The 57,671-nt window shown below is 58.6% G+C and carries 55 protein-coding genes (2 of these 55 cut by a window edge); 15 read left to right on the top strand and 40 right to left on the bottom strand.

The genetic code is table 11. The features are described from left to right. Positions 1–353: the 5' portion of an SDR family oxidoreductase gene (locus K5E37_RS13275; protein WP_221534053.1), read on the bottom strand. Its footprint begins 505 nt before the window's first position; the window shows 353 of its 858 coding nt (coding positions 1–353); its start codon is at positions 351–353; its stop codon lies off the left edge, out of view. Positions 354–541: 188 nt separating this feature from the next. Here K5E37_RS13275 and exbB point away from each other — a divergent pair, with 188 nt between their 5' ends. The 6 genes from exbB to K5E37_RS13245 all read left to right on the top strand — a co-directional run bounded on the left by exbB (position 542) and on the right by K5E37_RS13245 (position 7,343). Next, positions 542–1,495, top strand: coding sequence for a tonB-system energizer ExbB (gene exbB / locus K5E37_RS13270; RefSeq protein WP_221534052.1), 954 nt, complete (start codon positions 542–544; stop codon positions 1,493–1,495). A 6-nt stretch (positions 1,496–1,501) separates the two neighbouring features. Then, entirely contained in the window at positions 1,502–1,930 is a 429-nt protein-coding gene (gene exbD / locus K5E37_RS13265) for a TonB system transport protein ExbD (RefSeq protein ID WP_127800643.1), read from the top strand. Then, a complete protein-coding gene (locus K5E37_RS13260; protein WP_007954422.1) occupies positions 1,927–2,673 on the top strand; it encodes an energy transducer TonB in 747 nt (248 codons plus the stop codon). Before exbD ends, K5E37_RS13260 begins: the two co-directional genes overlap by 4 nt. 175 nt (positions 2,674–2,848) lie before the next feature. Then, the gene (locus K5E37_RS13255; RefSeq protein ID WP_007954418.1) at positions 2,849–3,778 is read left to right on the top strand and encodes a hydrogen peroxide-inducible genes activator; all 930 of its coding nucleotides are present in this window, start codon (positions 2,849–2,851) and stop codon (positions 3,776–3,778) included. 9 nt (positions 3,779–3,787) lie between these two features. After that, complete coding sequence (gene recG / locus K5E37_RS13250) at positions 3,788–5,863, top strand: ATP-dependent DNA helicase RecG (RefSeq protein ID WP_007954416.1); 2,076 nt, start codon at positions 3,788–3,790, stop codon at positions 5,861–5,863. A gap of 79 nt (positions 5,864–5,942) precedes the next feature. Further along, complete coding sequence (locus K5E37_RS13245; RefSeq protein WP_221534051.1) at positions 5,943–7,343, top strand: aminoacyl-tRNA deacylase and HDOD domain-containing protein; 1,401 nt, start codon at positions 5,943–5,945, stop codon at positions 7,341–7,343. A gap of 67 nt (positions 7,344–7,410) precedes the next feature. Here K5E37_RS13245 and K5E37_RS13240 read toward each other — a convergent pair whose 3' ends face one another. Then, entirely contained in the window at positions 7,411–8,790 is a 1,380-nt protein-coding gene (locus tag K5E37_RS13240) for a hypothetical protein (protein ID WP_221534050.1), read from the bottom strand. 146 nt (positions 8,791–8,936) lie between these two features. Further along, complete coding sequence (locus tag K5E37_RS13235; RefSeq protein WP_221534049.1) at positions 8,937–9,323, bottom strand: SCP2 sterol-binding domain-containing protein; 387 nt, start codon at positions 9,321–9,323, stop codon at positions 8,937–8,939. 433 nt (positions 9,324–9,756) lie between these two features. Between K5E37_RS13235 and K5E37_RS13230 the strand changes: the two genes are divergently transcribed. After that, positions 9,757–10,116, top strand: coding sequence for a DUF6124 family protein (locus K5E37_RS13230; protein ID WP_221534048.1), 360 nt, complete (start codon positions 9,757–9,759; stop codon positions 10,114–10,116). A gap of 63 nt (positions 10,117–10,179) precedes the next feature. Here the strand turns inward: K5E37_RS13230 and K5E37_RS13225 are convergent, their stop codons facing one another. From K5E37_RS13225 to tssA, 31 genes are all read right to left on the bottom strand, one after another. Then, positions 10,180–11,223, bottom strand: a complete 1,044-nt coding sequence (locus K5E37_RS13225; RefSeq protein ID WP_221534047.1) for a hypothetical protein — start codon at positions 11,221–11,223, stop codon at positions 10,180–10,182. Between the two features lie 73 nt (positions 11,224–11,296). Then, entirely contained in the window at positions 11,297–12,289 is a 993-nt protein-coding gene (locus tag K5E37_RS13220) for a hypothetical protein (protein ID WP_258712620.1), read from the bottom strand. A 49-nt stretch (positions 12,290–12,338) separates the two neighbouring features. Further along, complete coding sequence (locus K5E37_RS13215; protein ID WP_221534046.1) at positions 12,339–13,094, bottom strand: lysozyme inhibitor LprI family protein; 756 nt, start codon at positions 13,092–13,094, stop codon at positions 12,339–12,341. Positions 13,095–13,096: 2 nt separating this feature from the next. Continuing rightward, positions 13,097–13,945: a type IV pilus biogenesis/stability protein PilW gene (locus K5E37_RS13210; RefSeq protein ID WP_221534044.1), complete on the bottom strand. Its 849-nt coding sequence runs from the start codon at positions 13,943–13,945 to the stop codon at positions 13,097–13,099. Next, positions 13,932–14,477: a hypothetical protein gene (locus K5E37_RS13205; RefSeq protein WP_221534042.1), complete on the bottom strand. Its 546-nt coding sequence runs from the start codon at positions 14,475–14,477 to the stop codon at positions 13,932–13,934. The genes K5E37_RS13210 and K5E37_RS13205 overlap by 14 nt, the downstream gene beginning before the upstream one ends. A gap of 28 nt (positions 14,478–14,505) precedes the next feature. After that, on the bottom strand, positions 14,506–14,955 hold the full coding sequence (locus K5E37_RS13200) for a hypothetical protein (protein ID WP_258712621.1): 450 nt from the start codon (positions 14,953–14,955) through the stop codon (positions 14,506–14,508). 132 nt (positions 14,956–15,087) lie between these two features. Next, a complete protein-coding gene (locus K5E37_RS13195; protein WP_258712622.1) occupies positions 15,088–15,519 on the bottom strand; it encodes a hypothetical protein in 432 nt (143 codons plus the stop codon). Positions 15,520–15,622: 103 nt separating this feature from the next. Then, positions 15,623–16,729: a M48 family metallopeptidase gene (locus tag K5E37_RS29585; protein ID WP_221534038.1), complete on the bottom strand. Its 1,107-nt coding sequence runs from the start codon at positions 16,727–16,729 to the stop codon at positions 15,623–15,625. Next, the gene (locus K5E37_RS29415; RefSeq protein ID WP_260404180.1) at positions 16,726–19,890 is read right to left on the bottom strand and encodes a hypothetical protein; all 3,165 of its coding nucleotides are present in this window, start codon (positions 19,888–19,890) and stop codon (positions 16,726–16,728) included. The genes K5E37_RS29585 and K5E37_RS29415 overlap by 4 nt, the downstream gene beginning before the upstream one ends. Before the next feature lie 18 nt (positions 19,891–19,908). Then, on the bottom strand, positions 19,909–20,928 hold the full coding sequence (locus tag K5E37_RS13180) for a tetratricopeptide repeat protein (RefSeq protein ID WP_221534036.1): 1,020 nt from the start codon (positions 20,926–20,928) through the stop codon (positions 19,909–19,911). Positions 20,929–20,933: 5 nt separating this feature from the next. Continuing rightward, entirely contained in the window at positions 20,934–22,970 is a 2,037-nt protein-coding gene (locus K5E37_RS13175) for a type VI secretion system tip protein VgrG (RefSeq protein WP_221534034.1), read from the bottom strand. Positions 22,971–22,998: 28 nt separating this feature from the next. Then, positions 22,999–24,000 (bottom strand): serine/threonine-protein kinase, encoded by a 1,002-nt coding sequence (locus tag K5E37_RS13170; protein ID WP_221534032.1) that lies wholly within the window; start codon positions 23,998–24,000, stop codon positions 22,999–23,001. Next, positions 23,997–24,725 (bottom strand): PP2C family serine/threonine-protein phosphatase, encoded by a 729-nt coding sequence (locus K5E37_RS13165; RefSeq protein WP_011336583.1) that lies wholly within the window; start codon positions 24,723–24,725, stop codon positions 23,997–23,999. The genes K5E37_RS13170 and K5E37_RS13165 overlap by 4 nt, the downstream gene beginning before the upstream one ends. Next, entirely contained in the window at positions 24,725–28,264 is a 3,540-nt protein-coding gene (tssM, locus tag K5E37_RS13160) for a type VI secretion system membrane subunit TssM (protein ID WP_221534030.1), read from the bottom strand. The genes K5E37_RS13165 and tssM overlap by 1 nt, the downstream gene beginning before the upstream one ends. Positions 28,265–28,277: 13 nt before the next feature. Next, positions 28,278–29,153 (bottom strand): type IVB secretion system protein IcmH/DotU, encoded by an 876-nt coding sequence (gene icmH, locus K5E37_RS13155; protein WP_007954389.1) that lies wholly within the window; start codon positions 29,151–29,153, stop codon positions 28,278–28,280. A gap of 5 nt (positions 29,154–29,158) precedes the next feature. Next, complete coding sequence (gene tssK, locus K5E37_RS13150) at positions 29,159–30,490, bottom strand: type VI secretion system baseplate subunit TssK (RefSeq protein ID WP_085606163.1); 1,332 nt, start codon at positions 30,488–30,490, stop codon at positions 29,159–29,161. Positions 30,491–30,492: 2 nt separating this feature from the next. Further along, complete coding sequence (tssJ, locus tag K5E37_RS13145) at positions 30,493–30,993, bottom strand: type VI secretion system lipoprotein TssJ (protein ID WP_011336587.1); 501 nt, start codon at positions 30,991–30,993, stop codon at positions 30,493–30,495. A 5-nt stretch (positions 30,994–30,998) separates the two neighbouring features. Continuing rightward, positions 30,999–32,192: a type VI secretion system-associated FHA domain protein TagH gene (gene tagH / locus K5E37_RS13140; RefSeq protein WP_221534028.1), complete on the bottom strand. Its 1,194-nt coding sequence runs from the start codon at positions 32,190–32,192 to the stop codon at positions 30,999–31,001. Positions 32,193–32,210: 18 nt separating this feature from the next. Beyond that, on the bottom strand, positions 32,211–32,351 hold the full coding sequence (locus K5E37_RS13135; protein WP_003229566.1) for a hypothetical protein: 141 nt from the start codon (positions 32,349–32,351) through the stop codon (positions 32,211–32,213). Between the two features lie 93 nt (positions 32,352–32,444). Then, positions 32,445–33,971, bottom strand: a complete 1,527-nt coding sequence (locus tag K5E37_RS13130; RefSeq protein WP_221534026.1) for a sigma-54-dependent Fis family transcriptional regulator — start codon at positions 33,969–33,971, stop codon at positions 32,445–32,447. 10 nt (positions 33,972–33,981) lie between these two features. Next, a complete protein-coding gene (gene tssH, locus K5E37_RS13125) occupies positions 33,982–36,639 on the bottom strand; it encodes a type VI secretion system ATPase TssH (protein WP_007954382.1) in 2,658 nt (885 codons plus the stop codon). Between the two features lie 11 nt (positions 36,640–36,650). Further along, positions 36,651–37,658, bottom strand: coding sequence for a type VI secretion system baseplate subunit TssG (gene tssG / locus K5E37_RS13120; protein WP_007954381.1), 1,008 nt, complete (start codon positions 37,656–37,658; stop codon positions 36,651–36,653). Further along, complete coding sequence (tssF, locus tag K5E37_RS13115; protein ID WP_085685957.1) at positions 37,622–39,409, bottom strand: type VI secretion system baseplate subunit TssF; 1,788 nt, start codon at positions 39,407–39,409, stop codon at positions 37,622–37,624. Before tssF ends, tssG begins: the two co-directional genes overlap by 37 nt. A gap of 69 nt (positions 39,410–39,478) precedes the next feature. After that, positions 39,479–39,901, bottom strand: coding sequence for a hypothetical protein (locus K5E37_RS13110; RefSeq protein WP_085606169.1), 423 nt, complete (start codon positions 39,899–39,901; stop codon positions 39,479–39,481). Between the two features lie 354 nt (positions 39,902–40,255). Next, positions 40,256–40,633, bottom strand: a complete 378-nt coding sequence (locus tag K5E37_RS13105) for a hypothetical protein (protein WP_256579547.1) — start codon at positions 40,631–40,633, stop codon at positions 40,256–40,258. A gap of 20 nt (positions 40,634–40,653) precedes the next feature. Continuing rightward, positions 40,654–41,625 (bottom strand): DUF6402 family protein, encoded by a 972-nt coding sequence (locus K5E37_RS13100; protein WP_221534024.1) that lies wholly within the window; start codon positions 41,623–41,625, stop codon positions 40,654–40,656. Positions 41,626–41,635: 10 nt separating this feature from the next. After that, positions 41,636–42,160, bottom strand: coding sequence for a PAAR domain-containing protein (locus K5E37_RS13095; protein WP_221534022.1), 525 nt, complete (start codon positions 42,158–42,160; stop codon positions 41,636–41,638). 11 nt (positions 42,161–42,171) lie between these two features. Then, positions 42,172–42,579 (bottom strand): type VI secretion system baseplate subunit TssE, encoded by a 408-nt coding sequence (gene tssE, locus K5E37_RS13090; RefSeq protein WP_007954373.1) that lies wholly within the window; start codon positions 42,577–42,579, stop codon positions 42,172–42,174. 9 nt (positions 42,580–42,588) lie between these two features. After that, positions 42,589–44,064: a type VI secretion system contractile sheath large subunit gene (tssC, locus tag K5E37_RS13085; protein WP_007954371.1), complete on the bottom strand. Its 1,476-nt coding sequence runs from the start codon at positions 44,062–44,064 to the stop codon at positions 42,589–42,591. 28 nt (positions 44,065–44,092) lie between these two features. Beyond that, complete coding sequence (gene tssB, locus K5E37_RS13080) at positions 44,093–44,596, bottom strand: type VI secretion system contractile sheath small subunit (RefSeq protein ID WP_003229587.1); 504 nt, start codon at positions 44,594–44,596, stop codon at positions 44,093–44,095. A 32-nt stretch (positions 44,597–44,628) separates the two neighbouring features. After that, positions 44,629–46,191, bottom strand: a complete 1,563-nt coding sequence (tssA, locus tag K5E37_RS13075; protein ID WP_007954369.1) for a type VI secretion system protein TssA — start codon at positions 46,189–46,191, stop codon at positions 44,629–44,631. Positions 46,192–46,883: 692 nt separating this feature from the next. Between tssA and K5E37_RS13070 the strand changes: the two genes are divergently transcribed. From K5E37_RS13070 to K5E37_RS13060, 3 genes are read left to right on the top strand one after another with little or no spacing between them, the layout of a single operon-like run. Beyond that, on the top strand, positions 46,884–47,516 hold the full coding sequence (locus K5E37_RS13070; RefSeq protein ID WP_221534021.1) for a CDP-alcohol phosphatidyltransferase family protein: 633 nt from the start codon (positions 46,884–46,886) through the stop codon (positions 47,514–47,516). After that, positions 47,503–48,102: a 1-acyl-sn-glycerol-3-phosphate acyltransferase gene (locus K5E37_RS13065; RefSeq protein WP_221534019.1), complete on the top strand. Its 600-nt coding sequence runs from the start codon at positions 47,503–47,505 to the stop codon at positions 48,100–48,102. The genes K5E37_RS13070 and K5E37_RS13065 overlap by 14 nt, the downstream gene beginning before the upstream one ends. Beyond that, the gene (locus K5E37_RS13060; RefSeq protein WP_085606186.1) at positions 48,099–49,043 is read left to right on the top strand and encodes a phosphatidate cytidylyltransferase; all 945 of its coding nucleotides are present in this window, start codon (positions 48,099–48,101) and stop codon (positions 49,041–49,043) included. The genes K5E37_RS13065 and K5E37_RS13060 overlap by 4 nt, the downstream gene beginning before the upstream one ends. Here the strand turns inward: K5E37_RS13060 and K5E37_RS13055 are convergent, their stop codons facing one another. From K5E37_RS13055 to K5E37_RS13035, 5 genes are all read right to left on the bottom strand, one after another. Beyond that, on the bottom strand, positions 49,044–50,351 hold the full coding sequence (locus K5E37_RS13055; RefSeq protein ID WP_085606465.1) for a type II toxin-antitoxin system HipA family toxin: 1,308 nt from the start codon (positions 50,349–50,351) through the stop codon (positions 49,044–49,046). Further along, complete coding sequence (locus tag K5E37_RS13050; RefSeq protein ID WP_127800679.1) at positions 50,351–50,725, bottom strand: helix-turn-helix transcriptional regulator; 375 nt, start codon at positions 50,723–50,725, stop codon at positions 50,351–50,353. The genes K5E37_RS13055 and K5E37_RS13050 overlap by 1 nt, the downstream gene beginning before the upstream one ends. Before the next feature lie 407 nt (positions 50,726–51,132). Further along, the gene (locus K5E37_RS13045; RefSeq protein WP_003213368.1) at positions 51,133–51,408 is read right to left on the bottom strand and encodes an HU family DNA-binding protein; all 276 of its coding nucleotides are present in this window, start codon (positions 51,406–51,408) and stop codon (positions 51,133–51,135) included. 190 nt (positions 51,409–51,598) lie between these two features. Continuing rightward, positions 51,599–52,747, bottom strand: a complete 1,149-nt coding sequence (locus K5E37_RS13040; protein WP_221534018.1) for an NAD(P)/FAD-dependent oxidoreductase — start codon at positions 52,745–52,747, stop codon at positions 51,599–51,601. 21 nt (positions 52,748–52,768) lie between these two features. After that, positions 52,769–52,936 (bottom strand): rubredoxin, encoded by a 168-nt coding sequence (locus tag K5E37_RS13035; RefSeq protein WP_007954349.1) that lies wholly within the window; start codon positions 52,934–52,936, stop codon positions 52,769–52,771. A 199-nt stretch (positions 52,937–53,135) separates the two neighbouring features. On the opposite strand from K5E37_RS13035, the gene K5E37_RS13030 reads away from it, so the two are divergent. Further along, entirely contained in the window at positions 53,136–53,687 is a 552-nt protein-coding gene (locus tag K5E37_RS13030; protein ID WP_221534017.1) for a chorismate lyase, read from the top strand. Then, the gene (ubiA, locus tag K5E37_RS13025; RefSeq protein WP_221534016.1) at positions 53,687–54,577 is read left to right on the top strand and encodes a 4-hydroxybenzoate octaprenyltransferase; all 891 of its coding nucleotides are present in this window, start codon (positions 53,687–53,689) and stop codon (positions 54,575–54,577) included. Before K5E37_RS13030 ends, ubiA begins: the two co-directional genes overlap by 1 nt. 113 nt (positions 54,578–54,690) lie before the next feature. On the opposite strand, the gene K5E37_RS13020 is transcribed toward ubiA, so the two are convergent. Further along, the gene (locus K5E37_RS13020) at positions 54,691–55,074 is read right to left on the bottom strand and encodes a hypothetical protein (protein ID WP_007954346.1); all 384 of its coding nucleotides are present in this window, start codon (positions 55,072–55,074) and stop codon (positions 54,691–54,693) included. 151 nt (positions 55,075–55,225) lie between these two features. On the opposite strand from K5E37_RS13020, the gene phoB reads away from it, so the two are divergent. From phoB to K5E37_RS13005, 3 genes are all read left to right on the top strand, one after another. Next, a complete protein-coding gene (gene phoB / locus K5E37_RS13015) occupies positions 55,226–55,915 on the top strand; it encodes a phosphate regulon transcriptional regulator PhoB (protein WP_007896474.1) in 690 nt (229 codons plus the stop codon). A 74-nt stretch (positions 55,916–55,989) separates the two neighbouring features. Next, complete coding sequence (phoR, locus tag K5E37_RS13010) at positions 55,990–57,276, top strand: phosphate regulon sensor histidine kinase PhoR (protein WP_232253752.1); 1,287 nt, start codon at positions 55,990–55,992, stop codon at positions 57,274–57,276. A gap of 111 nt (positions 57,277–57,387) precedes the next feature. Then, positions 57,388–57,671: the beginning of a hemolysin family protein gene (locus tag K5E37_RS13005; protein WP_007954342.1), read on the top strand. It continues 1,057 nt past the right edge of the window; the window shows 284 of its 1,341 coding nt (coding positions 1–284); its start codon is at positions 57,388–57,390; its stop codon lies beyond the right edge, outside the window.

The raw sequence follows: 57,671 nt of genomic DNA, 5'->3' as shown, positions 1-57,671 counted from the left end.
TGCTGGCCATAAACGCTGCTGCTGGAAACGAACAGCAGTCGCTCCGGCTCCTGACCGTAATCGTTCAGCCAACCCAGCACATGCTGCAAACCCTGCACATACGCCGCGCGATAACCGGCCTCATCGTGATCGGTGGCCGCCGCGCTATACACCAGGTAATCGATAGCGCCCACCGGCCAGGTCTCGGGGCAATCCTCATTGAACAAGTCACCGGCCACGCCGATAACGCCGTCCGGCAAACGCGAAATATCACGGCGCAGGCCATAGACCTGGAAGCCGGCAGCCAGCAATTGCGTGGCCAGACGGCTGCCGACATCACCGCAACCGGCGATCAAAACAGAAGGCGCGGACATCAAAAATCTCCCATCGGAAAGCGACAGACTAGCCTCGGCAAGGGACGAGCGGCTAGCAATGAAGGAAAAAAAGCAACTCTATTACTTCTGTTAACAAGAATTACTTGCAATAATGCACGCCACTTTTGTTCTCGGCCTCACGAGGCCTGGAAGAGCATTACCGTTTTTCTATCTCAGGTCCGGCCAGCATGACACGCATTCAAAACTCCGCTTCGCCAACCAACCGACCTCGCGCCTGGAGCGCCGTGGCTGCCCTGCTGCTCAGCCTGATGCTGGCGCCAGTTGCCGCATTCGCTGACGCACAGGCCCCGGCCGCACCAGCCGCCACCGAGCAAAGCGCTCCGGCCGCCGCACCTGCCGCGACCGACCCGGTGCAGGCCGTAGAGGCCAGCGCCGCCGATGCGCCGGAAGTCCTCGAAGCCGACAACACCCTGGGCATGGCACACGACCTGTCGCCATGGGGCATGTACCAGAACGCCGACGTGATCGTTAAAGCCGTGATGATCGGCCTGGCCATCGCCTCGATCATCACCTGGACCATCTGGATCGCCAAGGGCTTCGAGCTGATGGGCGCCAAACGCCGTCTGCGTGGCGAGATCGCCGCCCTGAAAAAAGCCGCCACGCTTAAAGAAGCCAGCGCCACCGCCGCGAAGGAAGGCACCCTAGCCAACCTGCTGGTTCACGACGCGCTGGAAGAAATGCGCCTGTCGGCCAACGCCCGCGAGAAAGAAGGCATCAAGGAACGCGTCAGCTTCCGCCTCGAGCGCCTGGTTGCCGCCTGTGGCCGCAACATGAGCAGCGGCACCGGCGTTCTCGCCACCATCGGTTCCACCGCACCGTTCGTCGGTCTGTTCGGTACCGTGTGGGGCATCATGAACAGCTTCATCGGCATCGCCAAAACCCAGACCACCAACCTTGCCGTCGTAGCACCGGGTATCGCTGAAGCGCTGCTGGCTACCGCACTGGGTCTGGTTGCCGCGATTCCTGCCGTGGTCATCTACAACGTCTTCGCCCGCTCCATCGCCGGTTACAAGGCTCAGGTGTCCGATGCGTCGGCTCAGGTGCTGCTGCTGGTCAGCCGCGACCTCGACCACCAGCCTGAGCGCAACAGCTCGCAACCGCACATGGTGAAAGTGGGGTAATCGGCCATGGGCCTGCATTTGAAAGAAGGCGCAGACGACGATCTGGCCGAGAACCACGAAATCAACGTCACGCCGTTCATCGACGTGATGCTGGTGCTGTTGATCATCTTCATGGTGGCCGCTCCGCTGGCTACCGTGGACATCAAGGTTGACCTGCCTGCCTCGACCGCCAAACCGGCGCCGCGGCCGGAAAAACCGGTGTTCCTCAGCGTGAAGGCTGACCAGCGCCTGTACATTGGCGAAGACGAAGTGAAAGCCGAAACCCTCGGCGCCGCACTCGACGCCAAGACCCAGGGCAAGAAAGACACGACGATCTTCTTCCAGGCCGACAAAGGCGTGGATTACGGCGACCTGATGAGCGTGATGGATAATCTGCGCGCCGCCGGTTACCTGAAGGTCGGTCTGGTCGGACTCGAGAGCGCGGTCAAGAAATGATCACGACGCGCCATAAGCTGACGCGTTACAGCGGTAGCCTGGCCGTGGTGCTGGGTGTTCACGCGCTGGCCATCGCGCTGGCGCTGAACTGGACCGCCCGCCCGCCCATCGAATTGCCGCCGCAGGCAATGATGGTCGAGCTGGCACCGGTTCCGGCCCCGCCACCGCCCGCACCGCCGAAAGTCGTCACGCCACCGCAGCCACCGGCTCCGGTTGAAGAACTGCCGATCCCGAAACTGGCCGAAGCGCCAAAAGCCGAGATCGCGGTGCAGAAACCGAAACCCAAGCCGAAACCAAAACCGCCGAAGCCGATCGAGAAGAAACTGCCCGATCCGCCGAAGGAGAAACCGTCCGAAGAAAAACCGGCCGATACCCAGCCGACTCAGGCCCCGACGGAGAAATCCGCCCAGCCTGCACCGGGCCCGTCGCCTGCACAAATGGCCGCCAAGGCCAGCTGGCAAGGCACCCTGCTCGCGCATCTGGCCAAGTACAAGAAGTACCCGGCCAGCGCTCAGGCGCGGGGCAAGGAAGGCTTGAACCGGTTGCGTTTCGTGGTCGATGGCGAAGGCAACGTGCTGTCGTTCGAACTGGTGGGCCGCTCCGGCAACGCCGATCTGGACCGGGCCACCCTGGAAATGATCCGCCGCGCCCAACCGCTGCCCAAGCCACCGGCCGACATGCTGACCAATGGCGCGATCGAAATCGTTGCGCCGTTTGTGTACTCGCTGGAACGCCGCCGCTGATCCGCACTCGCGGAGCCCGGCCTGATCCAGCCAAAAAGGCACCGAAAGGTGCCTTTTGCTTATCCATCCACGGCAAACCGGCATTGCCCGGTGTCGCATTCATCACTCAGTCTGATAACGTGCGTCTATCGATTGCAGCCGGTATGCTTGGCCCGCATCTTCATGGACGCTTGCTATGACCCTCACAGAATTACGCTACATCGTTACCCTCGCCCAAGAGCAGCATTTCGGCCACGCGGCCGAGCGTTGCCACGTCAGCCAGCCGACCCTGTCGGTGGGCGTGAAAAAGCTTGAAGACGAACTCGGTGTGCTGATTTTCGAGCGCAGCAAAAGCGCCGTGCGCCTGACTCCGGTCGGCGAAGGCATCGTCGCCCAGGCGCAGAAAGTGCTGGAGCAGGCCCAGGGCATCCGCGAACTGGCCCAGGCCGGCAAGAACCAGCTGACCGCCCCGCTGAAAGTCGGCGCGATCTACACCGTCGGCCCGTACCTGTTCCCGCACCTGATTCCGCAACTGCACCGGGTCGCCCCGCAGATGCCTTTGTACATCGAAGAAAACTTCACCCACGTGCTGCGCGACAAACTGCGCAACGGCGAGCTGGACGCGATCATCATCGCCCTGCCGTTCAACGAAGCCGACGTGCTGACCCTGCAACTCTACGACGAGCCGTTCTACGTCCTGATGCCGGCCCAGCACCCGTGGACCCAGAAAGAATCCATCGACGCCGCGCTGCTCAACGACAAGAGCCTGCTGCTGCTCGGCGAAGGCCACTGCTTCCGCGATCAGGTGCTGGAAGCCTGCCCGACCCTGACCAAAGGCAACGACGGCGCCAAGCACACCACGGTCGAATCCAGCTCGCTGGAAACCATTCGCCACATGGTCGCGTCCGGCCTGGGCATCTCGATCCTGCCGCTGTCGGCGGTGGACAGCCATCACTACGCCCCGGGCGTGATCGAGGTTCGTCCGCTGTCGGCACCGGTGCCGTTCCGTACCGTGGCCATCGCCTGGCGCGCCAGTTTCCCGCGGCCGAAAGCCATCGAGATCCTCGCCGACTCCATCCGCCTGTGCTCGGTCGCCAAACCTGCCGCGCCGGTTACGGCCGGTTAAGCCAGCGTCATGACTGAGCTGTCGCAGGTGTCGGTCACCGCACTCAAGGGTGTCGGTGAAGCCATGGCCGAGAAACTGGCCAAGGTCGGCCTGGAAAATCTCCAGGACGTGCTGTTTCACCTGCCGCTGCGTTATCAGGATCGCACCCGCGTGGTGCCGATCGGCGCGTTGCGTCCGGGACAGGACGCCGTGGTCGAAGGCACCGTCAGCGGCGCCGACGTGGTCATGGGCCGGCGTCGCAGCCTCGTCGTGCGCTTGCAGGACGGCACCGGCGGCTTGAGCCTGCGCTTCTATCACTTCAGTAATGCGCAGAAAGAAGGTCTCAAGCGCGGCACGCGGATTCGCTGCTACGGCGAAGCCCGGCCCGGCGCCTCGGGGCTGGAGATCTACCATCCGGAATACCGCGCCATCAACGGCGACGAGCCGCCGCCGGTGGACGAAACCCTGACCCCGGTCTACCCGCTGACCGAAGGCCTGACCCAGGCCCGCCTGCGCCAGTTGTGCATGCAGACCCTGACCCTGCTCAAACCGGCCACCCTGCCCGACTGGCTGCCGACCGAACTGGCCCGCGACTACCAACTGGCGCCGCTGGCCGATGCGATCCGCTACCTGCACAACCCGCCCGCCGATGCCGACGTCGACGAACTCGCCCTCGGTCATCACTGGGCCCAGCATCGCCTGGCTTTCGAAGAACTGCTGACTCACCAGCTGTCGCAACAACGCCTGCGCGAAAGCATGCGTTCCCTGCGTGCGCCGGCGATGCCGAAAGCCACGAAGCTGCCGGCGAAATACCTGGCCAACCTCGGCTTCAACCCGACCGGTGCCCAGCAACGAGTCGGCAACGAAATCGCCTACGACCTCAGTCAGCACGAACCGATGCTGCGACTGATTCAGGGCGACGTCGGCGCGGGCAAAACCGTGGTCGCCGCCCTCGCCGCTCTGCAAGCGCTGGAGGCTGGCTACCAGGTCGCACTGATGGCGCCGACCGAAATCCTCGCCGAACAGCACTTCATCACCTTCAAGCGCTGGCTCGAACCGCTGGGCATTGAAGTGGCGTGGCTGGCCGGCAAGCTCAAGGGCAAGAACCGCGTCGCCGCGCTGGAACAGATCGCCAGCGGCACGCCGATGGTGGTCGGCACCCACGCGCTGTTCCAGGACGAAGTGCAGTTCAAGAACCTCGCGCTGGTGATCATTGACGAACAACACCGCTTCGGCGTGCAGCAACGTCTGGCGCTGCGGCAGAAAGGCGTTGGCGGGCGCATGTGTCCGCATCAATTGATCATGACCGCCACACCGATTCCGCGGACGCTGGCGATGAGCGCCTACGCTGACCTCGACACCTCAATCCTCGACGAACTGCCGCCCGGTCGAACCCCGGTCAACACCGTCCTGGTCACCGACACCCGCCGCGTCGAAGTCATCGAGCGGGTGCGCAGCGCCTGCGCCGAGGGCCGTCAGGCCTATTGGGTGTGCACGCTGATTGAAGAGTCCGAAGAGCTGACCTGTCAGGCCGCCGAAACCACGTTCGAAGACCTGACCGCCGCCCTCGGCGAGTTGAAGGTCGGGCTGATCCACGGCCGCATGAAACCGGCCGAGAAAGCCGCCGTCATGGCCGAATTCAAGGCCGGCAACCTGCAACTGCTGGTCGCCACCACCGTGATCGAAGTCGGCGTCGACGTGCCCAACGCCAGCCTGATGATCATCGAAAACCCCGAGCGCCTCGGCCTCGCGCAACTGCACCAGTTGCGCGGTCGAGTCGGCCGGGGCAGCGCGGTCAGCCATTGCGTGCTGCTCTACCATCCGCCGCTGTCGCAGATCGGCCGCCAGCGCCTGGGTATCATGCGCGAGACCAACGACGGTTTCGTCATCGCCGAAAAAGACCTCGAACTGCGCGGCCCCGGCGAAATGCTCGGCACCCGCCAGACCGGTCTGCTGCAATTCAAGGTCGCTGACCTGATGCGCGACGCCGATCTGCTGCCCGCCGTGCGCGATGCCGCCCAGGCCTTGCTCGAACGCTGGCCCACCCATGTCAGCCCGCTGCTCGACCGATGGCTGCGACACGGGCAGCAATACGGCCAAGTGTGAGCACCGTCGCAGTTTCTCAAAGCTCGTTCCAACCAAGCTGGTTATACTCCAGCAATTGTTTCAAAAACGGATACAGACCATGACCGAAGCTGCTCTCGCCCCCGAACTCCCGCACGCTCCGTCTGTTATTCGGCTGCTGCTCAACAAGCTGGGCATCGCCTACGAAGAAGTGCTCGACCACCACGGCCTCAACGCCTCGCGCAAAGTGCAGGCCGTGTTGCTGGACGACGCGGTCGGCGCGCTGATGGTGCTGTTTCCACAGAGCCAGTTGCTGGATCTCAACCGCCTCGCCGAGCTGACGGGCCGTCGCCTGACCGCCGTGTCCACCGAGCGCCTGGAAAAGATGCTCGGCAAACACAGCCTGAGCCTGCTGCCGGGCCTGCCGGCGCTGACCAGCTCGCCGTGCCTCTACGAAGAAAGCCTGCTGCGCGAGCCGAAGTTGCTGATCAACTCCGGCGAGCCGGGCCTGCTGCTGGAAATCGCCAGCGAAGACTTCAAGACCATGCTGACCAAGGCCAGCGCCGCCAACTTCGGCGAAGCCCTGAGCAGCATCCGCCCGAACCTCGACCGCCCGGACGATGACCGCGAGGAAATCACCCAGGCCGTGCAGGCGTTCACCGCGCGGCGCATCCAGCAACGTCTGGAAGCGACCATCGAGATTCCGCCGCTGGCCGAAACAGCACAAAAAATCATCAAGCTGCGCGTAGACCCGAACGCCACCATCGACGACATCACCGGCGTGGTCGAAACCGACCCTGCGCTGGCCGCGCAAGTGGTGAGCTGGGCGGCGTCGCCGTACTACGCTTCGCCGGGCAAGATCCGATCGGTGGAAGACGCGATCGTCCGCGTGCTGGGTTTCGACCTGGTGATCAACCTGGCGCTGGGCCTGGCCCTCGGCAAGACCCTTAGCCTGCCGAAAGATCACCCGCAACACACCACGCCGTACTGGCAACAGTCGATCTACACCGCCGCCGTCATCGAAGGCCTGACCCGCGCCATGCCGCGCGCCCAGCGCCCGGAAGCCGGCCTGACCTACCTCGCCGGCCTGCTGCACAACTTCGGCTACCTGCTGCTGGCCCACGTGTTCCCGCCGCACTTCTCGCTGATCTGCCGTCACCTGGAGGTCAACCCGCACCTGTGCCACAGCTATGTCGAGCAGCACCTGCTGGGCATCAGCCGCGAACAGATCGGCTCCTGGCTGATGCGCTACTGGGACATGCCGGACGAACTGGCCACCGCTCTGCGCTTCCAGCACGACCCGAACTACGACGGCGCCTACGCCGAATACCCGAACCTCGTCTGCCTGGCCGTGCGCCTGCTGCGCAGTCGCGGCATCGGCTCCGGGCCGGATGAAGACATTCCGGATGCTTTGTTGGAGCGTGTTGGTTTGACGCGCGACAAGGCCAATGATGTGGTCAGCAAAGTGCTTGAGGCAGAAGTGTTGCTGCGTGAACTGGCTTCGCAGTTCAGCCAGGCTTAAAGAACCCGCTCGGACATTCGATCAAATGTTCGAGCGGGCACTTGCTGAAAAAGTCGATGAGCCTCCTTCAGCCCAAATAACGCACTACATAACCTGAGATTGGCTCGGAAAAATCGATAAGTGCGTATCCACTCATGACGACCTTGTTGTCGATCGTGACGGCGCCATCCTGGAAGATCACAAACGCCTTGCTGTCGTTGAACCGAACAAAACCGTCAATACCAAACGACATGTCCTGAGAGCCATCCATCAGATAGCGTGCTGCAACCAGCCAGAGAGCCTCATCTGCGGAGTCACTAAAACCTTGCCCGCTGACAATGATAGCGACCGCCTGACCTGCAAGATTTTGTTGTAACCCAACACCAAGCCATAACTCACCCTTCGGCATGAGCTGGGTGAAAAGCGGCTGGCCGTTGTTAAATACACAGTTGAAACTGCCATCATGATTAATCAGTGTGATCAGCCCTTTATCTGCACTTGATTCAAAAGGTTGATACCAGCCCGAAGCGAGGATTCCTTCAACGCCATTAATACCTGGCGTCAGCGTAAGCGCTCCAAAGGAAAACCCTCGCGCCTGCTGTTGAGTAATTGAGAAAAGCCCATTTTTGTTGCCACCAAACTGGAGATCAAACTGGCCTTGAGTGTCGTAGCGAATGACATAAGCGCTAAGCTTTCCATCTTCAGCGTGTGAATAACTGCCAACAATCAGCACTTTCCCGTCCGCCTGAACAGCGACACCACCAACGGAATTCCAGCGACGCTCAACCTCCGGAATTTCAACCAACACAAACCCGGTGCTGTTGAAAGACAGATCCAGCAAACCTTTCTCAGTGAGTCGAATGACAATACCTTGAAAGTCGTCCTCCCCATAAAACAAGTCGCCAAGCAGGACAACCGAGCCATTCGACTGGACGGTAGTGCAAGGGCCACGGCCAACACCTGTTTCTACAGCGGGCCTCTGGTCTCCGACCAAATATTGGGAAGGAGTCACGAATTTCACATTCGTGTGGATGCCAAGGAGATCGTAGACATTGATGATCGCTATGCCCTTATCGCCAAAATCGGGATCCGGTTGACCATCCGGACCAAATCTCACCGCAGCGACCTCGGATACGCGGTCAATATCTGCAATATGTCCCGCGACTACCCATCCGCCCTTCGTCGTGGGAAGTAACTGCGTCGGGGCGAACTGTTTGTTCTGAGGGAAGATGATTTCGGCGACGCCACCCACACCAAACGAAACATCCCGCGATCCATCCTCATTCAGACGAACCACATTGGCGGGCGATCCAGCCACTGTACCCAATGCTATGAGCAGTCGATTTTCTAGAAGTGGCAGCACAACACGAGCCGTACCACCAACATCCTGAAAGGGCAAAGGCACGACACCTTCGCTGCCGAATTGCGGATCCAGCGTACCGGCGGTCAACGGCTTAATCAGGCTCATAACGTATGCTCCCTATGACTGAATGAGTTCCAAAAGAGGAATCATCGAAATAGGAACACCGCGCTACCCACCCGTCACCTGTCAGATCTGACAGTGCCGTCGTTCTCCGTGATTCGCTGACCAGATTTGAGGCCTATTGCCTCAGCTCATCGAGCAGCAGATGTCTTTTTTCTCGGCTTCAAATACTTCATCAACCCCTGAAACCACATCACCAGCGCCGGATTGCCCTTGAGCTGGATCGACTTGTCCTGAATCCCCTGCATGAACGCCAACTGCTTGTTCTTCGCCTGCATCGTGGCAAACCCGAACGCCGCATCCTTGAACGCAATCGCAAACGCCGGTTCCGCCACCACCCCGGACTTGCTGGTAATGCGCTGGTCCTTCACCACGAAATGCCGCGCCACTTTCCCGTCCAGAGTCTGCAGCTGAAACACCAGATCCTTGTCACCCAACTGCTGCTGGAACGCAGGATTTGTCCGACTGGCCTTACCCATCAACAGACCCAGCATCCACAGAAGAAAACGAAATTTCATGCGCACAGCCTCAAAAGGAAAATGAACGGCCGGGGGAGTGTAAGGGATTCGGGCGGATTCGCCACTATCCAAGACTGATAGAAGACGATGTAGGTCTTTTCTCGCATGATGACTGCCAAGTCACGCTCCCCAATTCTTGAACCTGATCGCTCCCACGCTCCGCGTGGGAATGCATCCCGTGACGCTCCGCGTCACACCACCCCCGTCCTACACCTGAAGAAACACATTCCTGTAGGAGCTGCCGATAGCAGTGGTTTCTTGTTCCTCTACCCCGCAAATCCTTGGGAAATGTCCTTCAAACTGCGGTGCTGTCCATGAACTAGGCAGGCTGGGCCATCGTCGATAGCCTCCGTGTGTCGCCGCAAAATCGGTGACCGGATGTGCAAGTCCGAAAACCGGGGCAAATCTTTCCAACTCCAAAGGATTTACACCGATGATCGATCCAACCCTCACTGACGAAGAAGTTTCCCCCTACGAATTCCCAGACTCGAAGAAACTCCATGAAGCCGCCGAACGCGCCCTCGACCACCACTTCAAACCCAGAGCCCCACGCCCCAAACGCCTGGGCGGCCTGTTCGCCCTCTGCCCCAACGCCGACGCCGAAGCCCTCATGGCCAACGCCTCCGAAGACCTCCTGTCCATCAGCGCCATCGCCGCCAACCTGGCCGACGACCTCGACGGCCCCCGCCGCTCGATGGCACTGGGCCTGAGCAGAATGGCCGACGGCGTTCGATTGATGGTGGAAGGCACGCTCGATCACATTGAGTTTCGGGAGTATCAAGCCAAGCCGTAGCTGAATCGCGGGCGGAAAAAAAGGGGACGTTGAGTCCCCTTTCCTGATCTTCGGCAGCAGAGATTAGCGAAAGTCCTCTGCGCTTTTTGGTCGTGTCTCTAACCCGAAATCCGCCAACCGGTGTACGTAAGCATGACCACCGGCATTACAAGACTGTCGGAATACAACTTTGTCCCCCTTGAGCACCTTCAGATAACTCAAGAAGGCCTGGTTAACGAGGTAGGTATACGCACCGCTTTTGAACTTGATGATGTTCAGGTTCACGCTGCCTTCCGACGCATCTACAACAAAGAACTTTCCCTTGGGTGGCATAGCGTTCTTTGGATAAACCATCTCGATGTTCCCCGGCACACCATAGCGATACTGAACAGAACCGGCCGTGGGCTTGCTGTTTCCCCGCGCACAAACAGAAACCGTCTTGCCGCCCTCCAGCGGGCAGCTGAAGTAAATGTCTTCGTCATCCGAGCACAACGTTCCATCCTGCCCGCCCTTCAATGGCGCCGTCTCCTGCGAAACGCGCTCCGGCGTTTGAGCGATATCAGCACAGTTGGACAGGCAAACCAGTTTCGAAAGATCCGGATCATCGCTTTCAGTGAACACGTACGTCGCTGAACCATCACGGTTGCGGCCGTGATAAACGGGAACACTGACGGCCAGCCCTTTGGCCGACACCGGCACCTTGGTATCCCCGCCCGAGACGACCCAGCCTTCGGCCTCCCCGCATAACGCCTCCAAAGCGACCTCACTGAACGAATCTTTCGTTGGCACGGCGAACGGCTTGGCGTCACCTCGGCAGTCATAGCCATGCCAGTAGGGTCCGGTGTTCATATCAATATCGATCGAGAAAACATAAGCGCCGTCGAGCACCACCTTGCCGCTGTCGTAGGTGAAAACCAGCCAACGACGCGACTTCGCCTGGGAGTAGTTTTCTTCCTGAAGGATGTAGCGCTCACCATCTCGGTACAGCCAAAAGCCACTCATCGCTCCAGCCGGTTCCTCCATCTCGGATAGACGCTGCCCGGAGTGTGCGTCCACCAGAAAGTTGTCCTTCAGCGCCAGCGCGCAGTCGCTGCCAACGTCCCTGCACGACGTGAGAGACGGGAACATCGGTCCCGCCACCGCAGAGAAAGAACATAGCAATAACGCGATCAAACCTAGTCTTTTCAACGTGCCACCTGCTTCAAAGCGAGTAATCCATCACTTCTTCCAGCCGCCAGCATTGCCCACGGACAAACCGATACTCGAAGACATAATCGGTATCCGGTTTCTGCAGGATGGCGACGGCGTGATCACCCTGCTCTTCCTTGACGGTCAACGTCAGGCCCTGGACCTCTCGCTTCGCTACATCCGGGATGATCGGGAACTTGAGCTGATCGCCGCTGAGGCTGCTTTTCTGCATCTCAGGCTCGGGATCACCGGCTACGGTCGTGACCATTTTCAGCGGCTGTTGGACGAAGGCTTTCTGCACGTCTGCGCGTTCAGAGAAGTCTGAGAGGAACGTTGAAAAGTTGGGTGAGGGGCAAGCAGCACTGGCCTTGTCACCATCAGTTTTGAGCGGCTTCTGACGGTTGCCCTTTTCCAGTTTCGAATCCGAAATCATCCTTCCATCCAGATCCGCCAAGTACTTCTTGATGCTCGCCGCATCCTTGTAAGCACACTCGACTTCTACGCCCTCTTCCTGATCTATACCGTCACGGCAGTTCTGCAACTCGGGGTCTGGCGGGTCACCACGAAAGAACTGCAAAGCCAAGTGGTCGCCGTCCTTGAAGAGCGGCAATTCCAGCACCGAATAGGAATCTCCTTCGAAATGCTCGTGCAGAACTTTGTGTTTTGTCAGAACAAACATGGTTTTCCCCGCTCGCTCAGGGAATTTGCGCTCGAAGAAGAACACCGAGGCGATCTTCTCGCCTTCAATCTTCCACACATAATTCAGCGAAGGTTTCACCGCATTCATGGGCGCGTAGAAAATCTCGGCATCAGGCACATGCACGTCCCTGACATGATCCTTGAGGTTGTTCTTCAAAAAGAACACCATGATCTTTTGATCACCCAACGAAGCAACCACCGGGGGATGCAGTTCTCCGATGGTTTGTGGGTCGCTTGCCGATGCCGGCTGAGTCGACAAGCCGGCGATGATCCCGAGCACACCAAAACAACTTGAAAGCTTGTTCAATTCCGATCACTTCCCTGCTGATCAATCTTCTAAATTTACGCTGATGGTTTCACGATGACTCAGGTGCGCCGCACTTCAGCTCTTTGATTTGCTCGTTCTGAATTGGAATTACACAGGTGAGGCGCTTCTCTGCCTCTTCACGAAGCTCGAACAAGCTGAGCGTCAGGTGTAAACCATCCGCAGTGAATGCATGATCCTCAAACAATGCGCTGGCGTAACCATCCCAAAACGATTTGCCGTTAAAACTGCAAAACCGTTTTGAGGAGAGCACCCGCCAATTGCCCTTGGGCGCGAGGATCTGAACATTGAGGCAGGGGCTACCAAACGTAGTGACATAACGAGCCACCACATCGCCGTATCGTTGCGAAGCAGAGCTGGAAACCTTGGCGACATCAAACACTTCACTCGGACCATCCGGGACGACCGCATCCAGGTAGGCTGCACGCTCTAGACTCATTCTGGCGATGCACTTATTGAGCACCAAGGTATATGCCTGCGATCCGGGTTCGACATCCGTGGCATCAAGGGGGCAAGTGGTATCGCGCAACTTGATCCAGGCGCGTTGCGATTCTTTGGCCATGGCCATGTAAGCCTTTCCTTGCTCAGGCTCAGACTTCCATTGAGATTCGAATCGCGCCATCAGCTTTTTGTAGCTGGCGTTGAGTTTTGCATCGGCACTCTTGCGGTCGGCTTCCACACATTCGTCGTATTGCCAGCTCACAGTGATGACTTTGCAAGTGTCCTCAGCGAACGCGGCTGAAGCGGACAGCAGTCCTAAGGACAACGCGATAAAACGCACAAACATGTTCAATTCTTCATTCCCTGAATGACGGAGCGCTCAACTGCACGTTGAGGTATTTTCTGCGCCTTGCCGTCAGCGCTCATCGCGTCGCGGTACTGGCTGTAATAGCGCTGCGCTTCGTCTTTGCGATCAAGGCGCCAGAGTGAATCGGCGATGTTCAACATCAGCACTGTGCGCTTACCGACGGCCTCAACGCCGCGATAGAACTTCAGCGCCAGCTCATCTTTGCCGCCCTCGGCCAAATAAAAGCCCAGGTCGTTATAGGCCTGAACATTTTGCGCCGGGGGATTACACGCCATGTAGGACTCTGGACTTAAAAAGACCAGACCCCATTCGATGGACTCTGCTCGGGACTGCGCCAGTTCGTTACTTGTGACATGTTTCAGCAAGTCCTTTGGAGACCTCGTCTCCAGGGCGGGAGTGAGCACATCGCCGTCGCCGGTTACCCATTGATTGCCCTTCCACTGACCGACACAAAAAGTGGCCGAACGATCAGCCAGCACACAACCGGTCTCCATGGAGATCACCGTGCAATGCTGTTGCGACACTAGCTTCTCTTCACCGTTTTCGTCCGACAACATGCCGAAGATCACCGGGTCGAGCAGCAAGGTTTTCTTGTCAGGACTGAGCATATTGGAGTGCCCATCGGCGCCAATGTCGACGCCGAAGAGCGGGAAGATTTTCCCATTGGCGGCGAACCACGCAGTCGCCGAATCCACACCGGGCATCGTCCATTCTGTAGCCCGAAACGACACTGTGTTCCCGTCGACGCCTATTATCCGCGGGTCCTCGGCAAAGGCGCTCATAGCTCCGAACAGACAGCCGATCATCGATACCCACTTAAGGCTGCCCATAGTCGATCCTTTTAACCGAGGGACTTTCCGACTGCAGCTGCCTCTTGGTCACGCCATAAGCCTTGATCAGTTCTTCCCAAGAACCCTTCGAACGAAATGAGCGCTGAGTATTATCGAAGCTGTATTGCTCCAATCGCCACGCTGTCGAGTAATACCCGCGCCATTCAGGACAGGCACCGCAACCGCCGTAGCCACCTATCGAAACGAGGCTGCCCTTGGTGCCTTTCACACAATCCATCGCCACGACAACGTTACTCAGCATCTTCGCTTTCTTACCGTCAGACGTGAGCTGTGAAACCTTGTCGATGTTGCGGCGCAGCACTTTGCCGCCAATGTTGATTGTCTGATCGGTGCAGACCGGGATGAGGTGGGTTTCTGCGTCATCCACCGTCACGGATCGGCAGGACGACACCATCACCACTTCAACACCGCCACATTGCATGACATCGCGTTGCGTGTAGGCGTCCTTGGGAGCGGCGAAAGTTGGAAGCGAGAGCAGCAGCGAAAGGCTGCCCGCGAGAAAATGGTTCATCCAATCATCCTTAATTAAACAGCGGCGATCACAAATCCTTGAACGTCAGCAGCCGGAACTCGTTGTTCACAAACTCGAAGTAGCGGGTTCTGTAGCGGCTTTCCAGCTCATTACCCTTCGCATCCTCTTCGGTATCGGCCGCAATGCCGGAAACAATGAGCAAACGACTATCGGGTTTGTTCGACAGGCTGAAGGTATTGCCGTCGTATGCATTCGGCAGTCCGCCGACAACCTCCCCCGTGCGCGCATCCAGCACTTCGCCGCAAATGACACTGCCGCCACAACCGACTCGATACAGAATGTAGTGGCCGGCAAAGTTGACCTTGCCTTTGAGTGCCTGTGCACGATCCATATCCATCATCGGGTTGCTGTGTTCTTGCGGCACCGGTTCGTGATTGATGCCGGTGAACACTGGGGTGACGGTGTAATCCTTGAAGTCCGGGTCAGCGGCGAAAGCCACGGATGTGGTAATGGCCAAGAGGCCGCCGAGTAGAACTGAACATCCTTTCACGCTGAAACTCCGTTTTTCGTCGGACTAAAGGTTGTCACCTCGCCATCGCGAACGTTGAGTCCAAGAATCCACAGAGAGCTAAACCCAAACTCATCCCGCTCATTGTTCGCCCTGCTCCCAGTTGCAGCCACTTGCCAGAGAAGCGTCGATATTCGGGTTAAGAAGGAAGCTATATTTTCTGCCGTTGGACTTCTTGGTGTAAACCATCGAAACGCTCATCGCTGCTTGGGTGACCCACTCATAGGTTCCCGTGACCTTGCCGTCGATAATCTCGGACCACGTACGGGTGTTTTGTGTGGGTGCGTCCGGGGCAAGTATTTCTTTCTGATGATCCGTCAGTACGATAGAAATCGGCGCTTTCGACTTGGCGTATTTAACGAAACCACCCGACCAATTGCTGTCGTGATCGTAGAAGGTTCTGAGTTCGAACTTGATCGAGTGGGTGTCATCGAAGCAGTAGTTTTCGGACATGACCTCGCAGTGGGAGGTAAGGGGAAAAAACGCCATGAATAGAGGGAATAGCTTTTTCATCAAAAAATGCCCAATGGAACAGATCTACCTAGATCCCATGCAGACCAATGTCATCGGGCAGCAATTAATTTTTTTGATCTTATTAAGCGACTGCACCAGATAGTCAAGAGCCAGATCGTTCCACAACTCTCTTTGGAATTTTCGCAACCTTACCTGACTGCTGCATCATAGAACTATATTTCTTGTAGCTCTCCGCCGCTAATTCCTTTCGACTTAGAGCCCAGTAAGCATCCGCTATATTTAAGTAGGCGACCGTTCTTTCTGGATTTTCAGAAATGACTTTTTTTAGCAGCTCAACAGATTCCGCATAGTACCCAGCCTCAGCAAACAAAAAACCAAGATCGTTAGACCAACTAACTTTATCAGGGTAGTAGTAAGCCTCAGCTATATAACTCTCAGGCGCGCACGATTCGCTATCGCCCCCATCGGCCACAAGACTCCCCATAGATTTGATTAGTTTGTTTTTGTCATTCCCTTTAAATGCCGCTAGTGCTTGATCAGCTGTCGACACTACAAATGACGACATGAGCTTCTGCCGCTTAATTCGACCTTCTTGAATTTCAAAATTTAACTTCTGAAGATACTCAAATGCACCAGCCCCATCAAAACTCTCGAGAGATTTAGAAATCAAGTCATTTACAGGTAAAACATAGGCACTCTTAAGAGACCGATCACAAGAGTCATTATTAACTGTATACACAAGCTGACTAACCGCAACGATTTTACGAGCGGCATCATATTGAAACTGAACGTTAAAATTATGTATGACCTCATCTTCTTTTTTGGTAATCAAGCTCACAACATCTCCTACAACGTGTGAGTCTGAATTAAACGTATAAGTTTCCGCCTGAGAGTCCACAACACTTATAGTTTTATCAACACCTTGAAGAACCGACACTTCAAAGCCATCAAAACTATTAGGTGAATAAGCATTGTTAATTTTAGCCAATGCGGAGCTTGCGCTAAAGATAACTTTTCTTCCCCCCGACACATCAGCAAGCAAAACTAATCTATCGGGAAGTGATGCATTATCATTCCTTTCAACTATAAGCTTTTGAGCCCCCATTCCGGGAATCAAATTTATAGCAAGCTCTTTTTTTACTCTTTCTGGAGAAGGAATAACTTCGCTCGGATCTGCCCACGAGAACTGACTAGCAAAAGTTGCAAACAAAAAAATCTGTAGCCCAAAAACCTTTTTTGAACTAATCACTTATTAAGCTCCTGATAGATAGCGGTAAAATTAGTTCTGCGCTCCCCATAGCTGTCAGTATGCTTGTTAACAACTTCCGTAATTTTATTAGTGGAATCCGTGTCCGGTGCGACTAGATTATTTATATTATTCACATCCCAAAATCCCATAGCCGATAAGAGCCCTATTTTCGTATCCAGCAATTGATCTGGATTAGAAACCATTTCAATGGTTTCTTCAGGAATTTTTTGTTTTAAGCGGTCTTCTACCGCCTGATAGTTCGACTTCCATGTTAGCTGTATAAATCCTTTACCTTTATATTTTTTACCTTCTTCGCAGCCACCCGCAGTCAACACAAATGCACCTTGAGCCGAGTTGCAGCAATAGATACGCTTTGCTATCTCATCTTCATTGGGAAACTGAGAATAAGCCTTATTCTTTCGAATCGTATAGGCACTTTTCGCCGCGGGACTTAACGCATTATACTGCGCCATCGTAATACGTTTATACCCATACAATTCTGCTTCGGCAGGATAGGTATTAAAATATCTTCCAAACTTAGATCTGAGAGCTTCAGCGGAATACCAAAGATCTTCCACTTTTCCTACCAACGCACTACCAACCTCAGTTTTAACTTGGGCAAAAAATTGTGCCATTTTCGGTGCAGTGTTGATTTCAAAACGATCAGCATACTTATTAAATAACCCCCTAACCTCTTCACGCTTTTCCTCAGAAGAGTCCGGAAACATTTTCTTCATTTGATCGAAAGAAATTAGCTCCGAAACAGAGGAGGTAAACCCTGAGACAAACTCTATAGGATGAAAATGCCAAACCAGACTGGTTTCAGGTGAAGCCTTTCCAGATAGCTCCTCCCAGAAGATAAAGTTATCGATCCTCTCTTTCTCATGGGCTTTTAGTTTTGGCGAATGAGCCAAAATGTCATCCAGCCGACTCCATTTTGGTTGATTAGCCTTATCTTTCCACTCAGTTGGGTGCCTGGCGACAAGCTTTGACCATTGGGAGCGCGTATCAGTATCCTTCAACGCATCAGCCAACTCTGAAGCATCTATTTCTTTATTATTGTCCTTATCGATCTTATCAAACAATTTCTTGAAGAAAATGGGCATATCGTTCGGATCGAGAAAACCATCAGCAGTGGCGTTCGACTCTTCAACTACTTGAAAACCGAGCTTCTCCCAATCATGCTGCGAGATTAACGGCGCGCCGGCTTTTTTTATCAATCCAGCCACGCTTTGACCTTCGTCTTTGACATTAACCTCGTACCACTCTTGCGAGTCCTTATAAATTGCTATCTTGCTTAAATCGATAGCGTGCGACTCCTTGAGAATCACGTCTCCCGCCGCTGGTGGTTTTAGCCTAAGGGAGGTACCTTTTACCACGGACAAATACTTCTTCCCAGTTTTCAAACCAGCAGTATTTTTTAAAAAATCTTCAACACTTGCATCAGCAGTAAAAACCTCTACATGAACCTGAAATTTCTCGCTGACATCTCCTGCCTCAGTAATATTTTCTATTTGGCCTAGATACCCTACCGGATCTCCTGCCTTAATTCCGACACCAACATTTAAAACAGAATCAACAGCCGCCGGCTCAGTTACATTCCACTTCAACACATTGTTTTCCGGCGTATTTTCGACACACGCCCAAAATTTAGGCGGTATATTTCCAGCAGCAACCAGATCGCCACTTATCAAAGTACATTCAGCCATTCGCTTCACTGACGTGCCTAGTACTAAATTAAGTACCTTCTGACTGTCGAATTCCACGACACTATTCATAATCAACTGCATAGTGCCGTGCGGAGCGCCTGCCGGTTTTCCATTGCTTGCATCTAGGGGGGCCTCATAAAGAGGAAGTTTATTAACAACTGTCCCCTTCACTTTCCCCTGCCAATAATTAGGGCGCTCCCGTTCCGGCACCTTATCAGCAGTCCAAATTCTATCGCCAGCGTTATTTTTATAAGGCTCACCGCCCTTCAAATAAGCAAACCAAACCTCACCGCCTACCTCTTTTGTTTTCTGAGAACCTAGTTTCACATCACCAGAAATGATCTTGCCTTTAGCATATATACGATCGGTATCAGCAATAGGCTTTTGATCTAAAATTTCCAGCTTGGAACCTTTAGCCAACTTACCTAAAGAAACTATACTGCTGGATACAGGAAGCTCCTCGTATGCATTAAAATCACCAACCATCATCGTTACTTTGGGCTTGGGTACATCCGCAGACGGCAAAGGATAACGATCGAAAGGCAAAAGATGCATATACAGACTAAAAAATACTAGCTTGTTTTGCTTATTCTTATTTGCACCTTCCTCTGGATTAGGTGCGGACTTATATTCGTGCCGAACCAAACAAAATGAGTTTGAATATTTTAGTTTTTTGTTATCACCGCCGGCGTCAAATATTGACTCCAGATAGTCTTTATTAAGCCGATAAGCAACCACCTCACCATCTGCAATGCAGCGTATTGGCTCATCTAATACGCATTGCGGAGCACTTGCACTGCTGATATGAATTCCGCCATGCCAGAATTTATTACTGCCAAGCAAGAAGTGACCAGAAGTTTCGTTTACAAGGGCTTTGTATACTTCATCTGCTCCAGTGAACTGCTTACCATCTGGTTTTCTGAATGGATATTGAAAACTCATCAATGGTGCTGCAGCTGCGGGTGCGGGAGCTGGAGCTGGAGCTCCCCCCCCCGTCCGAGTCGACTCTTTAACCCTTAAGAATTTTGTAGGGACTGGCCAATACCAAGCCTTCCCAAGGGCACCGAATTTGGCAGTGGCTGGCCCAGAACTTTGTGCTCCGAAGAATTCTCCAAACTCAGAATCCAGCGTACTGTCATAACTTTCTACAATACCTGTATGATTCAACGTCTTATTTTGATGATTTGACGTGGCATTAATCCAGAGTACGATATCTCCCCGCTTCACATTAGCCGGGCTTATTACATCGTAATATTTGAGCGCTTCCTGGCTATTAAGCCCAGCGGTATTCTGGTAAGGAACTTCGTAGCCCGCCCCCGTCAGCAACAAGTTAACCATATGAGAACAGTCGACAACTTTTTTACCATTCTCTACGGCGTAACCATCCCCGCCCTCCTTATAGCTATAATTCGCGCTGGTGTAATTTCCAGATAAATCCAGTGGTTCTGTCATTTCTGCTTCCTGCAATAATCAATAGCAATAGCTGGCTTTAGCAATTCCAGCAGGCTGCTTACTCAGACGTTCCAAATGTGCGATAGACCCTTTGCTGCCTTTTTGAGCAGCGAGTTGGTAGCAGGCAATCGCCCTGGACATGTCCTTAGTAACCAATTCTCCAGTTTCAAAGGCTCGACCGAGTGCATTTGTTGCAAAGGCGTCTCCCATACGGGCCGCCTGCGTCAACGCTTCTTCAGCCTCTGCTGGATGCTGGCATGGAGCATCAGAGGAAACATTGTTTCCATCGCAGTAAAACAACGAAAGGCTCATCGCACCCTCAGGCAAAGTGGTCGCTGCTGCCTTGAATAGCTGTTCAACTTTATTAGTTTCTAGCTGCGGGGCCATGCCAGAAAGGCTCAAACTTGCAGCATTCAAACTAGCCTGAGGGTCACCGGAAGCTGCTGCGCATAGGTAGTTTTCCAAAGAAGCTTCAAATAACTCACCTGTGAGTCGGTACTGCTCTAGCCCCCCCAGGCCTCTGAAGGCTTCTGCACGCTGGAAGCAAAAGTTCTCTGCCTCGCTCATGTGGGCATTGCTCGCCTCTACGAGATCTTTCTCTCTGATCGACCAATCTTCAACACCCTCAAGCACCCAACACGCTTGGCGAGAAAAGTTGAAGATCTTGATGTGGCTGTTACCTGCTCGCTTGTCCACAACGTTGAAATGACTTTCGTCAATCGCTTCGACCTCTACGCCGTCAGTCTTATCTGTGCCGACAGGCGCCAATAGCGGAAACAGCAAATTGGAGCTCTTGACTCCCGTCGTTTGCGGCTCAAAAACACCATGTTCTCCCACCGGTTTCAAAACCAGTGATTTCACCGTCATCGCAGTCAACCGCTGCTGAGTTTCAGCATTCGCAGAGAACGCCGGCAGGAACTGGGAAAAGTCCTCAGACGGACACTCATCCGCATAAGCGCTGCCATGAAACAGGCTCAGCAGCGAGGCGGTGAAAGCCGCTACCGCGAAGCCGTGCCTTTTCTTCAAAAAACCATTCATGTCGATCACTCAGAAAACACAAAAAAAGCCTTCGGTTTAACCTTCTCAGGCGGCGCATTCAACAACGCCTGATCCATCAAACTCCCCGCCTTATCCTTATCCGCCGCCCCCGGCAGCACCGGCGGTTTGATCCCGATCCCGGTCCCCGACCCAGCCAAACCGCCAGCATTAATCTTCACCACCGGCCCAACCACCGTCACACCACCGCCATCGAGCTTGATGAAACTGCCGCCGCCGAGAATCGTCAGCTCAGTCCCCGCCTCAATGACAATCTTGTCCCCAGCCTTGATATGAATCTCTTTCCCGGCACTGGTCAGTTGCGCAGTCCCGAGCTTCACATGCTGGTTCTCACCAATGGTCAGGTGGTCGTCCATCCGTGCTTCGATCTTGCGGTCGCTGATGGTGGTGCGGTGTTCTTCGGCCTTCAGCTCGGTGTAGGTGTTCTTCACCACGGTGTCATGGCGTTCATTGCCGACGCGGATTTTCTGGTCGTGCTCAACGTTTTCATCCCAGTCGCGCTGGGCGTGGATGAAGATTTGTTCGGCGCCTTTTTTGTCTTCGATGCGCAGTTCGTTGTAGCCACCGCCGCCCGGGGAACTGAGGGTTTTGAAGACGCTGCGGGTTTTGTTCGCCGGCAGGGCGTACGGCACCGGATTTTCCTTGTGGTACAGGCAGCCGGTGACCAGTGGCTGGTCGGGGTCGCCTTCGAGGAAGGTGACAAGGACTTCCATGCCGATGCGCGGGATGGAGATAGCGCCGTAGCGGTCGCCGGCCCAGGAGCTGGAGACGCGCAGCCAGCAGCTGGTTTTGTCGTCGGCCAGGCCTTCGCGGTCCCAGTGGAATTGCACTTTGATGCGGCCGTATTGGTCGCAGTGGATTTCTTCGCCTTTGGGGCCGGTGACCATGGCGGTCTGGCTGCCGAGCACGCGGGGTTTCGGGTGTTCGAGGGCCGGGCGGTAGAACACGTCCCACGGGGTGGCGAGGAAGGTGTTGCGGTAGCCCTGGTGGAAGTCGTCCTTGTTGTCGGTGGTGTCGCTGGTCACCGATTCTTCGAGGACTTGCGGCTGTTTGCCTTCGTGGAAGATTTCGGTGAGCAGCCACAGGTCGTTCCACTCGCTGCGCGGGTGGTCGGACATTTCCATGAAGTGGCCGCTGACCAGTCGGGTCTGGTCGCCGCGACCTTCGGCCTGACGGTAGTCGGCACGGTGACGTTCGAGGGCGCGCTGGCTGAGGAACTTGCCGCGCGCGCGGTCGATGAAGCGGCCGGGATAGTCGTAGTCTTCGAGATCCGGTTCAGTGCTCTCGCCATCGGGTTTGTACGCTGCTTCCATTTGCAGGCGCGGTTTTTCGAAGTCGTAATCACGGCGGGTGGTGCGGCTGGTGCGGGTTTCCAGACGCAGCCTGAAGCCTTTGATCACCGGCTCTTCGGCGACCATGCCGCTGCCCTGCACGTACGCGGTCGGCTGGCCGAGGTTCGGGAACACGGTCTGGTCATCGCCGAACACCAGCAGGTGGCCCTTCTTGCTGTGCTGGAAGTGGTAGTGAATGCCTTCCTCTTCGCACAGACGCTGGACGAAGTGCAGATCGGTTTCGTCGTACTGCACGCAGTAGTCGCGATCCGGGCACGGCTGGCTGAGCTGAAAGCTGTAGGCGTTGCCCTTGATGCCGTGCTCGTCGAGGATCAGCGCGATGATTTTCGGCGCCGACATCTGCTGGTAGATGCGCTGGTTGGTGCGGTGATGCAGGTATTGCAGTTGCGGCACCAACGAGACTTTGTAGCGGGTCAGGCGCTTGCCGGCATCGCCCTGGGCGACGCGGTAGATCTGGCCGTGGATGCCCGAGCCCTGCGGATCGAGGGCGAGGAATGCCTGTTTGTGCAGGAGTTTTTCCAGGTCCAGATCCGGGTTTTCGCTGACCAGTTCCAGGTCGAAACGGAACGGCTGGCTGATGCCTTCGGTGCCGGTGAACGACAGCACTTGCAGGTCGCCCACGTAGTCTTCAACGGTCAGGCTGAAGTGCGTTTCGTTAGCTGGGTTGAACATAAAGTGCTCCCTGTTCGAATGTCATCCGTTACGCCCGCAGTCGCAAACGCTGCAACCAGGACGAAGTGGCGCCCAAGGCGTCACGCAATTGGTCGGCAGAGATAGTGCGCTCTGCCGCGTCAAAGGCCAGCGCGGTGCGCAGCGCGGGCCAGCAGTGTGTTGGCAGATTTGCCGGGGCTTGCAGTTCGCGATCCAGGTGTTCGTCACGGGCCTGGGTCGAGGGCAAGCGGCGGAACGGGTGTTTGCCGCCCGCCAGTTCATAGATCACGCAGGCCACGCCGTACACGTCCGCACTGGCCGACAGCGGTTGGCCCTCAAGCAGTTCGGGGGCGGCGTAGCCCGGGGTCCAGGCGTTGAAACGCTCACGGCTCAGGTGCGGCAGGCCGGGCAGGATGCCCTCCTCGGCTTGCCCGAGACCGAAGTCAAAGAGGCGCACGCCGTCTTCGCTGAGCATGACGTTGCTCGGCTTCATGTCACCGTGCAGCACGCCGCGACGGTGGGCGTAGGCCAGCGCGTCGAGCAGCGGCAGCGCGATGTCGCGCAGTTCTTTCCACGGCAGGCCCAGCGGCCGTTCGCAGAGCAGTTTGTCCAGGGTCAGGCCACGCATGAGCTCCATGGTGATGAAGGCCCGCTGGCAATCGGTGTCCACTTCGAACGTGTGCGGTCGCAGCACGTTGTCGTGGCGCAGGCGTCGGGTCAGGGCGAACTCGCTGTAGAGCAAGGCACTGGCGTCCGGCGACTCGGCAAATTCTTCGCTGAGGATTTTCAGCGCAATGTAAGGATCGGGATCGCCGAACTGTTCGTGCAGCAGATCCCGGGCCCGGTAAACCGCACCCATGCCACCGGCCCCGAGCAGACGCTCAAGGTGGTAACGGCCTGCCAGAACATCCGGCAGTTCGCCGACGCTGGCCTTGGTCGGCGCCAGCGCGGGTTCGGCGTTATGTTGCTTGGCGAAGGCGAAGTAAGTCAGGTTGTTGGCCTGCTCTTCGCTCATCAGCAAGTCATCGACTGAGGATTCGATTTCAGTCATTGGCGGATCACCACGGCCGTCAGGTTGTCGCGAGCGGCGCCACGCAGGGCGCCGTCGAACAGACGTTCCAGCGCCACATGCGGCGCCGCCAGGCTGAGGGCGTTACCGAGGGCATCGCTGCTCAGGCCTTGATACAAACCATCGCTGCACAGCAGGAACACATCGCCCGGATACACCTCGAGTTCCAGCACATCCAGGGTCAGTTGTTCCGCCGCGCCCACCGCCCGGGTCAAGGCCTGGGCTGCCGGGTGCGCCGCTGCCTGTTCGACGCTCATCTGCTGCTCGTCGATCAGTTGCTGCTGCAGCGAATGATCCTTCGACAGCTGATACAACCGCTGCCCGCGCCACATATAGCAACGGCTGTCGCCGGCCCAGATGCAGGCCGCGCGATTACCGTCCACCAGCAACGCCACGACGGTGCTGCCCATGATGCTGTCGTGACGCCCGGCGGTGACGGTCAACTCCTGCCCCAGGCGCCGGTTCAGCCAGTGCAGGCACTGGCGGATGGCTTTGAGGCGTTCGTCGAAGTCCTCGTGTTGCGGCAGTTCAGCCAGGCTGGCGACGATCAACTGGCTGGCGATATCGCCACCCTGATGACCGCCCATGCCGTCCGCGACCACCCACAGCCCATGCTGCGGGGTGTCGAGGAAGGCATCTTCGTTGCGCGACCGCACCTTGCCCGGGTCGGTTCGCGCCGCGCTGCGCCAGGGACTGGCCACCAGCATCAGAGCTGCACCGGCATACGGAAGGTGCGCATCACGCCCATGTCGAATGGGTTCGGCGTGCGCTGGCTGGTCAGCAGGTAGTTGGCGCGCAGGCCACCCACATCGGCTTTCAGCACCAGCACGTCGCGACCGGTCAGGTACTCGGTCTGCATCAGGTCGAACAGACGGAACAGCGACCACGGGCCGGAGTTCTTCTCGATACCGATCGGGCGCCCGGCCATCTTGTCCATGACCAGGCTGGTGCGACCGTCTTCAGCATCGGTCGGCCACTTGAAGCTCATGGGCAGTATCGGACCGTGGCGGTACTCCATGGTCTTGTCGCCGAACTTGAACTCGGAACGGCTGACCGCCGGATCGAGGGTGTACGGCTCCAGCTTGAACTGCACGGTCGGCTCGGCCGGGTTGATCGAGAAGAAGCTCTGGCGAATGTTCAGTGCCGCCGCCATCTGGTCGAGGAAGACCTTGGACACCGGCAGGCTGCGACCGTCGATGCTGCGCATCCGGTAGTTGCCCGGATCACCGCTGACGAACGGACGCATGTAGTTGTCGAAGAAGCGGTCGATGGTGCCTTGAGCCCGGAAGAACTCGCGGAAATCGCTGATCGCCACGTCGCTGGTGCTCGACGCGCTGAACGGATAGCGCTTGCTGATGGTTTTGCCATACACGCTGTACAGCTCGTTCTGATAACGGCCGTTCAGGTATTGGTAGGCATCGTTGAGCACCAGGCGCCACGAGTCTTCGGCCAGCACGTTGAACCACACGCTCAGCGGACGCGGCAGGCGACCGGACGCATTGCGCAGGTTGGTCAGCGCATCACGCTGGCCGCTCATGCGGGTCTTGGCCAGTTCGAACGCGGCCTGCTCCGGCGTGCTGGAACGGGCAAGGCCCGCCAGTTGCAGTTGCAGGTCGTTGAGCGCGGTGAAGGCCGGGGTCAGGTCAGCGGCCGGGCCGTTGTTGTCGTCGAGCAGTTTATGCAGCGGTTCGAAGCGACGCTGCAGGGACTTCTTGGCGGTGTCCGGCAGGTTCTTCGCCACGTTCATGGCCGAAGCCTTGTCCGCGACAGCGGAAGCGAGTTTGCCGACCTTGCCCAGTTTGCCCTTCTGCCCCGCCAAAGCATCGGCGGCGTCACCGGCTTCATCCACCGGCTCGGGAGCCGCCGGGAAGCGGGTGTTCTCACGCACTTCGGTCAGCAACGCCAGCACCGGCGAGTTGGCCGAGGTCAGGCCCGCCAGTTGCTCGGCGCCTTCACCGGCATCACTGATCGGCGGCAATGCCACCTGGCCAACGGCCTCGCTCCAGTAATTGGCGTAGTCGCGGAAGTACAGTTGCTCCAGCTCGACCATCAGGCGACGCAAGTCCATGTCGCTGATGCCGGCGCCTTCGCCCAGCACCCAGTTGTCACGCAGGATGTCGGTGACCAGCGACGCGCCTTGTACCGAGAAATACTGCTGATAACCGGTCTGGGTGTAGAAGCCCGGGATCACGTACTCGGTGCCGATGAACAGCGAGCCCTGCGGGCCGAGGTGTTGGCTGAAACGATAGTCCGGCAGGTTGCGCGCCTGCTCGCGGAGCATGCGATAAACCACGTTTGCCAGCGATTCACTGCGCAGAACCTGACGCGCCTGAGTCACCAGTTGCTCGTTGAGCGGATAGATAAACGGCAGCTTCAGCAGACGCTCCAGATGCGCATTCAAACCGTTCTGCACCGCGGTGTTGCCGGTGTAGCGCTGCGACCAGTCGGTAGCGACCCAATCCTTGAGCCATGCCGCGTCACGACGATCCTTCATGTTCAGCATCAGGTACGCGCGCAGGCTGTTGATCAGCTTTTCGCGGTCCTTCATGTTGGCGCGGATCTGGCCTTCGAGCATGGTTGCAACGCGCGGCAGCAGCTGCTTTTCAAGCTCGCGCTCGTAAGCCTCCTTGACCACCGGATTGACGTCCTGGCCTTGATACAGACCGACGCGTTCGTGATACGCAGCGTCGCTTTTCTTCGGGAACACCTGAGTCGCGGCGTAGCTGGTGTCGAGGGTTTTCAGCGTGCCCATGGCGTCATCACGCGGCGACAGTGCAGTGCGCTGCTGAGTCCAGTTCTGCGCCAGATTGCGCAGGTTTTCCAGACGCTCCCAGTTGGCCGAGAAACCACCGGCCCAGAGCATGCCGAATAACGCCAGCGCGCCCAGTGCACCAACGTACAACGCACGCTGGCCCCAATGGATGCGGCTGCGCTCGCGCTTGTCCAGACCGGCGAGGTCGGACTCCGGGAAAATCACCCGGCTGAGCAAATGGTGGATGAAACGCGAACGACCGCTGCGCAGTGTCGGCAACACGCCGGCGCTCATGCCCAGACTCGCGCCGATGCCGGCGGTGGTCGAATCCATTTCGTGGGTCAGGTGCGGGGCGCTGGTCAGGTAGAAACCACGCAATAGCGTCGCACGCTGGTAGCGGTTGCCGGTGAACGCCATGTCGACGAACAGGCACAGGCGCTCGCCGATCTGGCCCATCTGGTGCGGGAAGTCGAGGATGCGGCCACGGCGCTGGGTATCGCGCTCGGAGTGCATACGCATGATCACCTGGCTGTTGAGGCGACGCAGCAGCTCTTCGAACTCGCCGCGCAGCACAGCCACGTCGGTGCCAAGCTGATCCTTGCGGAAACTGGTACCCAGCACCTGATCGCTTTCTTCGCGGGTCAGTTGGTCGAAGAACTCGTCGAAGCCCAGCAGCTTGTCTGCCTTGCTCAGCACCAGATACACCGGCACGTCGACGTGCAGCTTCTGATAGACGTCTTGCAGACGCGCGCGCACCTGGCGAGCCAGCGTGTCGATGTCCTGCTCGCTGCCACTGGTCAGGGTTTCCACCGGAATGGTCACCAGCACGCCGTTCAGCGGACGACCACGACGACGCTTGCGCAGCAGTTCCAGCAGAGTGGTCCAGGCGCTGCCGTCGACTTCCGAATCCGGTTGGGTCAGGTAGCGGCCGGCGGTGTCGATCAGCACACCGTGGTCGGCGAAGTACCAGTCGCAATGACGGGTGCCGTGGGTGTCGCGGGTCAGCTTGCGGTCGATCTTGTTGATCGGGAATTCCAGCCCGGAGAAGTCCAGCAGACTGGTCTTGCCGCTGGCCTGCGGGCCGATCAGCAAGTACCACGGCAGGTCACTGCGCCAGCGCTCGCTGCGCCCGCGATACAGGCTCGAAGTCTTGAGGGTTTTCAGGGCGTCCTTGAAACGCTCCTTCAACTCTTTCTGCTCTTCTTCGATCAGTTCGTCACGACGGATACGGTCCTGGCCGTCTTCGGTTTCTTCGACGGCTTTCTTGCGGATCCCGGCGCGCCAGCTGACGAAGACCATGGTCAGGCCCCAGATCAGGAACAGCACGCTGATGGTCAACAGGCGCGAAGTCGCGCTTTCCCAGAACTTGTAGTCATCCACCGCCAACAGCGGGCCGACGAACCACACCAGCAGCGCCACGAACAGCACCAGCAGCAGGGTCCAGACCCAGGTCTGGCGCAGGAAGGCGCCGACTTTCTTGAAAAACTTTTTCATCACACGTCCCTGTTTACGGCTGCGACTGCGGCTGGACCGCGGCCGGATCAAGCGGCTGATAAGGTTGCAGAACGGTGTCGCGCTGCTCGCCCAAGACCCAGGCGAAGCCCGAATACATCATCACCAGGCAGACGAAGGTGAACAGCACCACCATCCACGCCGGCACGATGCGCACCAGGTTGCGGCGCTGATCGTTGAGGCCTTCCCATTGCGGCGACAATTCGCGCGGCACGTCGCCACGCAACTGACGGATCTGCCGGTACAGGGCGTCGCGGATGCCTTCGAGTTCCAGCATGCCGCGCGCCTGCACGCGGTACTTGCCCTCGAAACCGAGGGACAGGCACAGGTACATCAGCTCCAGCATCGGCAGGTGCTTGACCGGGTTTTTCGACAGCCGATCGAGCAGCTGGAAGAACTTCTCGCCACCGAAGGTTTCGTTGTGGAAGCTGCTGAGCAGGCTCATCTGTGACCACTCGCTTTCGTTGCCCCACGGCGTGGTCACGACAGCTTCGTCGACCACGGTGCAGAGCACGTAACGGGCGGCCATCACCTGGCTGCTTTCGGCGCCGTTGTGCAGGGCGCGCACTTCAAACAGCTTGAGCCCGGCGGTCAGGCGCTCGTTGAGCGCGTAGAGATCTTCGCGGGTTTCGCTGTGCTTGAGGCGCACCACTTCCGACAGCAGTTCGGACGACGCCGCCACCAGCGAATTGAGGCTGATGTTGAAGGCTTCCGCCGGGCGCAGGCGCGCGGCGTAGATCATCCGTTCTTCCAGTTGTTCGAAGCGCGGTGGCGCAGCGAAGTCGGTCAGCGGACTCGCCGCCGGGCCATGGCCCTGACGGTCGAGCAGGACGGTTTTGTCGTCCTGGTTGTGTTCCATGTCCTTGATCATGTCGGTCAGTTCCTGATGGCCCAGAATTTCAGTTCAAGCTCGGCGAATTCGCCGGACACGTGGAACGCGAAGCCGCCGGAGCGCTCGAGTTGTGCCAGGTCTTCGGAACTGAGTTCGAGGATGAAATAGGTTTTGTTCGAGTGGAACGCGATCTGCCGCGGGGCCACCGGCAACGGTTTGACCTTGATCCCCGGCAGGTGCAGGTTGACCAGTTGGCGGATGCGCTCCACCGGGCCGACCTTGAGGTGCGCAGGCAAGCGGTTGCGCAGTTCTTCGGAGTCGCAGTTGGCACTGGCTGCCAGCACGAACGACGCCGAGCCCAGCAGTTTGTGGTCGTGCAACGGCGACACGATGATCCCGTACTGACGCGCTTGCAGGATCAGTTCGATGGCGTGCTGTTCCAGTACCATCGACAGCACCTGACGGATCGACTCCATCAGTTTGCGAAAGCTCGCACCCTGGTCGGCGTGGGAGTAACGGCTGTCCAGACGCGGGCGTTTGCTGTCGCTGGAGAACGTCGCCAGATCGCCGAGCATGGTCAGCAGCGTGCGATACAACTCTTCCGGGTGAACCTGCTCCAGGCCCAGGTAGTGGCGCAGCAGCAGTTCGGTGCGGTTGATCAGTTGCAGCATCATGAAGTCGCCGATTTCCGCGCCACCGACCTTGCCGTTCGAACGAATGCGCTCGGCAATGGTGTCGCCCCGGTGACCGAGCATGCTGATCACTTCTTTCAGGCACGACAGCAGGTAGCTGGAGGCGTGGGCCTGAATGTAGGTCGGCACGAAATCCGGATCGAGGCTGATCACGCCGTCCGGCGTGGTGTCGAGCACGTCGCAGATCTTCAGCTTCACGTAAGCCTGGTCACTCTGCTGCTCGCCGAGCAACAGCTTGAAGTCCGGCCGACCGCAGCTGACCTGGCTGGCGGAATCGTCACCGGCGTTGGAGTCGGCGACTTCGGCGTCATACGCGGTGTAGCGCGCCAGCACGTCGGACTGCTCCGGGCGACGGGACTCGATGTGGTTACCGGTGACCAGTGGCAGCGCCAGGTAGATCGGCATGTTGCCGGTGTTCGGCGGCACGTCCAGCGCCAGCGGTTCGGTGTTGCCGCCGAGTTCGAACAGGCTGCCGTCCGGCAGGATCCCCGAGGCTTCACTGATCACCAGTTTGCCCATGTTGAGGAACTGCAAGTCGATCTCAAGGTTCAGAAAACCCCAGGTGTAACCGCCCAGCAACTGGGTGCGGGTCTTCATCTGGTGATCGTAGTAGCGGTCGTTGTGCTGGAAGTGCTGCGGACGCAGCAGCATGCCTTCCTGCCAGATGACTTTATGGGTATTCATGATCAGTCATCCGCCTTGGCGAGCACTTCGTTGGTCTTGCGGATACCGGCCTGATCCAGGGTCAGATCAGCTTCGGTGACTTCCAGCGGCGTGATCGGGAATGTGTGGCGCCACTTGGTTTCCGGCAGGTCGCGGTACGCGGCGAGGATGCCGATGAAGCGGCTGCCCTCCTCCACGCTGAGTTTCAGCTCCACGGTTTCACCCGGGCGCAGTTCGAGTTCTTCGCTGGCCACCAGATCCGGGTTGAGGGATTCCTTGGCGCGTTCGTAGAGACTGAAGAAATCAGCATTCTCGAAGGTCACCGGATGCTTGAGTTCGAACAGGCGCACCACGATCGGCGACGGACGACCGTTGAGGTCCGGGTTCAGCTGATCGCTGCCGGTCAGCTTCAGGTTGATCTTGGTCACTTTCGAATACGGCGACAGCGACGAGCAACCGGCGAGCAGCACCAACAGGGTGAGCGCGGTCAGCGTCTTGAAAAAAGCGGTCGAGCGGCGAGACATGCGCATTATCCTTGGTGGTCGGTGTGGAGGGTGGAGATCAGGCGGATCTGTTCTTCGTAGGCCTGGGCGAAGTCGCGGGCCAACAGGCGCTCGCTCCAGTCGTCGTCCTGACGCAGCGCATGGTGGTAACGGTTGAACGCTCTCCAGCGGCCGCCGGCGGTGGCCAGCAACGGCTTGTTGTCACGCTCGAAACGCAGGGTCAGTTGCTCCGGCGAGAAGTGCTCCAGAGTGCCGCGCACCGCCGCGCGGCTGGCGGTCAGCAGCGCCACCTGATGCGCCTGCAAGTCGCGGAACGCACGGGAGATCGCCTGTTCGGCCGGCAAGTGGCCCGGCTTGTTCGGCTGTAACAGGATGTCCAGTGCTTCGCTCGGGTCGACGGCGAATTTCAGCGGATTCTTGTTGGTGCCTTGCACGGTGGTCTGGGCCAGACGCAGTTCGTTTTTCAGCTCGGAACGGGTGCGCAGGCTCTGTTGCAGACCGCCGATGCTCTGGCGCAGCAGACGTGCAGCGTTCAGCGCGAGGGCTTCACGCTCGTCGTGGCTGAGGTTCTTCACGTTCACGCCGAGGGCCGCGCCGAATTTGTCCCAGAAGGTTTCGCTCTGACGCTCGACCTCTTTCGGTGCCGGTGCAGGTTCTGGCTTGGGCTCGACGATCAGCTCCGGCACCATCAGGCTTTCCATGTCGATGCGCGCGTAGTCGGCGCGCTGACGGGAGTCTTCAGGATCGGTAACCGGCGCGAGCATTTCCTCGAATTCCGAGTACACGCGCTCTTGCTGCTCCAGCGACTTCAGCGGGTCGAGGTCGAGGAACGCGTCGTCCGGAATGATGGTGCCGGCGGCGCGTGGCAGGCCGACTTCACCGTCGAACGTCGCCGGGTCGCGCACCAGGCGCGCGCGAATCTCGAAGTCGCCCAGCACGTAGGTGCTGCCGTGCTCGATGCGCACCGGTTCGCCCTTGTGCAGGCGCGCGCCGCTGTCGCCGTCCTGAACACCGTTGCTGCTGGTGTCGGTCAGGAAAAACGTGCCCTCGCGATAGCTGACAATCGCGTGGTGATTGGACAAGTGACGCTTGCGGTCCGGGATGATCCAGTCGCAGTCCTCGCCCCGCCCGATCACGCCACCGGCCTGTTTGAAGGTCCGCTGGCACAGCTCGGTGGGCACGAACTGCTTGGTGTTCAGCATTTCGAAAACCAATTCCATGTTTGATGCTCCTTGCGGTCACTTGCCGCGATTGACCGCCTGCGGATCACCCAACGGGCGGTAATCGTTATCGTTGAATTTGTAATTGCCGCTGCAGCCGCCGAGGCCGCATAGAACGACGAGGGTCAGCAGGACAGCGTGCCAGTGACGAACAGACATCAGAGGGTCTCCAGGTGTAGACAAAGCACAAAGCGCCGACCCTCACGGGCGGCGCTGAAATAGGTTTTCGAGGTGAATCCGACGGACTTTCGCCTACCCATCGAAATCACCCAGATTGATGTTCAAGCGGCCGAGCCGGTACAGCAGCGTGCGTCGCGGCAAGCCCAGTTCCCGGGCGGCGAGCGTCTGGTTGCCGTCGTTCTTGCGCAGGCAATCGAGCAGCAGATTGCGTTCGACCGCTTCCAGTCGTTCGCGCAGATTGAGGCCGCAGTGGTCTTCCGGCGCCGGCGCCGATTCCAGGCGCAGTGAGAAATGCTCGGCCAGCAACTCGCCGCCCTCGCACAACAGCACCGCCCGTTCGACCAGACCTTTGAGTTCACGCACGTTGCCGGGGAAGGTGTAACCGGACAGGTGTTCCAGCGCCGCGTCCGACCAGCGCACCGGATCGCGTTGCAGGAATGCGCAGGCCTTGTCGGCGAAGTGTTTGGCCAGGTCGAGGATGTCGCCTTCGCGTTGACGCAGGGCCGGCAATTCGATCGGGAATTGCGCGAGGCGGTAGTACAGGTCCTCACGGAATTTGCCTTCGCTGACCAGCACCGACAGGTCGCGGTGCGTCGCGGCGATGATGCGCACGTCGATCTTGTGGGTATCGTTGGAACCCAGCGGACGGATCTCGCCTTCCTGCAACACGCGCAGCAACTTGGCTTGCAGCGACAGCGGCATGTCGCCGATTTCATCGAGCAACAGAGTGCCGCCGTTGGCCGCGTCGAACAGCCCGGCGCGGTCACGATCGGCACCGGTGAAAGCACCTTTGCGGTAGCCGAACAGCTCGCTTTCCAGCAGGTTTTCCGGAAACGCCGCGCAGTTCTGCACGATGAACGCCTGTGACCGGCGCGGGCCGCAATCGTGGATCGCCCGCGCGACCACTTCCTTGCCGGTGCCGGTCTCGCCACGCAACAGCACGGTGTACGGGCTGTGCAGGACTTTGCTGATCAGCGAGTAGGTCTGGCGCATCGCCGCGCTCTTGCCGATCAGCCCGTAGCCGCTGGCACTCGGCAGACTGCGCACGACCGGTGCGGCCGCATCTACTGGCTGGCGCAGACGTTGCAGCAGATGCAGCTGACCAAGCACGAACGAGCCGAGCTGGCCGAGGGAATCGGCGAAGCCTTGCAGGTTGATGTGGCGACGGCTGGCGCACAGCAACAGGCCTTCGACAGCCTTCTGCTGATTGACCAGCGGCACGCACAACAGCGACTGCCACGGCGTGGACGACACCGGCAGAAAACTGGTTTCGTGCAGGCTGCCGCCCAGGTCATCGAAGCACACCACGCGGTTCTGGCACAGGGCGAACTGCAACAGTTGCTCGCCGTTGTAATCCGCCGGCAGGCTCGCCGCGCTGCGCGGTTGCAGCACGCCGTCGAGGCATTCGGCATTCATCCCCAGCGACGTGTGCGTGGCGTCCAGCAAGTACAGCTGCGTCAGTTCGCAACTGCTCAGCCCGGCCAGACCGCGCACGAAGTCACCCAGCAGCGCAGCACCGTCCGCCGCGCGCGACAGGCTGGCGAACTGCGCCAGCAAGGCTTCGGCATAGAGCAGTGGCTGCGGCACTTGAGTGAACATCACACTCACCTCAGGCGAACTCGCAGGTCACGCTGGCTTCACCGTCGAGCGTCGCATGCACGCGCTTGAGGCTTTCACCGGTGGCCATGGCGTCGAGCAGGCGGTCGGCTACCAGCGGCAGCACGTGCTGATCGAGCAAGTGGTCGATCAGACGTGCACCGCTTTCGCTCTGGGTGCAGCGCTCGGACAGGTGATCGACAAGGTTCTGGCACCAGCTGAAGTCCAGCTGGCGACGGTTCAGACGCTCGCCCAGACGACCGAGTTTGATCTCGATAAGCTCGCGCAGCACCGGGCCGCCGACCGGGTAGTACGGCACCACTTTCATCCGCGCCAGCAGCGCCGGTTTGAAGTGTTTGCTGAGCACCGGGCGAATGGTTTCTTCCAGTACTTCGGCGGTCGGACGCGCGCCGTCTTCGCAGAGGTCGCTGATCTTGTCGCTGCCCAGGTTCGAGGTCATCAGGATCAGCGTATTGCGGAAGTCGATCTCGCGCCCTTCGCCGTCGTTGGCCACGCCTTTGTCGAAGATTTGGTAGAACAGGTTGAGCACGTCCGGGTCGGCCTTCTCGACTTCATCGAGCAATACCACCGAATACGGCTTCTGGCGCACGGCTTCGGTGAGCATGCCGCCCTCGCCGTAACCGACGTAACCTGGCGGTGCACCGATCAGGCGGGAAACGGTGTGCTTCTCCTGGAACTCGGACATGTTGATGGTGGTGATGAAACGGTCGCCGCCGTACAGCAGGTCGGCGAGTGCCAATGCGGTTTCGGTCTTGCCGACGCCGCTCGGGCCGACCAGCAGGAACACGCCGACCGGTGCGTCAGGCTTGTTCAGGCCGGCAGCGGTGGCGCGCATCGAGCGATCCAGTGCGTGGACGGCTTGTTCCTGACCACGAATGCGGGTGCGCAGGTCGGTGGCGAAGCTCGCGACTTTGGCGTTGTGTTCGCGGGCCAGTTGCGCCAGCGGCACGCCGGTCCAGGCGCTGATCACTTCAGCCACCAGACGTGGGCAGACTTCGAAGCTGACCAGACGCTCTTTGACCTGAGCAGCGGTCAGGGCGCTGTGGGTTTCGTTGAGTTGCGCTTCCAGCGCTTCGACGCTGAGGGCTTCGTCGACGTCGGCGGCGTGGGTTTCGATCACGGTGCCTTCGGCGTCTTCCTCAACGGTGACCACCGGCTCGACCGCAGCGGCTTCACGGGCCTTGGCCAGTTGCTGACGCAGTTCCAGCAGGCGCTCGGCCAGTTGTTTCTGCTCGGTCCACAGGGTTTCCAGTGCGACCATTTCCGCTTCGGCTTCGTCCAGGCGCGCTTCCAGTGCGTCCAGCGCTTCGTGGTCGATCAGTAGACCGGCTTCGGCATCGCGGCGCAGGGCCTGACGCTGACGGCCACCTTCGGCCAGTTCGCCACGCAGGCGCTCCAGGCTTTCCGGGGCAGCGGCGAGGCTGATACGAACGCGGGCGCACGCGGTGTCGAGCACATCGACGGCCTTGTCCGGCAGTTGGCGGCCGGCCAGGTAACGGGCGGACAGCTCGGCTGCCGAAACCACCGCGTCATCGCGCAGGTAGATGCCGTGGCTCTTCTCGTAGACCTGCGCCAGACCACGCAGGATGGTCACCGCTTCGCTCACGGTCGGTTCGTGCAGTTGAACCGGCTGGAAACGACGGGCCAGCGCCGGATCTTTCTCGAAGTATTTCTTGTACTCGGCCCAGGTGGTCGCGGCGATGGTGCGCAACTCGCCGCGAGCCAGTGCCGGTTTCAGCAGGTTGGCCGCGTCGGAACCGCCGGCATTGCCGCCCGCGCCGATCAGTGTGTGGGCTTCATCGATGAACAGGATGATCGGCTTCGGCGAGGCTTTGACCTCGTCGATCACACCTTTCAGACGACGCTCGAATTCACCTTTGACGCTGGCGCCGGCCTGCAACAGGCCCATGTCCAGCGACAGCAGCTCGACGCCCTTGAGCACTTGCGGCACTTCACCGGCAGCGATGCGCGAGGCCAGGCCTTCGACGATGGCGGTTTTACCGACACCGGCTTCACCGACCACGATCGGGTTGTTCTTGCGACGACGGGCAAGGATGTCGACCATCTGGCGGATCGCGCCATCGCGGCACAGCACCGGGTCGAGTTTGCCGTCGCGGGCCTGTTGGGTCAGGTTGTGAGTGAAGCGCTCCAGCAGCGATTCGCCCTGGGCGGCCGGTTTGCCGTTGGCCGCTGCCTGAGGCTGTTGCGACAGGGCAAATTCTTTCAGGCGATCGATGTTCAGTTTGGCGAGCAACGGCTGGTAGCGGCTGCCGGCGTAGCGCATCGGGTTGCGCAGCAGCGCGAGGATCAGCGCCGCGTCTTCGACCGAGGTCTGGCCCAGTTCAAGGTTGGCCACCAGCAGCGCGTCTTGCAGCCACTGCACCAGTTCCGGGGCGAACACCGGGTTGCGCGAAGCGCTGTGCTCGACCCGAGATTGCAGGGCGGCGCTCAGTTCGCCGGCATCAACGTCGGCATCCTGCAGCGCGCGGGAGAGCAGACCGTTCGGGCGCTCCAGCAGACCAAGCAGCAAGTCTTCGACCAGAATCTTGCTGCCGCCACGGGCCACGCAGCGCTCGGCCGAACGCTCCAGATCGCGACGGGTTTCGGCGTCCAGCGCCTGGATGAGTTGTTGCAGGTCTACATTGATCATGGCTCACGTCCTTAATGAATTTTGCTGCCCAGGGTCACCACGCCGTCTGCTTTTTCGCAGCCCAGCCAACTGGTCCACCCCAGGCGACAGTCGTTCTTCTCGCCAATGCGCAGTTCGCGAATTTCTTCCGGACGCAGCACCAGGCGAATGTCGTAATCGAGCGGGTCACGCAAGGTGAACCGCACCAGCGCGCAGAGCGGCTGGTAACCGAAACCGATGGGCAGGAATTCGTGGAATCGCTCCCAGTCGAGTTCGGTGATGTGAATGCGGAACTTGCCGCTGCGGTCGCGCACGTGTTCGCCCAGCACCAGGTCTTCACCCAGCACGCTGTTGGCGAAGCCGAGGCGGTTGCGCTGTTCTTCGAGGATTTCCACGCGGCGCTCGATGCACTGCTCGATGACCAGGTCTTCGTGCTTGAAGTAGTAACGCAGCACCGCTTCGATCAGCGCCGCCGAGTGCGCCCGCAGGCTGAGCAGGCCGAGGTACGGCAGCAGGCGTTTCCAGTTCAGTTCCTTGGCCTTGCGGATCTCGTCGCCGCCGAGGCCGATCAGGGCGAACAGCTGTGACGAGAACGGGTCGACTGCGCCACTCTGGAAGCTCGCGCGATAGCGATACTTGCGCCAGATCGGCAGCATCAGCCGTTGCAGGCGATGGTGGAACAGGTCGAGGAAATTGCGCGTCGGGTTGCCGTCTTCGCTGTCGCCCAGGGCTTGCTCGCCATAGAACGCCGGCAGCGGCGAGCCCGAGCCGACCAGGCCGATCAGGTTGAAACGCAGGCGCGCGCGCATCTGCCCGTGCTCTTCGAAAAACTCGACACGATCGACATCGCTGCGCGGAAATCCGAGGCTCGGGTTGGCCTGAAATTCCAGCTGGTCGTACAGGTCGTCTTCGCTCAGGTACGGGTGCGCATCGCGCAGCCGGTCGATCACCAGCAGCACGGCCTGAAACAGCGAGTACTCGCGTATTACCTTCGTCAGCCCGCTTAAAGCAGGGGCTGCAGGCCCATACGTGGTGTCCATTGGTACACCTCTCCCTGTGTGCTTTTTACCCGCAGCTCGTGGAATGAATTGAGACTGGCGTAAAGCGCGAAAAACTCGTTGAGAACCGAGGCGAAGACGAACAGATCGCCTTCGCCGATATACCCTTCCGGGTCGATGGTCAGTTCGGTGCGCAAACCGCGTACCGGCAGACCACGGTGCAAGCGGTCCACGTGGTGATGCTTGATGTGCTTGAGGCCGCCCAGCAGCCGTTTGCTGACCTTCTCCGCGTGCTGGTCGTAGTAGCGCGGCAGGTCGTAGGTTTCGAGAATCACCTTCAGTGCATTGACGTCGGCCAGCGACAGATAGTTAAGCGACATGTTGCTGATCAGCTTCCACAGGAAGTCACGGTTCAGCGGCGGCGCGAAACTGGAAGTGGCCGGGGTGATGTTGCGGAAACTCAGGAACTCCGGGGTCTCTTCGCAGGCCATGCAGATCTGCCCGAGCTTGAGTTTGCGCGGCAGGTTCTGGTTGGTGCAGACCAGCTCGATCGACAGGGTTTCGTGGGCTTCGGTGTGGCGGATACCGAAGCTCAGGTAAGTGTCGAGGCCGTCGTGCAGCAGCGACGAACGCTGGCGGATGCTGTAATGCGGACGGCTGTTGGGTACGTCGAAACTCGGGTCGTGCTCGAAGGATTCGAACGGCACGTACTCCTGATAGCCGAGGCCGCCGGGCTTCCAGCCGGTCACGGTCTCCACCGAGAACACGCCGCAGTTTTCCAGATCGTATTCAGCCGGCAGCAGCAGGTACTCGTCCTGTTTGCCGTCGAGGCGGATCGGCAGTGCGTCGTGCTTGAACAGGTTGACGATCGGCGTGCAGAACAGCTTCACGTTATCCGTCGTCGGACGCATGCGCATGATGCCGCTCTTGCGGATGTCGAAGCGCAATTCCAGGCCGCGCATCTGCTTGAGGGTGTCTTCCGGCAGCGCCTTGAGGATGTCCAGACCGTGGACATCGACGAACAGGAATTTGTCCTGGAAGGCGAAGTATTCCTGCAGGTAGCGATAGCCGCGGAAGGTGTTCAGCGGATACGGGATCAACGCTTCTTCTTCGGCAAAGCCCACTGGCTTGACGCGGTCGCCCGGAATCTTGAACGCCATCGGCTTGCCGCTCACGCCATCGATAGGCTTGCCAGCGCCGTCGAGCGGGATCAGTTCGATGCCGTCGAGGTTGCGCAGCAGGCTCAGGTAGAGCATCTGGCTGATGTAGCGCTCGCCGGCAAAGTGCAGGCGCAGCTTGCTCAATTCCAGCTCGCCGAGGTGACCGTCGGCACTCATCTCCAGGCGCAGGCTGAGCAGCGAGCCGTCACCCTTCACCGAGTAGTTCAGCGCGGCCAGATCCAGCGCCATGACTTCGGTCGGGTAGCAGGTGCGGAATCGGCAACGCACGTCTTCGATCGGCACGCTCTCGATCGGCGTATCACGCTCGACCTTCAGCGCCGGCCCGGAACGCTTGAGCGGATCGAACTGCAGAATGCTGAACGCCGGCAGCGGGCGCATGTAGTTCGGCCACAGCAGCTGCATCAGGGAATGGCTGAGCTCCGGCAACTCATCATCGAGCTTCTGGCGCAGCCGTCCGGTCAGAAACGCAAAGCCTTCCAGCAACCGCTCCACATCCGGATCCCGCCCGGCCTGCCCCAGGAACGGCGCCAACGCCGGACTACGCTCGGCGAAACGGCGGCCCAGTTGGCGCAGTGCGGTGAGCTCGCTTTGGTAGTAGTGGTTAAAGGACACGGGTTACCTGCCTGGTAGTGGAACTCATGGAATAACTGTCCTGCGGATTACGCTCGATGCCTGACCTGATCATTGGATGGCACTCTCAGGCTGGTTCGGCTGGATGCGTCCAGCGATGTTTCTTGATACCCAGCGCAATTCGATGACTTGAGAAGCGAGGATTGCCAGCAAGGTGACGCAACCTTGAGCCACTCCATAAAACAAGGCTCTCAATGGGTTGTCGGGGAGCATCCAAAGCAGGATGAAGCCCACCATAAGGCTCAGAATCACCAGTTTGGCAACGAGGCTTGGAATCAGCGCAGCAATAAAATTGACACCGAGAAAAATGTAAAACATCGCGTAGCTGGCAATACCGATGGCGACCCCACGGGTGGTGAACCCACCGTTCAGATGCTTGTAGGCATGTACTACTGCATTATTCAAAAACACGTAGGCCACACATCCGAAGGCATGGACAAACAGGCACATGGCGATACGGTAGTAGTTGCTCATGCTGGTCTCAGATTTCCGTACCACGATCCAAGGCCATGGATAGCTACAACAGCAGCCAAAACCGAGAGCGTTAGTGCGCGGTGAAGACGTGAATTTCGAGTCGCCCGATGTGAGGCAGTCAGGAGCAATAACAAGCTCAACAAGGCCAGGCAGCCAAACAGATCACTGTCAGCGACGAGCACCAGATAACTCTGAAAATCCATTACATCCATGGTCACCGCTCTCACTCTCTTCAGCCTTGCTGGTGCGTAAACCCTTCGCCATCAAACCCGGCAATCTCGGCAGCGCTCAAAAAACGCCTTCTGGCGCCATATCAAACACTTGCCTATCACCTACAACTTCTTTTGTTTATTTTTAGCTGTCCACTGACGGGGAACACTCCAAAATATTCCAACCTTCATAGCCAGTCGAAGTTGGATAAATCGCGTGACCATTAACCCACTGCGACCGTTCATCTGTTGTAAATTCGCTTTGCCACAGCAACCACTCAGACGACTTAAGCAACTCGCCCTTAACGTTATAGACTCTAAAAAACGCTTCACTCGTAAACAGCTTAACAAACTTTCCAGGCACACCAAAATCTGCATACTTGGGAACATATGAATTGATATAGCAAGTTTTTGATTCATTCCAGGTTGTGGAATAAACTTCCGCCGCAGCAGCAGCTCCCTGCTTGATGTAAAACCAAGCGCACAGAGGAACTCCCAACGCAATCAACACCAGCAATGGCATAAACGATATTTTTTTCATACTCACTTAGACCTAGAGCGGCTTTGGTACTCATCAAAATCGATAGGCCCGAGATGGATCATAAACGACACATCATAAAATTTAACCGTCGTATAAATCATCATATCTCCACCCTTTCCGTGTAACTGCCGATACTTATTAAAGTGCCCATTTGTCACTTTATAATAATCGACTCCACCTTTCTCAATCACCGCCGGCTCAGTAAAGTAGTCTATGGGGCCAGGTCGGATTACCCCCTCAGGTGACCAGTAACCCAACAACTGATCGTCTCCTGCATTGAGAAAATCGTAGGTATCTCGGACGTAAAGTCCAACCTGTTCAATCTCGATCGCTGGAAATCCATGATCGTTTTGGATTGTACGAAACCTGGTCGCTGCAACTTTTACAACAAAAGTCCCTAAAGCACCGTATACATCATCTAACGCATCCGTAGCCTTTTCCCAATCGGAGGCACCAAACCTAATCAAATTGAATTGCGATATATCCTCCAGCTCCATGGCGGTTTTATCACTAAAATCCAAATATGCGCCTTTCAACCTCTTGGATTTTACATCCAACAAACCGAGTCGCTGGAGACGCGTCATCAATACAATCAGTCCTTTCGAAAGTTCATCAAACGAACCCTTTACCCTACCGACACTTCCGTTAAACTCTGAGGTCACCGAGAGCCCAGCGATATACTCATCAACTTTCGGCTTTACACGATCAGACCCGCTAAACAACCATTCAAAAGGTATGTCCGTTATAAGCTTTTCCGCAGTCAGCGTACTCGCAGAAACATCACCCTGCTTAACAGATTTTGACAACTCATAAGGCGCACCCGCGAACCATTTTCGCATGACGCGAGCCGCTACCGTCCAGCCCAGCTTATCCATGACTTTTGGAATTGAAGACAGCTGAAATACCTTCGCTTGAACTTTTTGACCCTCTTTATTTTCAGCTGGGGTCAGGGGGGCATTAACCGGTGCGGGCATGGAGTTAACCTCAGCAAATAGCGATTGAGTCTTGAGGCTCTAATAGCAAAGTAATTCCTTCAGAAATTGAGGAACCAATCATCGAAGTTTTGCCTGCACTATCCGTAACACCTGTTATTTCTTTTCCTGAGTCAGTTCGGATGGTGTATCCGCGATTCGCGATTGGCTCACCCGTTTCTGGGTCCGTCACAACAAAATGTTCGGTAAAGGGCCACTGAATTTCCACCGGCAACGGCGGCACAAACGGCGCCGGCGAATGCGAATTGCCGATAATCACCGTCCCGGATCCAGCCGTTACTTTATTGCCATGAGATCCAACCGAACCGACCGTGGCGGCCGGCTTGCCGTTGATCAGAACCGTGGTCGCCAGATCGCCGACCATCGCACCACCACACGCGGAGGCATCGCCTTCGCGGGCGGCCGCGAGGCCGTCGAAGAACACGTCGCCAGAACCGGCGGCGATCGGGTTGGTGCCGTGGCCGGGGAGCGGGCAAGCGGTGGGGTCGGATACGCGTGCTGCAGGTTTGCCAGACATCGGGGTTCTCCTTAGTTGACCTTCACTTGACCGCTGCCATCCAGGCGCGCGGCGAAACTGACCTGACGCTTGAAACCCTCGACTTCCAGCAGGCCTTCGATGCTGAAGGCCAGGCGAAGCTGATCGTGGTCACGCGGCAGGGAAATGACACGCACGTTGCTCAGGCGCGGTTCGTAGGCTTCGATGAAGCTTTCGATGGCCAGGCGGGCCTGACTCAGGGAGTCGTGCAGACTCAGGCGCATGTCATTGAGATCGGGCAACCCGTAGTCGGACAGCGTTTGCACGCTGCCGGCCCGGGTGCTGAGCATTTTGGCCAGATGGGCAGCCACCGACGCCATGGCAGAAGCCTCGAGGCTCCTGCCCTTGCGTAGTTCCGCGTCGCCGTTGAGGCGTTCGAAAAGGCTGCCGTATCCGTCCATGAGTCGCTCTTACTCTTTGTCCAGCTTGCCAACCAGCGACAGGGTGAAATCGGCACCCATGTACTTGAAGTGCGGGCGCACGTTCAGGCTGACGCGGTACCAACCCGGCTCGCCTTCAACGTCGCTGACGATCACTTGCGCAGCGCGCAGCGGACGACGGCCACGTACTTCGGCGCTCGGGTTTTCCTGGTCGGCCACGTACTGGCGGATCCACTTGTTCAGTTCCAGCTCGAGGTCGGTACGCTCTTTCCACGAACCGAGTTGCTCGCGCTGCAGCACTTTCAGGTAGTGAGCCAGGCGGTTGACGATCATCATGTACGGCAGTTGGGTGCCGAGCTTGTAGTTCAGCTCTGCAGCCTTGCCTTCTGCGCTGATGCCGAAGAACTTCGGCTTCTGCACCGAGCTTGCGGAGAAGAACGCTGCGTTGTCGGAGCCTTTACGCATGGTCAGGGAGATGAAGCCTTCCTCGGCCAGTTCGTATTCACGACGGTCGGAAACCAGAACCTCGGTAGGAATCTTGGTTTCGATTTCGCCCATGCTTTCGAAGTGGTGCAGAGGCAGGTCTTCAACCGCGCCGCCGCTCTGCGGGCCGATGATGTTCGGGCACCAGCGGAATTTGGCGAAGCTGTCGGTCAGCTTGGTGCCGAACGCGTAGGCGGTGTTGCCCCACAGGTAGTGCTCGTGGCTGTTGGCAACGTTTTCCTTGTACACGAACGATTTGACCGGGTTTTCTTCCGGGTCGTACGGGTTACGCAGCAGGAAACGCGGAACGGTCAGGCCAACGTAGCGGGAGTCTTCCGAGGTACGGAAGCTCTGCCATTTGGTGAATTGCGGGCCTTCGAAGTGATCTTTCAGATCCTTCAGGTCCGGCAGACCGGTGAAGCTTTCCAGGCCGAAGAATTTCGGGCCGGCAGCGGCGATGAACGGCGCGTGGGACATGCAGGCTACGCTGGACACGTACTGCATCAGTTTCACGTCCGGCGAGCTTGGGGACAGGTAGTAGTTGGCGATGATCGCGCCAACCGGCTGACCACCGAACTGGCCGTATTCAGCGGTGTAGATGTGCTTGTACAGGCCCGACTGCATTACTTCCGGCGAATCTTCGAAGTCGTCCAGCAGGTCGTCCTTGGAGACGTTGAGGATTTCGATCTTGATGTTTTCGCGGAAGTTGGTGCGGTCGACCAGCAGTTGCAGGCCACGCCACGACGATTCCAGCGCCTGGAAGTCCGGGTGGTGCAGGATTTCGTCCATCTGGCGGCTGAGCTTGGCATCGATCTCGGCGATCATGCGGTCAACCATGGCTTTCTTGACCGGCTCACCGTTGTTCTGCGGCTTGAGCAGCTCTTCGATGAACGCCGACACACCGCGCTTGGCGATGTCGTAGGCTTCGTCGTCCGGCGTCAGGCGGGTTTCGGCGATGATGCTGTCGAGGATGCTGTACTCGCCGTTTTCTGCGGCGTTCTGTTGTGCTGCGCTAGTGCTCATTGTGTTGGCTTCCTTGGCTGCTGGAGTCTCAAGCGTCCGGGGCTGCGGCGTTCAGGCCCAGCTCACCGAGTACGCGACCGCGGGATTCGTCGTCGGCGAGCACGCCTTCGATGGCTTTACGGAACGCAGGTGCGTTACCCAGCGGGCCTTTGAGGGCCACCAGCGCGTCGCGCAGTTCCATCAGTTTTTTCAGCTCAGGCACTTGCTCGACCAGGCTGGCCGGGTTGAAGTCCTTCATGGAGTTGACGCGCAGTTGCACAGCCAGCTCGTCGGCCTCGCCATCTTCCTGCAGACGGTTCGGCACGCTCAGCGTCAGACCCAGCTCTTGCTTGGCCAGCACTTCGTCGAAGGTCATCTTGTCGATGCTGATCGGCTTGCGATCCTCGATCTTGCGATCGTCCTTGCGGTGGGTGTAGTCACCGATTGCCAGCAGCTTCAGCGGCAGTTCAATCTCTTCCTGAGCACCGCCGGTGGCGGGTTTGAAGGTGACGTTGATGCGTTCCTTGGGGGCTACCGAGCCTTCTTTGGCCATGGCTTTTCTCCTTGCGGTTGTGGCCCTGGGGCCTATTCGAGTACCACTTCGAGATCGAGGTGGCACAGCCTGCGATAAATCTCTTCCTTGCGTTCACGTACGGCATGGTTCTGCGGTAACAACTCGCAGCAACTGTGCAGCAGGTGCAGCACTTCCAATGCAAGATCGGGCTCCCAGGCGTGCAGGCCTGAGTCCTGTAATGTCTGATCGAGGGTTTCGAGCTGGTTCTTGGCGAGTTCGTATTTCTTGGCCAGGAAGCACAGCCGCGCGAGGGCGAACTGCCAGAAGAAGCGCTCGCGCCCGCCGTGCGCCGATTGCAGGCCCTGCTTGAGGATCTGCACCGCCGGTTTGAGGCCTTCCTTGCGCAGGATCGGCTGGACTTCTTCCAAGGCCTTTTCCCAGGCTGGCTGGGTTTCGACGTTCTCGGTCTCGACCTTGCGCGGCGCGCTGGCGCTTTGCAGGTGCGGCATGACGTTGCCGGCGATCCACGCCCGGGTGGACGGATCGGCGAACGGCGCACCGTCATGGAAACGCAGCTCGATGATGCCGGGCAGGCGCTGAATCAAAAGCGCGAAGTGGATTTCCACTTCGCGCATGGCCAGCTCGGCGTTGAGGTTCTGGAGACATTCCCAGACCATCCTCTGGCCATCGAACCAGAACGGCGCCTTCGCCAGGCTCGCCTCCAGTTCCACCAGCAGGTCGGCGTATTTGCCCTGATCGAAACGGTCCTGATACTGCTTGAGCTTGTCGACCGGCAACCCGCGCAGCACGGTGATCTGCTCGGCGTTGCGTTCGGGCACCGCATCGATCGTCATCCACAGCAAGGTGCGGTTGAGGCGCAGCGCGCGCAGGTCGGTGGCTTTCTGCTTGAGCCACCAGGCGCACAACGGGCGGGCGCTTTCCTGCTGCGCGCGCAGGGCCTTGTGGGCCTCTTTCTCGTTGTCGATCGGCGCGCCGGGCGCCAGCAACTGGCTGGCGGCCTGCTTGACCTGCGCCACCGCCGCGCCCACCACGCCGGGTGCCGGCTGGTTATCGGCGGCGCGCTGGATCATGGTTTTCAGGCGGCGGGAGAGCGGCAACAGCAGCGGCGCATCATCGCCCAGATGCTCGGTGCAGGCGGCGTCGAGACCGGACAGGTGCTCGGACAGTTGCCGGAACATCGGCAGCTGTTCCTTGATCGCGATGTTCTCGGTGATCACCTGCTCAAGACGCGGCACCAGCCAGCCAATGGCGGCGGCCCGGGTGCGGGGTTTGAGCGGGTGAACCTCGGCCCAGTTGTTTTCCGACAAGTGGTGCAGCAAACCGAGGCCGGCCAGCAGGCCGGGGAAGGATTCACGCTGGTACAGCGACCAGGTCAGCCAGGCGCCGACACGCAAATCCTTGGATTGGGTACGCAGGAGGTTTTCGCTGTTTTCGCGAATTTTCAGCCAGTCGATCTGCCCGCTTTCGTGCATCGAAGAGGCTTTGGCCAGCTCGCTTTCCAGGGCCTCGAATTCGCTCGAGAAACGAACGTCTTCGCCCGCAAAATTCTCTTTGGAAACAGAGACTTTAGCGAGTTCGAGGTAATGGGCGGAAAGTTTGCTTGAGTAGGACATCCATGGCCTTTGTTTGGATTACGGTCGTGCGCCTATTGGAGTTGCAGCGGCGCGGGGACAGTATCGAAGAGCAGTGAGAAGACTCATCCAATTGAGTGTGTGCTCTTTCAAGTGGGCGCATCGTAATCACTATGATGGCCACTAGCAAGCATCTGATTAAACAACAAGACGAACTGTTCATTGGGCGCTGTAGGAGATCGCCCTATATGTGTCAGGGGTTTCCCTGATATCGGCTTATATCAACCGTGCCTTTCAAACCCCGGCGTAACCTGCGTCCCAGAGCGGCTGCCTGAAACCCGCCGACACCTCCTTGAACGCGCGTTCCAAAATACGGACGAAAGCATGACAACACTGGAAAGAAAATAAAGTAGGAATCTTCCGAAAACACATAGGCATCTTTAAACAAATCCCGGAGGACAACAGGTAACAATAAAAGTGCCATCAATTTGATGTCATCACACACTTCGCATACTTCACAAGACTTCTTTACCCGCACAATTGCAGGACTTCACGCAAGTCGCCGTCAATCCATCAAGCCTTCGCCCTGCTTAAGCACACACTTTCGATGTGGATTGTTCTGACAAATGTCGCGGACTGTTCTTACATCAATATATTTCATGCTGCGAACGTGCCTTTATATGGCCAGCCTCAGTCATCAATTGACGGCTTACCACTGATACGGACATTGGCATATGGATGAAAACAGACGGCCCATCAAAACCCGCTCGGCGGGCTGGGCGAGACGCTTCACGGATGAACTGGTCAAGCGGGACATCTCCCCCAACCAGATCTCCGTCATCAGCATGCTCTTCGCGCTGTTCGGCGCGGTGACCCTGAACATCGACAACGGCGTGGCCGGTTCAATCTTGTGCATCGTCGGCATTCAGTTGCGGCTGCTGTGCAATCTGTTCGACGGGATGGTGGCAATCGAAGGCGGCAAGCAGTCGGCCGTTGGCAGTCTGTACAACGAGTTTCCGGACCGGGTTGCCGACAGCCTGCTGATCGTCGGGCTGGGTTTTGCCATCGGCCAGTCCGATCTCGGCTGGTTTGCCGCATTGGCCGCTGCGCTGACGGCGTATGTCCGGGTGTTCGGCGGCGCTCTAGGGCTCACCCAGAGTTTCATGGGGCCGATGGCCAAGCAGCACCGGATGGCGGTGATGACCGTGGCGCTGCTGTTGAACGCGTTCGAAACCATTTACTACGCGACCCACTACGCTTTGCTGATCGCGCTGGTGATCATCGCTCTTGGCTCCGTTGCCACCTGCGTCACGCGCACCCTGGCCATCGCCAGACAACTGAAGGGGAATGCTCATGTGGATCAGTAATGCGCTGATTTCGGTGCTGCGTTTCTTGATCGGCGTGACCGCCCGCTGGGAAAGCCCGCCGGACCTCTCGCGCCAGCGCATCTACTACGCCAACCACACCAGCCACATGGACACCCTGGCGATCATCGCCGCACTGCCGCCGGAAGCCCGGTTGAACGTGAAGCCGGTGGCGGCCGCCGACTACTGGGGCAAGAACCGCTTTCTGTCCTACATCTCGCAGAAAGGCCTGAACGCAGTACTGATCGAACGCAATCCGGCACCGGGCACCAACGTGCTGGAGCCGATCTTCGATGTGGTCCGGTCCGGTCATTCGATCATCATTTTTCCTGAAGGGACGCGCTCCACTCAGCCGCTGCCGGGGGAGTTCAAGTCCGGGATCTTCCGTCTGGCCGAAACCTTTCCCGATGTCGATCTGGTGCCGATCTACCTGGAAAACCTGCATCGTTCGATGCCCAAGGGCAAACATGTGCCGCTGCCGATCATCTGCACGATCCGCATCGGCGACCCGCTGCAGAGAATTGCCGGTGAGGAGAAACAGGCGTTTCTGGATCGCGCGCGTGACGCCATCGTGAGGTTGTCGAAATGAGTCTGGAAACCAAGTTCCTGTGGTTCTTCGCGGCAATCGCTGCACTGCTGGCGGTGGCTTCGCTGATTGGCGGCGTACTGGCCAGACGCGCAAAGAGCGAAAGCTCGATCGCGACCATCGAAAACCTCAACCAGCGCGTGAACGCGTGGTGGGGGATGGTCATTATTTTCTTCGTGTCCTGGCTGCTCGGCCCAAACGCGACGGTAGTGTTGTTCGGCTTCATTTCGCTGTTTGCGCTGCGCGAGTTCATCACCCTGACACCCACCGCACGCGGTGACCATAACGCGCTGTTTTCGGCGTTTTTCATCCTGATCCCGCTGCAATACCTGCTGATCGGCACCCATTGGTATTCGATGTTCACCCTGCTGGTGCCGGTGTATGCGTTCCTGCTGCTGCCGGCGATTGCCGTGCTGAGCCAGGACACCGAGGGCTTTCTGGAGCGCACGGCGAAGATTCAGTGGGGCGTGATGATCTGTATCTACTGCATCAGCCATGCGCCGGCGCTGCTGTTGCTGGACCTGCAGGGTTTCCAGGGTCAGAACGCCCTGCTGCTGTTCTACCTGGTATTCGTGGTGCAGATGAGCGATGTGCTGCAGTACGTGTTCGGCAAGCTCTTCGGCAAACGCAAGGTCGCGCCGCTGGTGAGCCCATCGAAAACCGTGGAAGGGCTGGTTGGCGGCGGGTTGTCCGCCACGCTTATCGGTGGCTGCATGTTCTGGATGACACCGTTCAGCTTCTGGCAGTCGCTGCTGATGTCGCTGGTCATCGTGGTGATGGGTTTCCTTGGCGGGCTGGTCATGTCGGCGATCAAACGCAGCCTGAGCGCCAAGGACTGGGGCACGATGATCAAGGGCCACGGCGGGATGCTCGACCGGATGGATTCGATCTGTTTCGCCGCGCCGATCTTCTTTCACCTCACCCGGTACTTCTTCTCGGCTTGATCAGGCGATTGCTTCACCAAGATAGAGTCGGTGTGTCTTCTCGATCTCATCGATCAATCGCGGTGCAACGCCTACTGATCCGGCAATCTCGCGCCAACGCTTAACGGCAGCGCAAACCTCTTGAATTATGGCCGGGGCGTCGATGCCCCGGATCTGTCGGGCAACGGCTTCGAGGTCCGCGAGCTCAAACCTGTCGCGTTTGCCATTGATCGTCATCTGGTGGGTCGCGACCCAGAAACTGCCGGGCTGATACGACCACGAAACATCATAGGCCGGGGAGAGAGACCAGGTGCCGGCCCGATCCATCAGGAAACTGGTGTTCTTGGTGTGGTCATCCTGATTACGCCCGACCACATTGAAAACCATGCGCCGAAAGTACTCTATTGCGTCGCTGCGCGAGAGTCCGAGCATTCGCATCACCCCGAATGCCTGCTCATAGGAGTAGCCGCCCGGCTGCTTATAGTCGGCATGATCCATGGCACACAGGGTCGCCATGTGGATCTTTTCCCCGTCATCGGTCCGATCAAAGCGCTTGGTCAGAAAGTGAGCACGCCCGCCCTCTTCCAATAATTCGCACGGGCTCATAGTGATGCCGGCGGCTTTGGCCATGAGCGAATATGCGTACTCCACACGTCCAAAACCCTGCGAATCGGCCAGGAAGTCAGTGTTTTTAGCAACGTCGAACTTCAGCAGCCAGTAGGAAAACCCCATTGGCGCCTTGACTTGGCCTGAACGGATCTCGCCAGCCGCGTTCATCGCGATAACGGCTTTGGCCCGCGCCCCGCCAGCGCTGGTGCCGACCTGAATCAAGCGCTGAAGTGCCTCGTCATCGACATCGGAATCGTGTTTTGCGAGGCGATCAGCCAAGCTTTCCCGTTGCGAGAGCACTTCGCTGGCAAGCTCTACCAGCGCATCAATCTGGACACTTTCACTGGCGTTTACAGAGCCAGTGAGGGCGGGCCGATACTCGAGCCCACCCATCCCGCGTGCACCCTGATACAGGATTCGCTCAACGGGAGTGAATGTCGTTTTGTCACGGCCCTCTTTAGCGAGCCAGGCGTCGATCAGTGCGTTACCGAAATCATCCGGCAGAGAGTCAGCCAGGATAGCCGGAAGGCCTTTGTAGGTTTCCCGATTCAGGCCGGGAAAGGCGTAAGTCTGATTCGCAGCCAAGGGCATATGGATAGGCGAGATTTCGATACCGGTTTTGACGAATTCAGGATCGTATTCGAACAAACCCAGCTGGCTGCCCTCATCCCAGAGCAGCCCCCCGACAAACCGGTCGAACAGATACACCTTTGCAGTAATCACCAATCAACCTCCTTTTTGACTTCGCTGCCGGACACAGAATCGCCTGCGCTCCCTGCCGACGCCTTGCCCACCGCTCGTGTGCCGGTTGCCCGAACGCGCTGCGTTCCGGCCATCTTGATCACTTGCAATGGGCTCGGTCGAACGGGCTCAACCAGTGAGGCCGCTCTTTCCAGCTCGCCAATGACACGCAGGACGGCCAGCAGATTCACCAGGGTGCCTTTGCCATGGAGAAGATTGATCAAGGTCTGGCGGCTGATGCCGGCTTCCCTGGCGACATGCTCCTGGCTGAGATTCTTCTTCAGGCGCAATTCCTGGAGCCGGGCACCAATGGCGCTGGCAATCGCATCGTCGGTCATTGCTTGGAGGCGCATAGTGTCTAAATCCCTGAAGCGAATGTGCAAATGACGAAGTGTGTGTATTCAATACCAGGCCATGCGGAAAAATCGACCTGAGCCACATCCAATGCCATCACTGCGTATGGAAATCTGGGCATTAATACAAAAATCGTCCTTTACGTCTCAATTTTAAGGCATTAGCTCGCAGCAGTACTCATCACACATGCAGACAGATTAACGCCCAGATAAATAGACAATAAATAGAAGAATGGCCGATAAGGTATAAATATCAAGACAAAAAACATTCAGAAAATCATGAAAGGCACAGAAACAACTCCGAGGTAGCCGGGAACCCTACAGACACAAAAAATGGGCACCCGACCGCAATCGGAGTGCCCATTTTTCACTACGGCTCTCCCCGCTATTCAGGGAGTACGCCGCAATTATGGATTGACGCTGTCTTTCAACGATTTGCCTGGCTTGAACGCAACGGTGTTGCTGGCCTTGATCTTCACCGGTTCACCGGTTTGCGGGTTTTTGCCGGTGCGTGCACCGCGGTGGCGTTGCAGGAAGGTGCCGAAGCCCACCAGCGTGACGCTGTCCTTGCGGTGCAGGGCGCCGGTGATTTCTTCGAGAACGGCGTTGAGAACGCGGTTGGCCTGCTCTTTGGTCAGATCCGCTTTTTCAGCGATTGCAGCGGCGAGTTCTGGTTTACGCATTAGTGAAGCCCCTTTGACGGTTTTTTGTTGTTATGTCCGTGCTGTTCTCGTTGGAACAGCGCCCAAGGCGCCGCAGGCTCTACTCTGCGGCAGACGGGAGTGAGGATGGCACGCGGTTAAGGGCGGCGCCAGTCTCCCCGCGACCTTTGTGGGGGCAAAAGCGGGGTGATTCCGACAGAACGACCGGTATTTACGCCAGCAAGGCCGGAAGCTGTTTGTTCAGTGCGAGTTTTTCCATCACCGCCGCGCCGGTCAGGGCGTAACCGAGCAATTGTCCGTCTGCGTCGTGGCACAGCACCTTGATGTCGGCGCCCTGCCCTTCGACCGTCCAGACACCCTCGCGGCCCCGTGGCGGCGGGGAAACCACCAGCGGGCAGACCGGAGTTTTCACGGTGATCGGCATCGGTCCGTAGTTCACCACGGTCGGGTTGCCGGCCAGGGTCTGTGCCAGCGCTCGCGCACAACTCATGAGGGGCATGACGTACAGAAGATTCAGCCCGTCGACCTCGGCGCAGTCGCCCAGGGCGTAAATGTTGGCGTGAGAGGTATGCAGATGACGGTCGACCACCACGCCGCGATTGGTCTGGATGCCGGCTGCCGCCGCCAGATCGATCCGCGGGCGCAGGCCGATGGCCGAGACCACCACATCGCACGGGACAACCTGACCGTCGGACAGGTGCGCTTCCAGCCCGTCAGCGACTTTTTGCAGACGGGTCAGCACCGGGCCGAGGTGGAAACGCGCACCGAGGCTTTCCAGCCCGGCCTGCACCGCAGCCGCAGCGGCCGGATGCAGCAGGGTCGGCATCACCTGCTCGCAGGGTGCAACCAGTTGCACCTCGTAGCCGCCCAGAATCAGGTCATTGGCAAACTCACAGCCAATCAGCCCGGCGCCGAGCAGCAACACTCGACGCTTGCCGGCCGCGGCGGCGCGAAAGCGCGCGTAATCTTCGAGATCGTTGATCGGGAACACCAGGTCCCCGCCATCGCCTTCGATCGGCACGCGCACGGTTTCGGCGCCCCAGGCGAGGATCAGGTCGCGATAGCTCACCGCTTCCTCGCCGATCCACAACCGTTTGTGGCCCGGATCGATGCCGCTGATGCGGGTGTGGGTGCGGATTTCGGCCTTCAACTGCTCGGCCATGGCACCCGGTTCGGCCATGCTCAGGCCGTCGGCGTCCTTGTCCTTGCCGAAGCCGGTGGACAGCATCGGCTTGGAGTAGGAGCGACCGTCATCGGCGGTAATCAGCAGCAACGGGGTTTCGCCATCGAGTTTGCGAAACTCGCGGGCCAGGTTGTAACCCGCCAGCCCGGTGCCAACGATTACGACAGGTGCGCTCATGCCCTACTCCTCAGTGTTTTCTCAGTTGATTTCGATCATTTCGAAGTCCATCTTGCCGACGCCGCAGTCCGGGCACAGCCAGTCTTCCGGCACGTCCTGCCACAGGGTGCCCGGCGCAATGCCGTCATCCGGCCAGCCGTCGGCTTCGTTGTAAATCAGGCCGCAGACCACACATTGCCACTTTTTCATTCAGGTACTTCCTCAGGGTTCAGGCTTTAGCCGGCGCGGACGGTCGATGGTGCAGCGCTGCCGTCCGGCTCAGGGCGTTTTGTACTGATCGGGCCGGGCAGATGCAAGCCTGTTCGGCGCAGCGGCGACCCGGATCAATCAAACTCGCGGCTCGCCATGGTAAGCTCGCCGCCTCATTTGCTGCCAATAATGACTCATTGTGCAACACACAAACGCTCCGCTGTGGCGCCCGCAAAGCGAACTGACACCCCTCCCCGACACATCCACGCTCGACTGGCTGTTCGACGAAGGCTCCCTGACCCGCCGACTGACGCGCCTGTCCGATGACGGCTTCAGCGTGACGCCGCTGTTCGAAGGCTGGCAGACCCTGCGCGACGACGAATGCGCCGCGCTGGATCTGGCCGAAGGCAGCGAAGGCTGGGTACGCGAGGTGTATCTGCGCGGCCATGGCGAGGCCTGGGTGTTCGCCCGCAGCGTGGCGTCGCGCAGTGCCTTGCAGGGCGATGGCTTGCACATGGATGAATTGGGTAGCCGCTCGCTGGGCGAACTGCTGTTCTGCGATCACGCCTTCCAGCGTCGCGCCATCGAAGTCTGCCATTACCCGGAACATTGGCTGCCCGAAGATTCCCGGGCTCCTGGCCTGTGGGGGCGGCGTTCGCGTTTCGACCGTGGCGCATTGAGCGTACTGGTGGCGGAGATTTTCCTGCCTACGCTGTGGGAAGCCGTCCGCGCCCGTCCGGAGAACTGCTGATGTACCAAAGCCTGCTCAAATCCCTGAATCGCTTGAACCCGCGCGCCTGGGACTTCATCCAGCTGACCCGGATGGACAAGCCGATCGGCATTTACCTGCTGCTGTGGCCGACGCTCTGGGCCCTGTGGATTGCCGGTAAAGGCTCGCCATCGCTGGCCAATATCGTGATTTTCGTCCTCGGCGTGGTGCTGACCCGTGCCGGCGGCTGCGTCATCAACGACTGGGCCGACCGCAAGGTCGACGGCCACGTCAAACGCACTGCGCAGCGGCCTATTGCTGCCGGCAGGATCAGCTCGAAAGAGGCGCTGGTGTTCTTCGCGCTGCTGATGGGCGTGAGTTTCCTGCTGGTGCTGTGCACCAATGCGGCGACGATCTGGCTGTCGCTGGGCGGTCTGGCGCTGGCGTTCACCTATCCATTCATGAAGCGCTACACCTACTACCCGCAAGTGGTACTGGGCATGGCGTTCTCCTGGGGGATGCCGATGGCGTTCACCGCCGAAACCGGTGAGTTGCCGGCCACCGCCTGGCTGCTGTGGATCGCCAATCTGTTGTGGACGGTGGGCTACGACACCTATTACGCGATGACCGACCGCGACGATGACCTGAAGATCGGCGTGAAATCCACGGCGATCCTGTTCGGCGAAGCGGACCGGGTGATCATCCTGACCTTGCAGCTACTGTCGCTGGGCTGCCTGGTGCTGGCGGGGTCGAAATTCGAGCTGGGGATCTGGTTCCACCTCGGCCTGCTGGTGGCGGCCGGGTGCTACGCCTGGGAATTCTGGTACACCCGCGACCGCGACCGGATGCGTTGCTTCAAGGCGTTCCTGCACAACCACTGGGCCGGGCTGGCGATTTTCGTCGGGATCGTGCTGGATTACGCGTTGCGCTGACTCACAAAACCTGTGGGAGCGAGCTTGCTCGCGAAAGCGTTGGGTCAGTTGCCACATAGGCTGACTGAAAAGACGCGTTCGCGAGCAAGCTCGCTCCCACAAGGGATTTGCGTTTATTTGTGCTCGTGAACCACGTGCCACACGTCCTTCATCTTGTCGCCGGTCATATCGCCCGGCTTGGCATCTTTCACGAAGGTGTACAGCGGTTTGCCGTCGTAGGCGTACTGCATCATGCCGTCATCACGTTTGATGACCGTCCATTTACCTTCAGCCTTGGCATCTGCCGGCGCCATCAACGGCGGCCAGTTCTTGGCGCAATCGCCGTTGCACATCGACTTGCCGCCACTGTCCTTGTCGAACGTGTAAAGCGTCATGCCCTTGTGGTCGACCATCATTCCGTCTTTCATCATGGCCGGCTCGGCCGCCATCGCCAGTCCAGGCAGAGTCAGGGCGGCAGCCATCAGCAAAGCCTTAAAGGAAGCAGTCATTTGTGTCATGGAAACCTTCTCTTGTGGTTGTCAGGATTCGGACTTAGAGCTTAGTTCAGGATTTGTACAATCGCCGCCGGACTAAAATACTGTCACACGACTGCAATAATTCCGTTATCTAATGCGGCGCAAGACAGTTAAATGACAAGAGGATTAAGGCATGGTTGGCAGGAGCATTCTGATCGTCGACGACGAAGCGCCCATTCGCGAAATGATCGCCGTTGCGTTGGAAATGGCCGGCTATGACTGCCTCGAGGCAGAGAACTCGCAGCAGGCCCACGCCATCATCGTCGACCGCAAGCCGGACCTGATCCTGCTCGACTGGATGCTGCCCGGCACCTCCGGCATCGAGCTGGCCCGCCGCCTCAAGCGTGACGAGCTGACCGGGGACATCCCGATCATCATGCTCACCGCCAAGGGCGAAGAGGACAACAAGATCCAGGGCCTGGAAGTCGGCGCCGACGACTACATCACCAAACCGTTTTCCCCACGCGAACTGGTGGCACGCCTCAAGGCTGTGCTGCGTCGCGCCGGCCCGACCGATGGCGAAGCGCCGATCGAAGTCGGCGGCCTGCTGCTCGACCCGATCAGCCACCGCGTGACCATCGACGGCAAACCTGCCGAGATGGGCCCGACCGAATACCGTCTGCTGCAATTCTTCATGACCCACCAGGAACGCGCCTACACCCGTGGCCAGTTGCTGGACCAGGTCTGGGGCGGCAACGTCTATGTTGAAGAGCGCACCGTCGACGTGCACATCCGGCGCCTGCGCAAGGCTCTCGGCGACGCCTACGAAAATCTGGTACAAACCGTGCGCGGCACCGGCTACCGGTTCTCCACCAAGGCCTGAGCCGAGCGCCCTCACCGCAGACAAGGACCGCATTTTCCGTGAACCAAAACTGGCATGGCACCCTGATTCGCCACATGCTGTTGCTGGTCACCGGCTGCCTGGTGATCGGCCTGATCACCGGCTACTACGGCTGGAGTCTGGCGGCGGGACTGGGCCTGTACCTGGCCTGGACGCTCAAGCAACTGCTGCGCCTGCACGAATGGCTGCGCCTGCACCAACCCGATGAAGCACCGCCCGACGGCTACGGCCTGTGGGGTGAGGTGTTCGACAGCATCTACCACCTGCAACGCCGCGACCAACGGGTACGCGGACGCCTGCAAGCGGTGATCGACCGCGTTCAGGAGTCCACCGCCGCGCTGAAAGACGCGGTGATCATGCTCGACAGCGACGGCAACCTGGAATGGTGGAACCGCGCCGCCGAAACCCTGCTCGGCCTCAAGACCCCGCAGGACAGCGGCCAACCGGTGACCAACCTGGTCCGCCATCCGCGCTTCAAGGAATACTTCGAGCAGGAAAGCTACGCCGAACCGCTGGAAATCCCCTCGCCGACCAACGATCGCGTACGCATCCAGCTGTACCTCACGCGCTACGGCAACAACGAACACTTGATGCTGGTGCGCGACGTCACGCGCATCCATCAACTGGAACAGATGCGCAAAGACTTCATCGCCAACGTCTCCCATGAGCTGCGCACCCCGCTGACGGTGATCTGCGGCTACCTGGAAACCCTGCTCGACAACGTCGAGGAAGTGAACCCGCGCTGGAGCCGTGCCCTGCAGCAGATGCAGCAACAGGGCGGACGCATGCAGACCCTGCTCAACGACTTGCTGCTGCTGGCCAAGCTGGAAGCCACCGATTACCCGTCGGACAACCAGCCGGTGCACATCGACACTTTGTTGCAGTCGATCAAGAGCGACGCCCAGCAGCTGTCAGGATCGAAGAATCAGAAAATCACCCTGGAAGCCGACACCAGCATTCTGCTCAAGGGTAGCGAGGCGGAACTGCGCAGTGCGTTTTCCAACCTGGTGTTCAACGCCGTCAAATACACCCCGGCCGAGGGCAATATCCGCATTCGCTGGTGGGGCGACGATCAGGGCGCACACCTCAGCGTGCAGGATTCCGGGATCGGCATCGACAGCAAACACCTGCCGCGCCTGACCGAACGCTTCTACCGCGTCGACTCCAGCCGCAACTCCAACACCGGCGGCACGGGCCTGGGCCTGGCCATCGTCAAACACGTGCTGCTGCGCCATCGCGCACGGATGGAGATCAGCAGCGTGCCCGGTCACGGCAGCACGTTCACCTGCCATTTCGCCCCGGCGCAGGTCGCTCAGGCACGGGTCATCAGCGCCGCTGAGTAATGCCGGACTAGGCAATCGCCAGGTCAGCCGCTACATTGGCTGACTTGCGCCTGCCTTTCAGGTGCGGATTTTTCTTTCTTTCGAATCACACGGAACCCGCAAAACTCCATCATGGACCCTTCCCCTGGCTTGTCCCTCGCAACAATATTCGCCGATTTCGGCATGATTCTTTTCGCTCTGATCCTGGTTTTGCTCAACGGCTTCTTCGTTGCGGCGGAATTCGCCATGGTCAAACTGCGCTCGACCCGGGTCGAAGCCATTGCTGAGCAGCACGGCTGGCGCGGGCACATTTTGCGCACGGTGCACAGCCAGCTCGATGCTTACCTCTCGGCGTGCCAGCTCGGTATCACCCTCGCCTCCCTCGGCCTGGGCTGGGTCGGTGAGCCGGCGTTTGC

This window comes from Pseudomonas sp. RIT778 (assembly GCF_019718735.1).
Taxonomy (GTDB): domain Bacteria; phylum Pseudomonadota; class Gammaproteobacteria; order Pseudomonadales; family Pseudomonadaceae; genus Aquipseudomonas; species Aquipseudomonas aphyarum.
Note: the sequence above shows the minus strand (reverse complement) of the source record. Positions and strands in the feature narration are given on the sequence as shown.

Bases quoted from the DNA above. Each gene is read 5' to 3' on its own strand.
- K5E37_RS13175 (WP_221534034.1), bottom strand. From the start codon at position 22,970: ATGTTCAACCCAGCTAACGAAACGCACTTCAGCCTGACCGTTGAAGAC.
- tssG (WP_007954381.1), bottom strand. From the start codon at position 37,658: ATGGACACCACGTATGGGCCTGCAGCCCCTGCTTTAAGCGGGCTGACG.
- K5E37_RS13215 (WP_221534046.1), bottom strand. From the start codon at position 13,094: ATGTTTGTGCGTTTTATCGCGTTGTCCTTAGGACTGCTGTCCGCTTCA.
- tssM (WP_221534030.1), bottom strand. From the start codon at position 28,264: ATGAAAAAGTTTTTCAAGAAAGTCGGCGCCTTCCTGCGCCAGACCTGG.
- exbD (WP_127800643.1), top strand. From the start codon at position 1,502: ATGGGCCTGCATTTGAAAGAAGGCGCAGACGACGATCTGGCCGAGAAC.
- tssK (WP_085606163.1), bottom strand. From the start codon at position 30,490: ATGAATACCCATAAAGTCATCTGGCAGGAAGGCATGCTGCTGCGTCCG.
- K5E37_RS13020 (WP_007954346.1), bottom strand. From the start codon at position 55,074: ATGACACAAATGACTGCTTCCTTTAAGGCTTTGCTGATGGCTGCCGCC.
- K5E37_RS13045 (WP_003213368.1), bottom strand. From the start codon at position 51,408: ATGCGTAAACCAGAACTCGCCGCTGCAATCGCTGAAAAAGCGGATCTG.
- exbB (WP_221534052.1), top strand. From the start codon at position 542: ATGACACGCATTCAAAACTCCGCTTCGCCAACCAACCGACCTCGCGCC.
- K5E37_RS13195 (WP_258712622.1), bottom strand. From the start codon at position 15,519: ATGAAAAAGCTATTCCCTCTATTCATGGCGTTTTTTCCCCTTACCTCC.
- K5E37_RS13255 (WP_007954418.1), top strand. From the start codon at position 2,849: ATGACCCTCACAGAATTACGCTACATCGTTACCCTCGCCCAAGAGCAG.
- K5E37_RS13110 (WP_085606169.1), bottom strand. From the start codon at position 39,901: ATGAGCAACTACTACCGTATCGCCATGTGCCTGTTTGTCCATGCCTTC.
- K5E37_RS13165 (WP_011336583.1), bottom strand. From the start codon at position 24,725: ATGCTGGTGGCCAGTCCCTGGCGCAGCGCGGCGCGAACCGACCCGGGC.
- K5E37_RS13230 (WP_221534048.1), top strand. From the start codon at position 9,757: ATGATCGATCCAACCCTCACTGACGAAGAAGTTTCCCCCTACGAATTC.
- K5E37_RS13235 (WP_221534049.1), bottom strand. From the start codon at position 9,323: ATGAAATTTCGTTTTCTTCTGTGGATGCTGGGTCTGTTGATGGGTAAG.
- K5E37_RS13060 (WP_085606186.1), top strand. From the start codon at position 48,099: ATGAGTCTGGAAACCAAGTTCCTGTGGTTCTTCGCGGCAATCGCTGCA.
- tssB (WP_003229587.1), bottom strand. From the start codon at position 44,596: ATGGCCAAAGAAGGCTCGGTAGCCCCCAAGGAACGCATCAACGTCACC.
- ubiA (WP_221534016.1), top strand. From the start codon at position 53,687: ATGTACCAAAGCCTGCTCAAATCCCTGAATCGCTTGAACCCGCGCGCC.
- K5E37_RS29415 (WP_260404180.1), bottom strand. From the start codon at position 19,890: ATGACAGAACCACTGGATTTATCTGGAAATTACACCAGCGCGAATTAT.
- K5E37_RS13040 (WP_221534018.1), bottom strand. From the start codon at position 52,747: ATGAGCGCACCTGTCGTAATCGTTGGCACCGGGCTGGCGGGTTACAAC.
- K5E37_RS13245 (WP_221534051.1), top strand. From the start codon at position 5,943: ATGACCGAAGCTGCTCTCGCCCCCGAACTCCCGCACGCTCCGTCTGTT.
- phoB (WP_007896474.1), top strand. From the start codon at position 55,226: ATGGTTGGCAGGAGCATTCTGATCGTCGACGACGAAGCGCCCATTCGC.
- recG (WP_007954416.1), top strand. From the start codon at position 3,788: ATGACTGAGCTGTCGCAGGTGTCGGTCACCGCACTCAAGGGTGTCGGT.
- K5E37_RS13105 (WP_256579547.1), bottom strand. From the start codon at position 40,633: ATGCCATTGCTGGTGTTGATTGCGTTGGGAGTTCCTCTGTGCGCTTGG.
- K5E37_RS13260 (WP_007954422.1), top strand. From the start codon at position 1,927: ATGATCACGACGCGCCATAAGCTGACGCGTTACAGCGGTAGCCTGGCC.
- K5E37_RS13100 (WP_221534024.1), bottom strand. From the start codon at position 41,625: ATGCCCGCACCGGTTAATGCCCCCCTGACCCCAGCTGAAAATAAAGAG.
- K5E37_RS13170 (WP_221534032.1), bottom strand. From the start codon at position 24,000: ATGACTGAAATCGAATCCTCAGTCGATGACTTGCTGATGAGCGAAGAG.
- tssJ (WP_011336587.1), bottom strand. From the start codon at position 30,993: ATGTCTCGCCGCTCGACCGCTTTTTTCAAGACGCTGACCGCGCTCACC.
- tssA (WP_007954369.1), bottom strand. From the start codon at position 46,191: ATGTCCTACTCAAGCAAACTTTCCGCCCATTACCTCGAACTCGCTAAA.
- tssE (WP_007954373.1), bottom strand. From the start codon at position 42,579: ATGGACGGATACGGCAGCCTTTTCGAACGCCTCAACGGCGACGCGGAA.
- K5E37_RS13205 (WP_221534042.1), bottom strand. From the start codon at position 14,477: ATGAACCATTTTCTCGCGGGCAGCCTTTCGCTGCTGCTCTCGCTTCCA.
- icmH (WP_007954389.1), bottom strand. From the start codon at position 29,153: ATGATCAAGGACATGGAACACAACCAGGACGACAAAACCGTCCTGCTC.
- tssC (WP_007954371.1), bottom strand. From the start codon at position 44,064: ATGAGCACTAGCGCAGCACAACAGAACGCCGCAGAAAACGGCGAGTAC.
- K5E37_RS13035 (WP_007954349.1), bottom strand. From the start codon at position 52,936: ATGAAAAAGTGGCAATGTGTGGTCTGCGGCCTGATTTACAACGAAGCC.
- K5E37_RS13225 (WP_221534047.1), bottom strand. From the start codon at position 11,223: ATGTTCCCGTCTCTCACGTCGTGCAGGGACGTTGGCAGCGACTGCGCG.
- K5E37_RS13070 (WP_221534021.1), top strand. From the start codon at position 46,884: ATGGATGAAAACAGACGGCCCATCAAAACCCGCTCGGCGGGCTGGGCG.
- K5E37_RS13240 (WP_221534050.1), bottom strand. From the start codon at position 8,790: ATGAGCCTGATTAAGCCGTTGACCGCCGGTACGCTGGATCCGCAATTC.
- tssH (WP_007954382.1), bottom strand. From the start codon at position 36,639: ATGATCAATGTAGACCTGCAACAACTCATCCAGGCGCTGGACGCCGAA.
- tagH (WP_221534028.1), bottom strand. From the start codon at position 32,192: ATGGAATTGGTTTTCGAAATGCTGAACACCAAGCAGTTCGTGCCCACC.
- K5E37_RS13210 (WP_221534044.1), bottom strand. From the start codon at position 13,945: ATGGGCAGCCTTAAGTGGGTATCGATGATCGGCTGTCTGTTCGGAGCT.
- K5E37_RS13065 (WP_221534019.1), top strand. From the start codon at position 47,503: ATGTGGATCAGTAATGCGCTGATTTCGGTGCTGCGTTTCTTGATCGGC.
- K5E37_RS13095 (WP_221534022.1), bottom strand. From the start codon at position 42,160: ATGTCTGGCAAACCTGCAGCACGCGTATCCGACCCCACCGCTTGCCCG.
- K5E37_RS13130 (WP_221534026.1), bottom strand. From the start codon at position 33,971: ATGTTCACTCAAGTGCCGCAGCCACTGCTCTATGCCGAAGCCTTGCTG.
- K5E37_RS13135 (WP_003229566.1), bottom strand. From the start codon at position 32,351: ATGTCTGTTCGTCACTGGCACGCTGTCCTGCTGACCCTCGTCGTTCTA.
- K5E37_RS13050 (WP_127800679.1), bottom strand. From the start codon at position 50,725: ATGCGCCTCCAAGCAATGACCGACGATGCGATTGCCAGCGCCATTGGT.
- K5E37_RS13180 (WP_221534036.1), bottom strand. From the start codon at position 20,928: ATGAATGGTTTTTTGAAGAAAAGGCACGGCTTCGCGGTAGCGGCTTTC.
- phoR (WP_232253752.1), top strand. From the start codon at position 55,990: ATGCTGTTGCTGGTCACCGGCTGCCTGGTGATCGGCCTGATCACCGGC.